Raw genomic sequence first — 57,671 nt, 5'->3', positions numbered from 1 at the left:
CGACCACCACGTGTTACCATTTGCAGTTCAGATTTAACTGATGCAGGTCGCTTAATTTTTTCTGTTACTTTAATTGCTAAGTTATCGCGTGATCTACCCATTTTGCCTCGGTAGGTCGGCAAATCTTCAACAAACACGGTTAAATGTTCAGGCATTTCAACTGGGATCACATCACCCGCTTTTAAGTTCATCACTTGTTCTAACGACAACTCAAAATCAAGCAACTTAGCCATAATATCCACTTCAACATCCATAATTTCATCACGCAGAGCTTTACTCCAACGCAAATCAGTGTCTTCCTTATCACTTTGCACACCCGCATCTAATAACTCACGAATCGGCTCTAACATAGAGTAAGGTAAACAAATGTGGAAATCGCCACCACCACCATCAAGTTCGATATGAAATGAGCTAATCACAACCACTTCGGTTGGGCTCACTATGTTAGCCATAGCCGGGTTTACTTCAGAATCCAAATATTCAAAAGAAACATCCATTACAGGTGCCCAAGCTTCTTTATAGTCTTCAAATACTAGCTTAAGCAACATTTGAATAATGCGTCGCTCGGTTGGGGTAAATTCACGCCCTTCGATTTTAGCGTGATAACGACCGTCGCCACCAAAAAAGTTATCCACCAATATAAAAACTAATCTAGCTTCCATAGTGATTAAACCAGTACCTTTTAACGGCCTGAACCTAACCATATTCAAACTAGTTGGTACAAATAGCGTATGTATGTATTCGCCAAATTTAATCATTTGCACGCCATTGATAGACACCTCAGCGGTGCGGCGCATCATATTAAATAATGAGATACGCATGTGGCGGGCAAATCTTTCGTTGACGATTTCCAATGTTGGCATTCGACCACGAACAATTCTGTCTTGTGATGAAAAGTCGTACTCGGATGCCATAGCAATTGCGCTACCCGGAGTGGCAGCACCTGCTTCTACATCTTCTTCCTCGACGTCATCTACCCCGTGGAGTAGCGCGTCAATTTCGTCTTGCGAGAGTAAATCAGTCATTGTGTCGCCAAACGTTATTGCATTACAAAACCGGTAAACAGAACACTTTCAACAACTGTTCTGCCGGCAATGCTTAATAGTTCATCTTGTACAGCTTTAAGCGCATTTTTCTTTAACGCTTCTTTACCTGCACTTGTACCTAACTCGTCAGCACTTGTGCCACTAAATACTCTTAATAAAGTGCCTTCTATCAGTGGAATGTGTTTTTTTGCTGTTTCTTCGTTTTGGGCACCACGCACCAATAATTGCACTTTAATTTGTACTAAGCGATCTCGATTAGCGCCAGGTACGTTAAAAACAAAAGGTCGTGGCATAGCAACATACATAGCATCACCAAGCTCAACCGAAGCAGCTGAACCACCAGCACTAGCTGCAGGCGTTTCATCTAAACTTACTTCTTCAGCAGCTGAGTCGTCACCACCAGACATTAAAAAGAAACCTCCAGCGCCAAGCACAACTACAAGCACAACAGCAATGATGATAATCAGCTTCTTTTTACCGCCACCACCGTCTTCTACTTCTAATTCTGGTTGTTCTTCTGCAGCCATTCTTTTCTCCACTCAATCAATAATAATTTACGCTAGCTTAAGTTTAACGGATTTTATCCAGAGCGTAAGTATTTTATGCATAATAGTCGACAGCACCTAAATGACCATTATGTATTTTTTGTTCAATAACTTGCGTTGTATCGTCCTGTTCAACATTGTCACCATCTCCTTGGCCTTGACCGCCTTGCGCGTTTTTATCTGACCCTTGTCCAGAATTAGCTTGTTGATGTTCAACTTGCGAGTCGGATAATTCAATCCCTTGTTGCTCTAACATCTCCCTTAATCTAGGCACAGACTGGTCTAACATTTCTTTTGCTTGTGGATTTTGCACCAACATGCTGACGCTGGCCGCATCGCCATTCAAACTAATTTTAATTTGCATACTGCCAAGCTCTGGAGGGTCTAATCTGAGCTCAGCCGCTTGAACTCGGCCATTCATCATAAATCGAACAGCATCATTTAACGCTGTTGCTGCTTCTGGTTTATGCAATTGCACTTGTTCTTTTAACTGCACAATTTGCTGCTGATTTTTCGCTGTACGTTCAGCTTGTTGAACTTCTTGTTTGTTGGTTACTTGCTGAACATTTTGTTGTTTATGACTTTCTTGTAGCCGCTCTGTAGATTGTTGAGATTGCACTTGAGCTGCGATTGTTTGCGCTTCAAAAACTTGCGCAGACGACTCTTTATTTAGCGTGTCATCTGGCTTAATTTGCCCATCTTCAGCCACTTTGTTTTCTTTAGTCGCAACTTGTTCTAGCAACTTCTCTTTGTTACTGCTATTTGTTGCAGCAGCTTTTGCAACTTGTGCTTGTTTTTTATCAGGCTGTTCAGCTGTTTGCTCGCTAGAGCCTTGTGTCTGTTCATTTGCAGCAAGTACAGCTTCAGTTGGCTGATTTAATTCCAACTCAGCAGATTTGCTAACAGACTCTGCAGATTTATCTGCACCAAGTGTTTTTTGCTCACTTTTTTCAGATGCTTTTGTTGGTTTAGTTTCTGCATTCTTAACATGATTTATTGATTGATTTTGCTGCGGTTGCTGGCTTTTATCTTCATTAGCTAACTCAGCGGCTTTTGCCGCTTTGCTGGCACTTAGGTTATTCTCAGTCTTATCTAACTGCTGTTTATTCGCTTGTGTTTTAACTAGGTTTTCCGCTTGTGGCTCATGTTTGCCTGTAGACGCATGTGCTTTAGTTGCCTGCTCTGCTGCAGCTTTAGTTACTTCTGTAGCTACTTCTGTCTGAGCTAATTTTGCTTGCGCTTTGTTCTGCTGTTTATTTGTGTCAACCGAGTTTATAACCGCTGAATCTTTCGCTGTGTTGGCATTGTTGTTTGCTGCTTTCCCCTCAGACGCATTTTCTACCAATTCAGAGGTTGTTTTGTGCTCAGCTGATTTTGTTTTAGCTTCAACTTGAGTATCTTGATTAGATTGACTCTCTTTCGGTGTACCAGTTTGTGCCAGAGTTTTTTTATCTTCTTTTGTTGAGCTAGTATGTTTCTCTGCATTATTGTTCTCAACCGACTCACGCCCTTCAACACTCGCAATACTCTTCTTGGCTTCAGTGCTGTCTTTTGCGCTCGCTTGTTCGTTTTCTCCTTCGGTAAGCTGTTTTTTGCTTGCGACTTTCACTACATCACTAGCAGCAGCTTTATCGCTGACGACTTTGTTTGTTGGCTTTGCTGATGTATCGGCGGCTTTGGCCTCGTCAACTAACTCTTTATCCTCAGTAGCTGATTTAGCAACTTCATCTAGCAGTAATTGTTTTTCGTCTTTAGTCGACTCAGTTGCTTTTTTACCTAGCTTTAAATTCTGTAATAGACTGTTTTCTTTATCAAGCTGATTGGATTTTTTCTCACTTGCTGCTTTGTCTATATCTGTTTTAGCTTTATTCGACTGATTTAAAAAGCTAAGTAAATCGAAGGCTGAGCTTTCTTCTGTATCTGAATTTGTGCTTTCAACCTCAGGCTGGTTTTCATTTATCGCGTCATTTACAGCTTTAGCCGTTTTATTTAACCCTGGATTTGTCTCTGTTGTTTTATCAGCACTTTTGGATGGTTGCGCTCTTTCAGTACTGCTCTCTTTTGCTTGGGTACTTGACTGCTCTTGCGCGCCATTTTTTTGTTGCTGAGTAGTTGATTTATCAGCCGTTTGAACAGACTCGGGCTGATTTTCAGTCACATTGGCACTTTTAGCAGTCGGTTTGTGATCATTGTCTTGTTTTGCACCTTCAGCTAGGTAATGCGAGAATTTTGCTTCGTCGCTATAATTGCTTTTAGAATCTAATAACGCATCCACCGCGTTATTTTTGCTAACGGGCGTAGAAGCGGCAATATTTGGTTGAATATTGGCAATATACTGCATTTTTTCACCTTACTGATAACGGAAAATGGCTGCTAAGCTAAGTTACTTAGATGTTCTGCAAAAGCCGTGCCGCCATATTATTGGCAAATTCATCGGCTAGTGTTTGCTCTTGTCGCTGTAGGTGTAGCGCATGTTTCTTTTGTTGTTTTTCTATTACAGCTTCAATCGATTTACGTTTCCTCTGTTGTTGTAACCATAAAGCCCGGCGTTGTTCGACCACTTTTTCAGCTTTTGTGATGTTGCCTCTTTGTTGGCTACAAGCCAAATCAAGCTGGCTGATAAAACTTTGCAACCGCTGAAAACCACTACTAGATAAGCCTTTTTTGCCAGATTCTATAACTGTGTTCATGTAGTCGCGTTGAAATTGCTCTAAACCGGCTAATTTTTCATGCTGCTTTTGTAAATCTTGTTTAGCTTGTGCGAATTTAAGCGCTAAATCGTCTTCTTTGCGTTTTTCTATATCCGCTACCAGCTGCAATTGTTTATTCATATTAAGCCCTCATGCTACTGGTGATGGAGGCAAGTGCAGCTAAACAGTCATCATAATTAATCACGTCTTTCATGCCTTGCTGTAAGAACTTATCCATTTTCGGTTTTAATTTGATTGCCGCATCCACCACAGGATCACTGCCTTTAGTGTAAGCACCGATAGAAATGAGATCTTGGTTGTTTTGGTAAGCTGAATACAACTGTTTGACGATGCGCGCTTGTATTTGGTGATCTTCACTGGTAACTGCTGGCATCACACGGCTAATGGATTTAGCGATATCTATTGCCGGATAATGCCCTTGATCGGCTAGATCACGCGACAAAACAATATGACCATCTAAAATTGCCCGTGACGCATCGGCAATTGGATCTTGTAAATCATCACCTTCCGACAAAACGGTAAAAAACGCGGTAATCGAACCTTGACCACTGCCACCATTACCCGCACGTTCAACCAAAGCAGGTAATTTAGCAAAAACAGACGGTGGATAACCTTTGGTCGCCGGCGGTTCGCCAACCGCTAATGCGATTTCCCGCTGCGCTTGTGCATATCGAGTGATTGAGTCGACCAGTAAAAGTACATTTAATCCTTGATCACGGAAATATTCAGCAACAGATAGTGCGGTTTCACAACCTTTTAAGCGCATCAAAGGAGCATTATCAGCCGGTGCGGCAATTACAACCGAACGGGCTCGTCCTTCTTCACCTAAAATGTCGTCAATAAATTCTTTTACTTCACGGCCACGCTCACCAATTAAACCAACCACAATTACATCGGCGGCAGTGCCTCGGGTCATCATGCCCAACAAAACACTTTTACCAACACCTGAACCGGCAAACAAACCTAATCTTTGCCCCATACCCACAGTCAAAATAGAATTGATTGCTTTTATGCCTACATCTAACGGCTGATTTATTGCTTTGCGATCTAGCGGGTTAATTCGTTTAGCGCGAAAATTTTCGCTTTCATCTGCTGAAATTCGCCCTTTGCCATCCATAGGCACACCACGAGCGTCAATTACGCGGCCAAGCAGAGCCATGGAATAAACTAAAGTTCGTTGCGCTGGAATAGGAATAACTTTAGCACCCGGCAAAATACCTTCAATTTGTTCGCTCGGCATTAAGTAGATTTTTTCACCTTCAAAACCAACAACTTCAGCTTCGATATAACCTTGATATGCTTCCACCAAACAGCTACTACCTACGGCTGCTTGGCAACCTATAGCTTCTAGGGTTAAACCGACAACTCGGGTTAAACGCCCGGCAACTTTTGGCCTGCTAGTGCCGATGCGAGATTGATACTGATGAATACGCTCACTCAAGCTTGGTTTCATAAATGCTCTACTATATAGCGGGATCGCACGAGCCAATTTTTTGACTCGCTTTAGTTATAAGTATAGCCTTTGCAAAAGTAACGCCAATACGAATGGTGGAAATATAAATTTCCGAGGTCTTTATTGGAATTGAGCAAATATTTCTTTTATGCGCTCTTGCATATTATTGGCAATAGAAGAGCTGTCGGTTTTAATTTCAACACTACCACGAGAAATATTCGGATCAGTTTGCACATGCCAGTTACGCCGTTGCAGTTCTTGCTCACCGTATTGACTGACCACCTGCTCATAATCTTCAGGGTTTAGCAAAATAAAACACTGTTTCGTGTTAAACGGTAATTGTTCAGCAGCTTGTTTTAAACTTTGCAGAATAATGTCTGGGTTAGTGGTTAATTCACTTTGAATTACCCGCCTAGCCAAAGCAACTGCAAGTTCAACTAATTCCTGTTCAACTTCTTGATCAAGTTGTTGTAATGGGTTATCCAGTTGCTCTATCAATTGATTCCAAATTTGCGCTTTTTCTTCCATTAAGCCGGTGCCACTTGCTAAACCTTCGGCGTGGCCTGTTTCTTGTCCTTCAGCTAGACCTTGTTGGAACCCCTGCTCTTTACCTTCAGCTTCGCCTTTAGCAAAACCTTCAGCTTTACCTTCGTTAAAACCTTCTTCATAAGCGGCTTGGCGAATGGCTTCTATTTCTTCAATGGTTGGTGGTTTTGGCGGTTCGGGCTCAGGCTCTGGTTCTTCGTAAACCCAGCCTTTCTTTTTACCTAATGCATTAGTGTAATTTTCAGGAACTTTGGTGCCTTCATCTTCAACAACGGGTATATGCCAAGCTTTAGCTTCTGAGCTTGCTTGGTTTCTGAGTACAGCTTGTTTAAACTTCAGTTCATCTTCTGTCATATACTACTCGTTAGAGGAATTCTTCCCCGCCGCCACCGCCAAGCATAATTTCGCCTGCGTCAGCTAAACGACGAGCAATAGACAATACTTCTTTTTGTGCCGCTTCAACTTCACTAATGCGAATTGGCCCCATAGCTTCCAAGTCGTCTGATAACATTTCCGCCGCACGTTTAGACATATTGCCGAGAATTTTATCTTTAAGGCTTTCATCCGCACCTTTAATTGCGCGCATAAGTACATCTTGTTGTACTTCACGTAATATAGCTTGAATACCTTTGTCGTCGACATCTGCCAAGTTATCAAATACAAACATAAGGTCTTGAATCTGTTGGCTCATCTCTTCGTCATGTTCACGGATTGAATCCATCAACTGGCCTTCAATATTGGTATCCAAGTAGTTCATAATATCGGCAGCAGCTTTTAAGCCACCCATTTTCGCAGCTTGTGCACCAGCTTGACCAGCAAACTGTTTCTCCATAATTTCGTTTAATTCTTGTAATGCCGCTGGTTGAACTTCTTCTAAGTTCGCAATACGCATCATCAAGTCTAAACGCACTTTTTCGGAGAACTGACTCATAATTTCAGCTGATTGTTCAGGCTCTAAATAAGCCATAACTATGGTTTGAATTTGTGGATGCTCATTACGGATAATATTGGCAACCTGTTTTGAGTCCATCCATTTGAGTGAATCAAGACCTTTAGCACCACTGCCCATGATAATTTGTTCAATTAAATTACCGGCTTTATCTTCACCCAGAGCTGCAGTTAATGCTTTACGTACGAATTCAGTGCTTTGGAAACCGATTGTGCTGAAGCGTTGAATTTCGTCGATGAACAACTTATGGATAGCGGTAATTTTCGCTTGAGAAAAATCATCAAGCGATGCCATCGCCATACCTACTTTTTGCACTTCTTTTGGTTCAAGATGTTTTAGGATCTGGGCTGCATCTTCTTCAGATAAACTCAAGAGTAATACAGCCGCTTTTTCTATCCCATCTAACCGCGAAATATCGTAGGATTCGCTTTTTTGTTCTTCGTCTTTAGGCATCTTCGTTTAACCACGCTTTAACCACTTGTGCTGAAAGAATTGGTTCGTTTGCAACCAAGGCTCTTACCGCTTTCAATACGTCTTCGTCTTTGTGTAAATCAGGTAGCATCAAGGTACCATCTTGATTAAAACCAACAGCACTCGCATCAAAATCTGTGGTTAACATATCAAGGGTTTCGTCACCCAAATCTATACCTGATGATAATGAACCGTCATCAAAATCATCAACAACTTCTTCTGGATAAATCAGCTTACGCAACATAGGTCTGACGACCATGACTATCAGCACTATAATAATCAGTGTACCTAATGCTAATCGAACTAATTTACTAAACCAAGCTTGTTCGTAGAATGGTGTTTGTTCCAAATCCCCTAAGTCAGTACGCACAAATGGTACTGTCACTACTTCTAAGGTGTCACCACGCTGAATATCAAAACCAATGCCGCCTTGTAATAATCTACGTATATTCGCCAGTTCTGCCGTTGCTCTAGGTTCATAAGTCGTTTCGCCAGATTCAGCATTTGTTTCAGGCAGATAGTCAACTGCAACTGATACACTTAGTCGGCGAATAACCCCCGTTTGTTGACGAGTATGACTTATGGTTGTGTCTAACTCATAGTTACGGGTCGCTTCTCTGTGGCTCTTACTTGGATTAGCCGAACCGTCGCCACCTTTTGCTTCTTCCGGTATGTTTGAATCAAGTGGCGGCTGGTTAGTTAAAGCGCCTGGAATGCCTGCGACTATTCCACCCAAGGAATTGGTTTCAACCGTCATCTCACTGCGTACTGCAGGTAAGTCTGGGTTATAGCGTTTTTGAGTTTGTTCAACTGCAGTGAAATCCATAGTAACGTCAACTTGCGCTGTATAGTTACCTAATCCCACCACAGGAATTAATATTGAGTCTATTTTTTCTAAATACTCAGCTTCACGTTTCTGTTCAATTTCGTATTCTTTGCGGCTGCGCGCGGATAAGTCGTTTTGTGAGCCTGAATTTAATAAACGACCATTTTGATCTGTAACCGTTACGCGAGTGGGTTCTAAACCTTGCACTGCAGAAGAAATCATATCAACCACTGAATCGATTTCTTCGGATTTAAGTACCTTGCCACGTTTCATGGTTAAAACCACAGTCGCACTAGGTTTTTTCTCATGGCGTGCAAAAACATTTTCTTTAGGGATAGCCAATAATACTTTGGCGCGTTGAATAGAATGTAGCTCTTCGATTGCACGTGCTAATGATTGTTCACGGCTATACTTTAAACGCTCCATCTCAACACGTTGACTGACACCAAAACCCATATCCGTCAATAAAATGTCGTCGCCAGTAGCCGGGCCTGAAGTCATACCCGAGCGGGTCATTTGTAACTTAATGTCTTGGTATTGGTCTTCAATAACATAAACAACATCACCTTCTAGGCGATATTCAATTTTTTGTTGGTCGAGAAAATCAAGCGTTTGAATCAGCTCGTCGGTTTCCATTTTACCCAATGGCCGAAAATCTGGCTCACGTGCCCAGACAATAATAAATACAGCAATAGCCAAACAAATTGCCAAAGCCAAAATCAGCGTAACTTGACGTAATATATCTACACTGCCCAAGCCGCCTAAAAAGCCAGACTTTTGTTCTTCTGATGAGATATCTGAAGACGTTGCATCATTTGCATTACCGTCGTTGACCATTATGTCTGTCGATGCGCTCTGTTCTGCCACTGTTATTTACTCCAACAAATTCCGCTGTATTAAACAGGCATTTGCATAATTTTGTCGTACGCTTCAATTACTTTGTTGCGCACATGTACTGTCGCTTCAAAAGCAATGCCGGCTTTACCTTTTGCAATCATCACATCAGCAAGTGAAACACTTTGATCACCCATTTCAAACTTAATCGCTTGCGCTTTAGAATGGTGTTGTAAGTCGTTCACATTGTCGATTGCTTTGTTCAACATATTGCCAAAAGTCGAAGGCGTCGGATTTTCAACTTTAGGTGAGATTGGTAATTGATCAGCAGAAATATCTTTGCGCACTTGCGTAGCTAAAGCTTGCATTTCCGCATATAGATTATTGTTTGCGCCAATTTTCATTGTGAGCCCCACTTACGTCAAAAATTTGATTATTTGTTAACTTAAGTGGGGTAATGCACAGGTTATGCCAAAATATGTTTTAGCAATTATTCTGGTTCAATAAACTCAGTGCCCCAGCCGTCGTATTCAACCTGATATTCTGCTGCAAGTTTTTCCATTTGATTCACTTGGGCTTGAATAACTTCAATGTCCAATTTACATTCAGCAATCACATCAAATGCAAGAATTTCTTGACCATCATCTGTGTCAAACTCTTCGGCATCTGTTACTTCGTAGTTTAATTTAAACGCGGCTACTGCGGCCTTTTCCAACTTATCGAAATTGGTCGAAGAAAAATGGTGTTCAATTGTATAGATAGCATCTAAGTCGCTGCCATCTTCTATCAACATATTAACTATATTAGTGGTAAAACCTTTAGGATCGTCGATATAGTCCATCATTTTGATGCCCCTTCAGAATGATTTGTTTGTGGCAGTATATGTGCATTGAGTTGGTCAGCTTCAGCATCTAGCTGTTTGAGCTTATCTAACATCAAGCTATGATAATCTTCGCAAGTTTGTTTGAGGTTTTTCTTCTGCTCATCACTCATATAAGTGGGCGCCATCACCTCAATAATAACAGTACCATTTGACCAACGATTCAACTTAATTTTGTTGCAAGTTGTACTCATTAATACTGGAACGATAGGCACATCAGCTGCTAGCGCTAACTGAAATGCGCCTCGCTTGAATGGCAATAAACCTCGGCCATAAGAGCGTGTACCTTCAGGGAACATCCACACAGAAACTTTTCGTTTTTGGATAATCTCTTTAGACGTTTTTAACGCCGCCATAGCTTTTTTGCGATTTTCGCGATCTATTAAAATATTGCCCGATAACCAATACAATTGGCCAAAAAACGGCACCCATTTTAGACTCTTTTTACCTATAGTAACTGTGTTTGGCAGTACACTACCGCACAAAGTAAAAATATCGTAACTGTTCTGGTGGTTGGCAATAAATACCGCTGGCTGCGCTTTATAGGCATCCGGATGGGTTCGAAATACCAACTTGATGCCTAATATCTTGGCGGCTTTGCTGTAAGTTTTACCTAACCAATAAACATTGTTGGAGTGAAAGGGTCGAACTAAACAAAATAAAATTCCGAATACACTGGCAAAAATTACAAATATGCCGAGTAAAATAACTCGAATAACAGCTAACACTAATACACTTCCTAATTAATCTTGATTATCTTGTAACGGCTCATCGGTAGATGATGCTTCAATAAGTAACTCGTCAACACGCTGTAAACCACGTGGTAATTTGTTACCGCGGCGTCCGCGTTCACCTCGATAGTGTGACCAGTCGTCCGGTTTTAACGACATTTTACGTTTACCTGCCACTAATACTAAACAGTCGTTGTTATGTATTAACGCAACATGTTTAACAAATTCTTCGCGATTACGTGCACGCTCAGACGGCACGCTAATAATTTTGTTACCTTTACCTTTAGCTAAACAAGGCAAATCAGCCACAGGGAATAACAACATGCGACCTTCATTCGTGATTGCAACAATCAGTTGCTCAGCAGCTGATGAAACTTTTTTCGGTTGCAATACTTTGGCATTAGCTGGCAAAGTTAACACAGCTTTACCATTTTTGTTTTTACTAATCAGATCAGCAAACTTAGCAACAAAACCGTAACCTGCGTCAGAGGCCATTAAAAACATATCTTCCGGTTGAGCAATGACCACTTGCTCAACACGTTCTCCTGCGGCTACAGTAAAGCGTCCTGACAAAGGTTCACCTTGGCCACGTGCTGACGGTAAAGTATGTGTGTCAGTAGCAAAAGCACGACCACTTGTATCAACAAATACACTAATTTGATTAGAACGGCCGGCAGCACTAGCAAGGTATCCATCACCTGCTTTGTAGTTCAGTCCAGCAACATCCACTTCATGGCCTTTAGCACAGCGCACCCAACCTTTATCGGATACCACCACTGTGACGGCTTCGCTTGGTACTAAATCTTTTTCACTTAATGCTTTGGCTTCACCGCGTTCAACAATTGGCGAACGGCGCTCATCACCATATTTTTCAGCATCTTGTGCCAATTCTTTTTTAACTAACTTTTTAAGCTCTGATTCTGAATTTAAAATGCTTTCAAGCCATTCACGCTCTTTTTCAAGTTCCGCTTGTTCAGCTTTAATTTTAATTTCTTCAAGCTTAGCTAAGTGGCGTAGTTTAAGTTCTAAAATAGCTTCAGCTTGTTTGTCGGATAATTCAAAACGGCTCATTAATTCAGCTTTTGGATTATCTTCAGTGCGAATAATGTGGATCACTTCATCTATATTTAAGAAGGCAACTAACAAGCCTTCTAAAATATGTAAACGTGCTAATACTTTATCTAAACGATATTGCAGACGTTTAGTTACTGTATCTAATCGGAATTGCAGCCATTCATTGATAATTTGCGGCAATGATTTAACTTGAGGACGGCCATTTAGGCCTATCATATTCAAGTTAACTCGATAACTTTTTTCTAAATCTGTGGTTGCGAACAAGTGCTGCATTAACATTTGCGCATCTACTCGATTGGAACGAGGCACAACCACTAAGCGCACTGGGTTTTCATGATCAGATTCATCGCGAATATCCGCCACCATAGGCAATTTTTTCGCTTGCATCTGTTGCGCAATTTGCTCTATCACTTTGCCGCTAGACGCTTGATGCGGCAAAGCATTTATAATAATTTCGCCTTGGTCGACTTCATAAACCGCACGCATTTTAATTGAGCCACGGCCAGTTTGATAAATTTTTTCGATATCGGCACGCGGCGTAATAATTTCAGCTTCAGTTGGAAAATCAGGCGCTGGAATAAAGCTCATGATTTTCTCTAAACTTGCACCAGGATGGTCTAACAAATAACGAGCTGCATTAACAACTTCTTTGACATTATGCGGTGGAATATCGGTTGCCATACCAACCGCGATACCTGTGACACCATTTAATAAGATGTGAGGCAAACGCGCGGGTAAGTTAATTGGCTCTTTTAACGTACCGTCAAAGTTAGGGCCCCATTCAACCGTGCCCATGCCAAGTTCACTTAATAAAACTTCAGCAAATTTAGACAAGCGCGCTTCGGTATAACGCATAGCAGCAAAAGATTTAGGATCGTCAGGTGCACCCCAGTTGCCTTGACCATCAATCAAGGGATAACGATATGAAAATGGCTGCGCCATTAACACCATAGCTTCATAACAAGCAGAATCACCATGTGGATGAAATTTACCTAATACGTCACCTACGGTACGCGCTGATTTTTTGTATTTTGCTGCGGCAGATAAACCAAGCTCAGACATTGCATAAACGATACGACGTTGTACTGGTTTTAAACCGTCAGAAATGTGTGGCAATGCCCTATCCATGATGACATACATGGAATAGTTTAAATAAGCATCTTCGGTAAACTTACGCAGTGCTATTTTTTCAATACCATCTTCACTAATTTCAATTAAATCAGACATATTTGATTCTTCTTCTTGTATGTTTTAGCCAATAGTCAAGTTACGCATGCGCCGCGCCTTTGAACAAATCATAAAAGTTTGCTGTAGTTGTGCGCGCCAATTCTTCAAGAGATACACCTTTTAAATCTGCTACAAACTGAGCTACTTCTCTAACATAAGCAGGTTGATTTTGTTTACCTCGATAAGGCTTAGGCGCTAACCAAGGTGAATCTGTTTCTACCAATAAATTTTCAATAGGTAAAGCTCTTACAACATCTCTTAATTCACTGGCGTTACCAAAAGTGACTATGCCAGAAATTGAGATCATAAAATTCATATCAATTGCCGCTTTAGCCATTTCTAGCGACTCAGTAAAACAGTGCAGCACACCACGAGGTTTTTCTGCATTATGCTCGCGTAATATTGCGATAGTATCTTCGCGAGCATCGCGCGTATGAATAATCAGAGGTTTATCAAGTTCATGGGCTATTTGGCAATGATTGGCAAAAGAAGCTTGCTGCCAAGCTTTAGTTTCGTTGGAATAATAATAGTCTAAGCCAGTTTCGCCGACAGCCACCACACGTTTGTCGGCAGCAAGTTTGCGTAAATCATCAATCTGATACTGACACTCATTATGCAGTGGATGAACGCCACAAGACACAGCGACATCCGAATACGGCTCAACCGTTTGCAGCATATTTGGAAAATCATCTAAAGTAACACTGACACATAAAAATCGCTCAACACCACGGGCGCGCGCTTGGTCAATGATTTGTGCTAAATTTTGTGAATCTTCAAGTTTCAGTCTGTCTAAATGACAGTGTGAATCGACTAACAAATTAAACTCCAGCTAGTTGGTTCATTATAAGGTGTAGGTTGGCTCGGCTGAGTTGAGCATTGGGCCTAAGATGGTTTCTATTCTGTCTTTTAATTGGTGTTTATCATCAATAAAAGCAACACCAACCCCTTGCGGTGCGCTGCTGTGCGAAGCCGGGGGCGTCACCCAACATACTCGACCTGTCACAACTATTGGCTCTATAGCATTCGGCAATAAAACATTTAACGCCAACGAGTGTCCCATCTCGTATTTACGATTAGTCACAACGAACAAGCCACCTTCTTTGATAAATGACATATAACATTTATATAAGGCATGTACATTATTAAACTCTAAGACCAACTCTTCCATTCAATATTCGCTTTTAACTCTTTGACCAAAACTAACCCGTCACTAGTATTTGACGCATTCTAGAACATAAGCCACTAAAGAGTAACTTTTTATTCATACCTGATTGTAACATGAGCTGTTTACACTGGGTAACTTGCTGGTACAAGTCGGATATTTTAAGCCGGATAACAGCGCTGTCCGCTGTATCAGCTTGGCTGGTTTTTAGCTTATTTTCAAGCCAAGCGGACGCAGCATACTCAAGCCATTCTAGTTGCTGAAATACCTTGTCTTCATTAAATTCTTGGGCAAATTCTGCCGCTGTTAACTTGCCAGCCAATAAAGCTTTAAAACCTTGCAGAAATGCTTGCTGCGCTTGTTGCATACCATTATTAATATAGTCGACAGTCAGTAATGGCGAAGCTATCAGCTTAGGATACACCTTGTGAAATTCATCTGATGTAAGCTGCTGTTCATTCAGCCAAGTAGTTAACTCATCGGTTTGTGGTGGGGTAATTTTATACTGCTGTAAACGGCTAATAATAGTTGGCAATAAACGACTAGGATGTGCTGAAGTTAAAATAATAAATTTTTGCTGACCAGGCTCTTCTAAAGTTTTAAGCAAAGCATTGGCCGACGCTTCTGTCATGCGTTCACAATCCGGCACTATGTATACTTGTGCGCCAGCAAGTTGTGATTTTTGCTGAGATTTAACAACCAGCTTTCGAATTAAATCAACCCCTATACTTTTAGCATTTTCATCTTCGAGCATTAGATAATCTGGATGAACCTGCCCAGCAAATAAATGGCATGCTTTACACTGGCCGCATGCTAGTTGCGCTTTAGCTTGATTGACTTGCTCACAGAGCAGATTCTGCGCCAGTTGCACCGCCAATTGACGTTTACCAAAACCTGTCGGAGCAGTAATTAACAAACCGTGATGCAAGCGAGCTTGTTGGTATTGCGCTGTTAATTTAGCTGCGAGTTCAGTTAACCAAGGATATAACATAATTAAAGCTCGATTTATTCCTAAGCAAAATAACGGGTTAATATCGCACGAATATCAGCATGAACTTGCGCCATATCTTGCTCGGCGTTTACAGTTTCGATATTCGCTTCGCTGTTAGCGATATCTAGGTAAGCTTGACGGGTGCGTTGGAAAAATTCAATTTGTTCTAGCTCAATGCGATCTAACTCACCACGTGCTTGCGCTCGGCTTAAGCCAACTTCAGGACTCACATCTAAATAAATAGTTAAGTCTGGCTTAAAGTTTTTCAACACACATTGGCGTATAGGTTCAATTAAATCTCGAGAAATTTGTCGCCCACCACCTTGATAAGCACGTGATGACATGTCGTGTCTGTCACCCACTACCCATTTTCCCGAAGTTAATGCAGGGCTGATCACATTATGAATGAGCTGCGAGCGGCTGGCATACATAATTAATAATTCGGTTTCTGCAGTCACTTGCTCTTGTTGCTGTACTGATTTAACTAAACTACGTAAATTTTCGGCTAATGGTGTACCACCAGGCTCGCGAGTTTGCACAAAGTCTATACCTTGTTGCCGTAAAAAATCCGTTACCACAGAAATTGCGCTGCTCTTACCCGCGCCTTCAAGTCCTTCAATAACGATAAATTTACCTAAGTTCATAGTTAATTATTTGCCTCAGCTTTTAATTTTTTTAAATATTGTGCAACTGCCAAATTATGTTGACGTAAGGTTTTCGAGAATACATGACCACCATCACCACTGGCAACAAAATAAAAATAATCAGTATCTGCTGGTGCAAGAGCCGCTTTAATTGCAGCTAACCCAGGCATAGCAATAGGTGTGGGTGGTAAGCCTTTAATCACATAAGTATTGTATGGCGTTGCTTGTTTTAAATGCGCTCGGGTGATGTCACCTTGATACTCAGCACCTAAACCATAAATAACTGTTGGGTCTGTCTGCAAACGCATTTTTTTTGCCAGTCGATTATAAAATACAGAAGCGACTGTTGGCATTTCCGCTTCAATTGGCGTTTCTTTTTCGATAATTGAGGCCAAAATTAATGTTTGATACCAACTGAGTTTTGGCTCTGCTAATGGGGCAAATTCGCTGTCGCGTAACTGTGCCATTTTATTTAATGCTTGCCCCAAGATTGTTTTATCTTTGGTGTTTGCCGCAAATAGATAAGTATCCGGAAATAACAAACCTTCAGCATGCAAATGCGGTTTAATTTGTTCGGCTAACCAAGTTTGATAATCTGTTTGTTGTACCTGAGGGTGATTTTGCAGCACAGCTTGAATTTGCGCAAAAGTACTGCCTTCAGCAAAAGTAATACTGAAAAGGTGTTGTTCACCGTTGCGAATTTTGGCTAATACTTGTTGCGCGCTATATTGACCATCAAATAGATAAGTGCCTTGTTTTAGCTGGGAAAAATCTGGTTGTAAACGCGCCTGTATACGCAAGTACCAGTGCAGCAATTGACTGTTTGGTAACAACTGCTGCTGCATTAACTGCTGAATAATTTTTTGAAACGACGCACCTTGGTTTATGGTAATAAGTTGCTGCTGCAACTCAATTGGCGCAGAAAAGTCTTGTTTAACTTGGTTATATGCAATGCTGCAAGCAATGGAGATTATCAGCACTAGTGCCAATAATACTCGACCAAACCATTTAACCATGGCTTAACCCTTGTAATCCTTTTATAAGTTGTATAGCTAACTGCTGATTTAATGCTCTTCCATCGATAGATTGCACACAAACAAAATCAATCAATGCATTACAAATCACCGCAGCTTCAATATCCTTGATCTCTGCTTTGGTTATATGTTTTTGTCTGATAGTAAATTCGCTAGATTGGCTGGCTTGTTCTAATAACAAGGCTCGTTTTGTTCCAGCAACCCCTGCGTATGTCAAATCGGGTGTGCACCATTGGCCTTGGATGCGGACAAAAATATTAGCTAATGAAGTTTCAATTAAATGGTTTTCAGTATCAAAAACTAGACCATCAACAGCACCTTTGTTAGTCAATTCTTGTTTAATAAAAACTTGTTCTAACCTATTAGTGTGTTTTAAACCAGCCAGCAGAGGTTGACGTGCCAACTGTGTATCAAGCGAGATCAGCGATATACCATCAGGATATGAAAATAATTCAGCATGCCAGTCGCTTACGTATATTAAGACAACAGGTTCGATATCTGCTGCAAAAGCATATCCACGCTGGCTTTCTCCACGGCTGACTAAAATTTTAACCACAGCATTGGCTTGCACTGCCGCTATTTTACTCAGTTGGTGGTAGATTAACTCTAGATCTAATGTTGGAAAAGCAAGGCGTTGGTTAGCAGTTAATAATCTACATCTGTGATAAGACCAATCACAAATTTTATGCTCGAGGATTTTTAAAGTCGAAAAATGGCCATCACCAAATTGTACAGCTCGATTATAAGCTGAAATTTGCTGTTGGCCATTGTGCGCTTGAATAATCTGCATCAGTGCAAATGCCCTATTGCAGTATTCGAATTAAACTTTGCGAAACAATAATGAACCGTTGGTGCCACCAAAGCCGAATGAATTACACAATGCATATTCAAACGACGCTTGACGCGCTTCATGCGGAACATAATCTAAATCACAACCTTCACTTGGGTTATCCAAGTTAATAGTTGGTGGAATAGCTTGGTCTTGCAAGGCTTTAACTGTGATAATGGCTTCGATAGCGCCAGCTGCACCTAATAAATGACCTGTCATAGACTTAGTTGAACTAACCATGACTTTTTTCGCATGGTCTTTAAATAAGTTTTTAACAGCATTAGTTTCAGCTTTATCACCAGCTGGTGTTGAAGTGCCATGCGCGTTCAAATAACCGACTTGTTCAAGTGATATGCCTGCATCACGAATCGCGTTCGCCATAGCAGCTTGACCACCTGCACCGTCTTCTGGTGGTGACGTGATATGGTGAGCATCGCCACTCATACCAAAACCAGTTAACTCAGCGTAAATTTTAGCACCACGCGCTTTTGCATGTTCGTATTCTTCCAACATCATCACGCCAGCACCATCGCCCATAACAAAACCATCACGGTCTTGATCCCATGGACGACTTGCTTTAGTTGGCTCGTCATTGCGAGATGACAAAGCTCTCGCTGCCGCGAAACCACCTAAACCTAAAGGCGTAGTTGCAGCTTCTGCACCACCGGCCAAAATAGCATCGGCATCGCCGTATGCAATCATGCGCGCAGCGTGACCTATGTTGTGAACACCTGTAGTACATGCAGTTGTGATCGCAATATTTGGTCCTTGTAATCCAAACAGGATAGACAAATGACCTGAAATCATATTGATAATAGTTGACGGCACAAAAAATGGTGACATACGCTTTGGACCGCTGGCTAATAATTTAGCGTGGTTTTCTTCGATTAAGCTTAAACCACCAATACCAGAACCGACCGCAGCACCTACACGATGTGCATTTTCTGCAGTAATTTCCAAGCCTGAATCTTTAAAAGCTTGAATACCGGCTGCAACACCGTATTGGATAAAAGTATCCATTTTTTTAGCTTCTTTCTTTGGAAGATAATCTTCAAAGTTGAAGCCTTTTACCAAACCACTGATACGAGTTGAAAAGCTGCTGGTATCAAAAGTATCAATAAGTTGAATACCACTTTGACCCGCTAATAATGCTTTCCAAGAATCGTCTACTGTATTACCGACAGGAGATAACATTCCTAGTCCGGTGACAACGACACGACGTTTTGACACTAGATTGCCCCCAGGAGGAGTGAATTTGAAAGGGTGATGAAAAAAAGGCGGTTTACACCGCCTCTATAAAATTATTCTTTGTTAGCAACAATGTAATCGATAGCTGCTTGAACAGTAGTAATTTTTTCAGCTTCTTCGTCTGGAATTTCAGTATCGAATTCTTCTTCAAGAGCCATAACTAATTCAACAGTATCTAAAGAATCAGCGCCTAAATCGTCAACAAAAGAAGCTTCGTTTGTGATTTCTTCTTCTTTAACGCCTAGTTGTTCAACGATGATTTTGTATACTCTTTCTTGGATGTTACTCATAATATAAGTTTCCCTCAGACATTGTGCACCATGCACAATTTTGCTGTAGTTTATTAAAGTCAATAAATCGGTTGCAAGCTTAATGCTTTGCTTTCGCCAACTGGTCTAACCACCAAGGATTTAACCAGTCACCGAATGTAAAATCCGAATGCGTGCGAATGATAACCCTATTCGAGTTAAGAATCTACCCGCAATTAGGCCATATACATGCCACCATTCACATGAATGGTTTCACCTGTAATATAAGCCGCTTCAGGCGATGCTAAAAATAGCACAGCTGCAGCAATTTCTTCCGGCTGACCTAAACGACCCGCTGGAATTTGCGCAAAGATAGTGCTTTTCTGATCGTCATTCAACTCTTTTGTCATATCTGTATCGATAAAACCTGGTGCTACAGAGTTAACAGTAATGCCACGAGATGCAACTTCTTTAGCCATAGCTTTGGTAAAACCAACTAAACCTGCTTTTGCAGCGCAATAGTTAGCTTGACCCGGGTTACCAGTTGAGCCAACAACTGAACCTATGTTTACGATGCGGCCATTACGCTTTTTCATCATGGCGCGTAACACAGCTTTAGATAACTTGAATACTGAAGTTAAGTTAGTGTCGATTATATCCGTCCACTCTGCATCTTTCATACGCATTAATAAGTTATCGCGGGTAATACCAGCGTTGTTTACTAATACATCTATTTCACCAAAATCTGCTTTGATTTGCTCAAACACAGCAGCAATAGAAGCATCGTCAGTTACGTTTAAAACTAAACCCTTACCATTGTCGCCTAAATATTCAGAAATAGCTGCCGCGCCTTTTTCAGAGGTTGCTGTACCCACAACTTTAGCACCTGCTGCTACCAATTTAAGTGCGATAGCTTTACCAATACCTCGGCTCGCACCTGTCACTAGTGCAACTTGTCCGTCTAATCCAGAGAACATAAATAAATTACCCGTTTAAAAATGATTCTAATGAAGCCGCATCATTTATCGATACAGCTGATAAAGATTTTTCAATGCGTTTAGTTAAACCGTTTAGTACTTTACCTGGTCCAACTTCAACTAAATTCGTAACACCTTGACTTGCCAAGAATTGGACTGTTTCAGTCCAGCGCACTGGGCAGTATAATTGGCGTTTTAATGCATCTTTAATGGCTGCAGCTTCTACTTCAGCTTTAACATCTACATTATTCACAACCGCAATTTTTGGCGCTGATAACTGAATATTGTTCAAAGCTTCGGCTAACTTGTCTGCAGCTGGCTGCATCAAGCTACAGTGAGAAGGGACACTGACAGGTAAAGGCAATGCACGTTTTGCACCTGCGGCTTTACATAATTCAGAAGCTTTTGCCACTGCATCTTTATGTCCAGCAATAACCACTTGGCCAGGAGAGTTGAAATTAACCGCAGCGACCACTTGATCACCACTAGCTTCAGCACAAGCTGCTTTAACTGCGTCGTCATCTAAGCCGATAATTGCAGCCATAGCGCCGACACCTTCTGGTACAGCTTGTTGCATCGCTTGGCCACGCAATTCAACTAATTTGACCGCATCTTCAAACGCAATCACACCAGCAGCAGTTAACGCTGAATACTCACCTAAACTATGACCTGCTAAAAACGCAGGTGCTGCTACGCCTTTTTCTTCCAATAAACGGAAAATAGCTGTACTGGCAGTCAATAATGCAGGTTGTGTGATTTGTGTTTGGTTTAATTTCTCAGCTGGGCCGTTTAATGCCAATTCAGCTAAGTTGTAACCTAAAGCGTCAGACGCTTGTTCAAATGTTTGTTTGACTACGGCATGTGTATCAAATAAATCAGCTAACATACCTACTGTTTGAGATCCCTGTCCTGGGAATACAAAAGCTAATTTTTTATCAGACATAAATTATCTCTGTGTTAATTTCTAATTGAATTCTGAGTTCTGAACACTTAAGTGTTCATTTTAGTATTTGATTAAAGCTGAAGCCCAAGCAAATCCACCACCAAAAGCTTCTAACAACAAGGTTTGGCCACGTTGAATTCTGCCGTCTCGAATCGCTTCATCTAATGCGGTTGCAACAGAAGCCGCTGAAGTATTGCCATGTTTATCCAAAGTCACAACAACTCTGTCCATGGTCATATCGAGTTTTTTCGCGGTTGCTTTAATAATTCTGTAGTTTGCTTGATGCGGTACTAGCCAATCTACATCAGATTTTTGTAGATTATTCGCAGCTAAAGTTTCTTCAACAATTTCGCTTAGCTTGGTTACCGCAACTTTAAATACTTCATTGCCTTTCATATAACCATAAGCTTCGTGCACTGAAGCTTCAACACCACGCTTAGGCAAATCAGCCCCAAGTAAATCTGCATGGCGGCCGTCAGCATGAATATGAGTAGATAAGATCCCCGGCTCTTCACTGGCTTCTAAAATACAAGCGCCAGCTGCATCACCAAACAAAATAATCATGGTGCGATCTGTTGGATCTAACAAACGTGTTAGTGCGTCTGTACCCACAACTAATACACGTTTTGCAGTGCCCGCTTTGATAAACTGATCAGCAACACTTAATGCATAACAGTAACCTGCACAAGCGGCTGCAATATCCATAGCCGGTACACCAGGTAAACCGAGTAAATTTTGAATTTCACATGCAGCACTTGGCAGTGCTTTTTCCCAACTTGTGGTTGCACATAAAATTAGATCAATATCTGCTGCTTGAATGCCCGCTGCTTCAATTGCTTTTTTAGAAGCTTCAAAACCCATAGTTGCAACATTTTCATGCTCAGCAGCTATACGTCTTTCATGAATGCCAGTGCGTTCAACAATCCAATCGTGGCTGGTTTCGACCATTTTTTCTAGATCTGCGTTGGAACGCACTTGTTCTGGAAAATAACTACCTGTGCCGATAATTCTAGAATACATACTTATTGAGACCTGTCAGTTAACGCCTGTTCTATTCGATTACCAATTTTTTCTGGTACTTGATGGCGAATTTCGTTAATCGCTTCCTCTAACGCGTACTTAAAAGCATCTTTTGAGGCATTACCATGACTCTTTATGACAATTCCGCGCAATCCTAACAAACTTGCCCCGTTATACTGGTCGGGGTTCATTTGTCGATAGAGCTTTTTTAACATAGGAAGGGCAATTGCAGCAAACACTCTGCTCCACCAATTTTCATTGGCGAGTGATTTAATTGTTTGAATAACCGCTTTTGCTAAACCTTCACATGCTTTCATTGATATGTTGCCAACAAACCCATCACATACAATGACATCGGCTTTGTCGTTAAAAATATCGTTTCCTTCTACATAACCTATGTAGTTTAACGATTTATCTTCTTTCAACAAGCGCGCTGTCTTTTTAATTGTGTCACTGCCCTTTATTTCTTCTTCGCCAACGTTCAATAATCCGATGCGTGGATTTTTTAAATCGTTTTTCTCAGATAACACACTGCCCATTAATGCAAATTGATGAAGTATATGTTCATCACAAGCAACGTTTGCGCCTAAATCTAACACATAAGTTTTATGCCCAAGCGAACCTGGAATAGCGGTAACTAGCGCTGGTCGTTTAATACCCGGCAGCATTTTCAGTACATAATAAGCCATAGCTAACAATGCACCTGTGTTACCCGCACTGACACATGCTTGTGCTTTATTTTCTTTGAGTAAATCAAGTACCACACGCATTGAACTTTGGGTTTTATGCCGCAATGCTTGAGAAGGCTTTTCACCCATAGAAACAACTTGTGGGCAATGAATAATTTGCAAACGTGCAGCAACACTCGCAGCAGCGTTTTGTAATAAAGGGGTAATTTGATATTTATCGCCGCAGGCAATAATGGTTAATTGGGGATTGTCAGCTAACACTTCGAGCGCAGCTGGAATAGTAATGGGAGGCCCGTTATCGCCCCCCATTGCATCTAACGCTATGGTTAGATTCGTCAAAGCTGACCTGCTAGCTTAAACTACTTTTTTGCCTTTATAGTAACCATCAGCAGTTACATGGTGACGACGGTGAGTTTCACCAGTCTCAGTGTCAATTGAAAGAGCAGCAGCAGTTAAAGCATCGTGTGAACGACGCATGTCGCGCTTTGAGCGAGATTTTTTGTTCTGTTGAACAGCCATTACAGATCTCCTGTTATTTTGGATTCTTTAAACTTTTCAAAACGTCAAACGGATTCGATGGTTTTTCGTAAGCTGCTTTATCTAGCTCCCCCCAAACCATGTCTTGTTCTTTGATTGCGCAGTTTTCAACTTCATGTTTAGGTATTAATGGAATTTCCAACATTAATTCATCTTCAATTAATGCACGTAAATCCACTAAACCATAATCATTTGCCTCGACAATAGCGTAAGTGCTCGGAACTAAGTCTTCGTCTAACCGCATTGTTTTTGGCGTGAAGGTCGCTGACAACTCTATGTGTATAGGCATAGGTTGACCACAGCGCTCACATGTCACATCGACATCCGTCACAGCATTGATGAGCATAACAGGCAGTTTTTGCTCATCATAGGTACATCTAAGCGAGACATCAACTTGCCCTGTTTCAGACAATACAGCCTCGCGTAAACGCGTTAAATCTTCCAGTCGATAAATACCGTTATAGTCAGAGCGCTTTTGGGCACTTTTGACTGGATCCAGCTCAACTGGCATTTTTACCTTTTGCATAGGGCGCGGATATTATCGATCTGCCCTTGCTTAGTCAAATGAAAATAGGAAAAATAGTATAACATTTTAAAATAAGCGCGAACTTTTATGTCAAATCATCAAATTGTATTAGCTTCAACCTCTCCTTTTCGTAAAGCTATCTTGGAAAAATTGCAGTTACCTTTTAGTTGTTGCAAACCTGAAACGGACGAAACGCCATTAGAAAATGAATCTGCAATCGAGTTAGTTGAGCGTTTAGCTCAATTAAAAGCACAAGCTGGTTTTAGCCTTCATCCAAACAATTTTGTAATCGGATCTGATCAAGTGGCTTTTTGTGATGGCGAGATTTTAGGTAAACCAGGTAACTTTGATAATGCCTTTGCGCAATTGAGTAAATTATCTGGTAAAGCAGTTAAATTTTATACCGGACTAGCATTAATTAATCCTGAAGGTCAGTTAAAATCATCGGTTGAAGTGTTTGAAGTGCATTTTCGTAAATTAACCTCTGATGAGATAACTGCCTATTTGCATTTGGAACAACCATACAATTGTGCGGGTAGTTTTAAAAGTGAGGCTTTAGGTATTACTTTATTTGATAAGTTGCTAGGGGATGATCCAAATACTTTAATTGGTTTACCACTGATAAAGTTGTGTGCGTTTTTCCGAGCCTTTGGGTTTGATCCTTTGATTCAGAGCCGTTAACTGCTAGAAAGCCTGAACTGAAAATCGCTGTTAGCTCTCGCCAAATAGCCGTATAGGCAAATGGGATACTCCTCTCAAAAACGCTGCAAGTCCGTCCTTGGAGCGCTCTCACAAAACATCCATGTTTTGTGAAGTTTTGTTCGGAGCATACCCATTCACCTACACTAACAACAAAGTTGCGGCACTTTTTGGCTTTTAGAAAACACCAATGTTAAAAAAGCCGAATTGAATGCTGACTTTCTAAAACTTCACAAGATAGGGCGAGCGAAGACCGAAGCACCGCTTCGCAGCTAAGCGAGGTGGAGCTATGGATAGCGACAGGAACCAAGCTTCATGGACGAATAGCCCAGCGACTGCTACATAATGCAATTTAGCGATTTTAGAAAATTACACTTCAATTCGGCTTGGTGCACCGAACTTGCATAGCCATTACACACGAGCGCAATAACACCAAACGAGTGTCAGCGTAACAACACAGAGCTTAGTGCTCGGATATCATCCGCAACTGCAATGGGCGATAACTTAGTTAGTGTAGCTGCGTCATCTACTCCGCAAGTCACACCAATTGAATCGATACCAGCATTTAAAGCCATTTTTAAATCATGCACTGTGTCACCCACCATAACAGCTTGGTGTTTAGCCATAGCTAAATCTTTCAATAGAGTTTCCAACATGGCAGGATGCGGTTTAGATAGAGATTCATCCGCACATATACTGGCATCGAATAAATGTTCTAAACCAGTTGAGTTGAATACCCTATTTAAACCTGCACGTGACTTACCTGTAGCAACGGCTAATAAACATCCAGCGTTTTTTAAATTAACCAACAGCTCTTCAGCGTAATCAAACATGGGCGTAGGCGTCGTATCCAATTCAACATACTGGTGGCTATAACGCTTAACTAATTCAGGATGCAAACTTTCATCTACATCATGGAATAAAGTTGCGATTGCCGTCGGTAAACTTAACCCTATAATTGATTTAGCCGCTTGTGCATCAGGAACAGGAATATCCAAACTTTTGGCTGCGTTTTGCACGCTTGAAACGATGCGACCAATCGAATCCATCAGCGTACCGTCCCAATCAAAAATAACTAATGGGTATTTAGCTTGCAAACTATTCACTCGGTAGGCGCTCCAAAGCTTGGGCTAAATTAGCTTCTAGTGGCGCTTCAACGCGGATCGTCGTTTGCTCTTTAGGATGGATAAAACTGATAGAGGCTGCATGCAAAAATAAACGGTTTATACCAACAGCTTTCATTTTTTTATCAAATTCCGCTTCACCATATTTATCATCTAACGCAATTGGGTAACCAGAAGCGGCTGCATGTACACGAATTTGATGGGTACGTCCGGTAACAGGAAAAGCTTCAACTAAAGTGGCACCCTTATACTTATTCAGCACTCTAAAACGAGTTTCACTTGGTTTACCTTGTTTAGCATCAACCCTTACAACCCGTTCGCCTGAAGCTAAGGTATTCTTAAATAGAGGTTTTTCAACAACTCTTAATTTGGCTGGCCAAGCGCCACTGACCAACGCCCAGTATCTTTTGTCGACTTGCTTCGTACGTAATTGTTCATGTAACGCACGTAAAACCGAGCGTTTTTTCGCAAAAACTAAACAACCTGAGGTATCTCGGTCTAATCTATGCACCAACTCAAGTTGTTTTAATTCTGGACGGATCTGGCGCATGGCTTCTATTGCACCATAATTAAGTCCCGAACCACCATGCACGGCTAAACCGGACGGTTTGTTTAAAACAATTAAATATTTGTCTTCAAATAAAATTGAGCGTTCAACCAAGTTTTTCAGCTTGTCACCAACCATAACCTCGTTGTCTTTTTTCTCTTCAACTCGGATTGGCGGCAAACGTAGAACATCACCCGCTTGCAATTTATATTCTGGTTTAACGCGCTTTTTATTCACCCTAACTTCGCCTTTGCGCAAAATGCGATAGATCAGTGAAGTGGGTACACCTTTTAATTCTCTTTTTAGCCAATTGTCTATTCTTTGACCAGAATTATCTGTATCAATGTCAAAATAACTTACCGACCCTCGGTCATTTGAACTCATATGTAAATATCTTTCTATAAATGATGAATTTAGATTGCCGCTATGGGCAGAGCTTTGCTATATTTTCACTGATGGCATCCATGATTGCCAGATTTTTTCGAAAACGTGTCAAAAATACACGATTATTGGTGGTGACATTCGGACTGTGTAAGAGGCTTTAGTGCTGCAACAAACTGGTCATTTTTGAGCATAAACAGTTTGTCTACGCATTTTTGTACCAAACGAAGTGTGTAATTTTTCGAGAGGTGGACAAAACACTAACCCCAACAGCGAATGCCGAGTTATATAAAAGAAACGCCAAATAAGCTAACAGATAAAACTGAAATAAGCTGTTTAGACCAGAAAGCACATTCGGCTAAACAACAGAAAGACAAAACCTTGTTTGCACCATTAAGCTTAAGTTGCAAACGGAAGGAGCTATAACAATACGATTATCAAAGAGGATTTGTTAAGCCTAGTTGCTATCATTCAGCCAAGGTTTAAGCTCCCTAGTGTATTAGCACAAGGTTAATTAGGATTTCTGCACAAATAGCAAAGACACTCGTGAGAGTGACTCTTCAGCTGAGACTATTGGTAGACAATTTGGCGTTTCATATTGGTGAAAAAAACAACTATGAAACGTATGTTAATTAACGCAACTCAGGAAGAAGAGTTGCGCGTTGCGCTGGTTGACGGCCAACGCTTATACGATTTAGACATTGAAAGTCACGGTCATGAGCAAAAGAAAGCAAACATCTACAAAGGCACAATTACCCGCGTAGAACCAAGTTTAGAAGCCGCTTTTGTTGACTATGGTGCTGAGCGCCATGGCTTTTTACCGTTAAAAGAAATCGCAAAAACTTATTTCCCTGAAGGTTATACTTTCCAAGGCCGACCAAACATCAAAGATGTGGTTAAAGAAGGCCAAGAAGTTATAGTGCAAATTGATAAAGAAGAGCGTGGGCAAAAAGGTGCTGCGTTAACTACTTTTATCAGCCTTGCAGGTAGCTACTTAGTTCTAATGCCAAATAACCCAAGAGCAGGTGGTATTTCTCGCCGCATCGAAGGTGATGAGCGCACCGAGCTTAAAGAAGCCTTAGCTAAATTATCTCTACCTGATGGCATGGGCTTAATTGTTCGTACAGCTGGTGTTGGTAAAGCTTACGAAGAGCTAGAATGGGATTTAAATGTTTTATTAAAACATTGGCAATCAATTCAAACAGCAGCGGATAGCCGCCCTGCACCATTTTTAATTCACCAAGAAAGTAACGTCATTGTTCGTGCAATCCGCGACTATTTACGCCGTGATATTGGTGAAATTTTAATTGACCACCCTGCAGTTTACGAAGATGCAAAACAGCATATTGCTCTAGTGCGTCCTGATTTTGTTAATCGCGTTAAAATGTATCAAGGTGAAGTGCCGTTATTCACACACTTCCAAATTGAAAGCCAAATCGAATCTGCGTTTAAACGTGAAGTGCGTTTACCTTCTGGTGGTTCAATTGTTATTGATCAAACTGAAGCATTAACCTCTATTGATATCAACTCATCTAAAGCAACTAAAGGTGGTGATATCGAAGAAACAGCTTTAAACACCAACTTAGAAGCTGCAGACGAAATTGCACGTCAATTACGTTTACGCGACTTAGGCGGCCTGGTTGTTATCGACTTTATTGACATGACACCTGCGCGCAATCAACGCGAAGTTGAAAACCGTTTACGTGATGCTGTCCGCTCTGATCGTGCGCGTATCCAATTAGCCCGAATTTCACGTTTTGGTTTATTGGAAATGTCGCGTCAACGTTTACGTCCGTCGTTAGGTGAAAGTTCGAGTCAAAGTTGCCCGCGCTGTCAGGGTACAGGTGTAGTACGTTCAACTGAATCTCTTGCTTTATCAGTATTGCGTTTATTAGAAGAAGAAGCGATTAAAGAAAACACAGTGCAAGTTCAAGCTCAAGTACCAATTGAAGTTGCAACTTTCTTATTAAATGAAAAACGTGGTGCGGTGCGCTTTATTGAAAAAGGCCATGACGTTCGTATCGTGGTTGTGCCAAATCAACATATCGAAAGCCCTAACTTTGAAGTAGCGCGTATTAAATTAGAAGATACAGGCGACGAGCTAAGCTACAAATTGGTTAATGCGCCAGAACAAGATATGACAGTGGCGATTTCTCCGTCAATTAAACCTTTGGCGAAAAAAGAAGAGCCTGCATTAAAAGGATTTGCTGCGCCTGATGCACCTGCACCAGTAGCAGTTGAACCAGCCGCTCGCCCAGCACCAAAACAACAAGACAAACCAGCAAAAGGTTTATTTTCGAGTTTGTTTGGTTGGATAAAATCACTATTCGCAGCAGAGCCTGAAGAAGAAGTGAAAAAGCCGGCGAAAAAATCTCAATCGCGTAGCAATAATAACAATGCTAAGCGTAAGAACAATAATCGTCGTAACAATAAACCTCGTAATAAAAAGCCAGCAGAGCGCACGAATGAGCGTGGTAATAAACCAACTCAAAAAGCGCAAAGCGACAATGCTGATAATACGAACAAACCAGTACGCGAAGAAAAAGTACAGGAGCGCAGAGCTAGACGTCAGCAGCGTAAAAAAGTGCGTGTTGAGCAAAACAAACAGCCACAAGAAGTAACTGAGCAAAAATCAGCTGCGCCACAAAAACCGGCTGAACAGCAGAAGCCAACACAGCCACAACAAAAAATTCAGCCAAAAGCTGAACAAGCTGATGTAGCAGCTAAACCACAGGAAAAACCTGCAACCCCAGCACAAGCTGAAAAGGCGTCTCCTTACGCAGCAGCAGTTGAAACTATTGCCCAAGAGCAACAGGTTGAAACGGTTCAACAAACGGAACAATCGCCTGCAGTTGAGCAAGTTCAAGCTAACACGCCAGTTGATAATACTCAATCGGCCGAAAGTTCTGAACAAGCACCTGTGGCTGAAAAATCAGAAAACACTGCTGAGGCAAATACTGAAGAGCGCCCACGTCAACGCCGTGGTACGCGTCACTTACGCGCAAATAGCCAACGTCGCCGTCGTAATCAAGAAGAAAACGACAATCAAGACGTAAATAATGGCCGTTACGACAAATACTACCGCAAAGACACTAAACAAAGTGAACTTGCGTTTGAAGTAATGCAGCACGCTGAAGTTACAGAAGATCCGGTAGAAAGCCGCTACCCTGCGGCTGAAACTGCAAAAGCAGCTGAAGAATCAGTACAAGTTGACAGTGTTGAATTACAGAGCACAGAAGTTGAAGCTGACGCGGTTGAAATAACAGCTACAGTTGAAACAACAGAAGAAATTGTTAAATCTGAGCCAACAGAGACTGTTGAAAACGACAACGCAGAAGTTCAAGCTGAAGAAGCTACAGACGTAGCTGTAACAGCCACTGTTGCTGAAGCGGAACTAACAACTGAAGCGGCTGTACAAGTAGAGGAAGCTGAAGCAGTGCCAGTGGAGACTAACATTGTCGAAGAGTCTGACGCTCCTGTTGTAAAAACTGCAGCAACCGATAGTCCTGAACAACAGAGTGACTCTGCTCAAGTACAACAGACTTTGCCTTTAGATGAAGAAAATGAAGCTGTTGTAGAAGAGCAAGTAGCAAAAACAACTCAAGTTGTCAGCCAATTAAAAGGTTTTGCTTCAGCGCCTATTTCACAAACAGTGCCTGAGTCTATCGATGTACAAAAAGCATTGTCTATCAATGTTGTACCACAAACTAGCAGAATCCCACTGAGTGTTTCAGGTAAACAAGGTGGTGCAAGCGCTCCTAGTAGCCAGTCGTCATCTCCTGCTACCCAAGCAAGACAATAAAGTTAACGGCTAGTTAAAACATTTAAAAGCGGCTCATTTGAGCCGCTTTTTTTGTTTTATGGGTTTTAACACTACTCCGTTTATCTTTATAGCCCAATGCTAATTTACGTACATAACCAATAACTGGATGACTAGCGAGTTCACTGTTATAAGGAAATATAATAAGCCCCTAACGTGCGCAAGGGATAGATGAAACGAGTGCGCTGGCTTAAACACCAACGCTGCTGTAGGACGGCTTTAACCTATAGATGATGTGCTGTTAATTGCTAACACTTCGGCAATTGGCATTGGTTTAGCATAATAATAACCCTGCATTAAGCGACAACCTTGGCTGTGTAAAAATGCGCTTTGTTCTTGAGTTTCTACCCCTTCAGCGACAATTTCTAAGCCGAGTTTAAGCGCCATAGCGATAATCGCACTCGATAGTTCCATATCTAAAGAATCATGTGGAATATCTTTGATAAAGCTTCTATCAATCTTAACGCAATCGATTGGGAAATGTTTAAGGTATGCTAACGATGAATAACCAGTACCAAAATCATCCATAGCCAATTTAATGCCTTCAGCTTTGAGCTGGTTCATCACTTCAACCGCTTGTTTGGCATTCTCCATTAATAAAGATTCAGTTACTTCAAACTCAATTTGGTTAGGCAATACTTCAAATTCATGAATGATAGCCATCACATCATCAAAAAAGCTCTTCGCGAATAACTGACGTGCCGAAATATTCACAGCTATGCCGTCAATGCCATTTTCTGACAACTCTTGTTGGTAAGTTTTAATGTATTGGCAGACTTTACGTAAAACTAATAGGCCAAGCTCATGAATAAGGCCAGTTTCTTCGGCAACGGCAATAAATTTATCAGGCGGAATAAAACCTTCTTCGGCGTCTATCCATCGAACTAAAGCTTCAGCCCAAACAAAGCGCTTTTTCGAAGCATCGTATTGTGGTTGTAAATAAACCATAAGCTCATCTTCGATGATTGCACGTCTAAGTTTGTGCTCTAATTTCACCTTATTCTTGATTTCTGAATCAAGTGTATGACTGAAATATACAGCTTGATTACGGCCATAATCTTTAGCTTTATATAAAGCAATGTCGGAGTTTCGCACAAGATCGCCAACCGTGTCGCCATCTTTTGGATACACAGCCACCCCGATAGAAGCAGTGACGTCTAATAATGATTGATGCTCTAAAGGTGTGAGCACAGCTTTTAACAGGCGTTTAACCACAGCATCCAAATCCGCAATAGTATCTACGTCGCGAATAAGAACCATAAATTCGTCGCCGCCCATACGTGAGACAAGATCATCATCTTCAATTACTTCAGAAAGCTTATCCGCAACAGATTTTAGCAATTCATCTCCAAATTCATGGCCTTTGGTGTCATTGACACGTTTGAAGTGATCCAAATCTATCATTAATACGGCTAGCTGCTGCTGCAATTTATTCGCATTGGCAATTTCTAATTTTAAGTGTTCATTGAAAAATCGTCGATTGGCCAAGCCGGTCAGAGGGTCTTGAAACGCCATACGCTCTAATTCAAATCTTGCATCTTTAAGTTCGGTAATATCCAGCACCGAGCCTATATAACCTGACAACTGGCCATTATCTAACGTAATCGGCGATATCTTTTCTAAAAAGTTTTTGCGGTTGCCCTGAGGCGTCGCAAATCTATATTCGACCGAACTAGATTGATTCGAGGTTTTCGCATGTTCAAACACTTGAATGGCACGCAGTTTATCTGAATGAGTAATTTTTTGTTGGTACTCATCCATATTGATAGGCAACTTACAGCCTGTCATCTTCTGCCATGAGTTATTCACGTACAAAAAATTATCATTTTCGTCGCGCAAGAAGATGCCTATGGGCGCTTGGTCCGCTAAAGTACGGAAACGCTGTTCAGATTCGTGCAGCATTTTATGCTCGTCAACTAGGCTATCCAACATGGTATTAAATACATCAACCAGCTGACCTACTTCATCGTCTTTGGCTTTATAAGCTCTAATATCGGAAAAAACATTTTGTGTGATATGTTGAGCTGTTGTATGCAAATGCTGCAATGGTGCAAGCACTCTTTTGAGCAAATGGTTGGCAATTATGTATACGGCAAAAATAGCCAGTAGAATCGCAGAAACGATAACAAGTATGACGTGTTGTTGGGTGTTGTCGACATAATCTAAATTAGAATATATCCGTAGCGCCCCCATGATCTCGGTTCCATCCCACACAGGTTTGACGATTTGCATACTATTGTCTAAATACAGGGTTGTGGAATGGGCTAAATCATTAATTTGTGGCTGACAGGTTACTTTGCCCGCTTGGCGATAATAATGAGCAAAAAAAGCTCTATTTTGCGCATATAAACAAATAGCCTCAATACTTTCATGGAACTGAGCCGCAGATAAGTTGGTTGTTGCCGCGGAAACATCATTAAATACCAAGGCTGCAATTGTTCTATTTGCTAGAATTTCACCTATTACATTTAAGTCGCTGGTTAATTTCTCTTTGGCTAAATCTCGCTCCACAACCGAAATGGTAAAACCTATTATGGTTAGTGTCGCAACAAAAAGAATCAGCAGGCGCGAAATAATGGCAAATTTTAATGAACGCTTAACTAAGTTCATTTCTCTGACCTGATGACTTTACTTGCAAGTTCAAGCAAAGAGGAACTAAAAGTAACTTTTCGTTTCTCGGCGAGAATTAAATTGACGTTAAATCCGATTCTTTTGTCATTTTTAATTAATTCAACTACATAATCTGCATTTGGCTGTGTACAACCATCACAAATGCTTAAACCTTGGTATTGGTTAAGTATCGCGTTGTCAAAGGAAAAATCTTCCCCAGTAATTAAAACATCACATTTAGCCAATCTTTGACTTGATACGTTTGCATTTGCAATAACGGCGAAGTCGAGCGTATTGCCTTGCACCCTTAAACTGGTTGAGACTTGTTTAAGTTTGGATTCTGAATAGGGTTCACCGACTGAACACATGCGTATTTGCCCTGCGTCACTATCGATAGCTATTTTGGTGTAGCGTAGAATACCAACAATAACCGCAGCCCTTAAACTTGCTTCGTCAGGCTGGTTCATCAAAGCCTTGGCTGGCTTGACGTATAATCCGGCTACCAAGCAAAAAATGCAGGATAACAAAGCCGGAGCAAAAGTTAATTTGTTCGTTAAAGTCATTTAATGTCCATAGCCCTTATCACCTTCTCCATGAGCGGTGAATACTGCAATTTGTGAATTAGGCCACAATTGTATTTCTAGCATAAGCATGATGTATAAAATACCAAAACGCCAATCAATTGACTTGATAGATTGACTGAATCACGTCGCTAATCGCTAAAATCTAGTCTCACTTATAAAAACCCATAAAGTTTAACAACTTAATTTGAGTTTCGATAGTAAAAATTACTTTACATTGCACTAGCAATATTTTCTGCCAAGCTTAACAAACCTTGGGTCATTGCATCAAGCATTGCGGGATAGCCCTCCTCTGCTTGTTTAATTTCGATTAAGAATGGCTGCTTTATTTGCTGGTCTATGACAAAAATACCTTGCAGTGTGACTAAGCCTGCCGTGCTACCGTGCAATTTATCAAACTGTATCGTCACATTTGCCGATTTGTTTAATAATTTAAGCTGCTGAACAAAAGTTTGTTTAAGCATATATTCAAGCGGCTGCGCCCACCTATGATAATGGGCGAAATAAACTCGAGCGTCGTCTTGCATCACCACCAAATTCTCTTTTTGTAAAAATGGCGCTAAGACTATTGTTACCTTGCTTTCAGTAGCTAACGCTGCCGAATTGGCTTGGTTTTCCGCCTTGGTTGGTATAGGTAACACATAATAGTTTATGCTTGGTTCCGGCGACGAACTGCAGGAGATGCACAAGACAGCTGTTAATATTAGCCATATATATCGCTTATATCGCTTCATACTATTTTTTTGCTCCAGGAATAGGATCAGAACTTCTCGGCTGACTGAAAATTAACGAATCAGGTTTACTCTCTAGCGTATCAGCAACTTTTTTAACACTATCTAAAGTTTGGTTTAATTTAAGCATAGTATCTTCAACCTCGGCTATGGTTCCGTCAGATTTACCTAGGTTCTCAACCAAATTATTCAACTTGCCAATTAAATTAGCTAATTGCTGCGGCAAATTGTGTAAGGCTTCATTTTGCATAAACCCATCAACTGAGCTAGCGACTGATTGAAATTCAGCAGCCATCAACTCTGCCTGAGCAATTAACGCTTGAGCTTGCTGTAAGGTAGTCGAAACTTGGTTTACTGTTTCATTTAATGGCAAGTTCGCCAGTTTGTTAGCAAAAACACCAAAATCCGACAACATTGAATCTAGGTCATCATGCTCAGTCGGAATACTAGGGTAATCCCCCACATAACCTAGCTGACTGTTGTTTTCTTCACCTGCAGGATAAAAATCAAGCTGGATGTAACTTTGACCTGTTACTAAGCTACCCGTTTTTAATGCTGCTCTTAATCCATTGCGGATATGCGTATCTAGAGTAGTTAACATTTGTTTACCAGCTGCAGGTGTATCTTGTCCCAACAAACGTGCTGGGTCTAAGCGTACTAACACAGGTACTTGGGGTTGCGTAGCTATATTAAAGTTATTTTCTGGCAAATACTTAAAGCCAATATCAACTACAGTACCGATACGAACGCCCCTATACTCAACAAATTCGCCGATATTTAATCCTCGTATAGAGCGATTAAATAACAATATAAAATCTAGGCTGTGTTTGAACGGATGCTTTTCCATTTCAAGTTTATTCCGATAGAGCTGAAACTCAGTGCCATCGCTAATTGAGTCACCTTCAGGCATGCCAAACGGTAAATCAAACGCTATACCGCCGGTTAAAGTGCTTTCTATCGCGTCAGCAAAAACTTCTATGCCCTGTGCATTAACGGCAAAACTTACACCGCTGCTATTGTAAAAACGGCTGTTGCTTGTCACCATTTGATCATAAGGTGATTCGATAAAGATATTGGTTTTAATGCTGTTTGGACTCAGCACTTCAATTTGAGTGATTTGCCCCACTTCAAAACCTTTATGGATTATCGGGTCGCCGGCACTGAGTGAATCAATTCTTTGGCTCAGCAGGTATAAATTGACCCCTTGTTTATTAGTTCGAGTGAGTGGTGGGTTATCTAATCCAACAAACTCTGTTTTTCCTGGGTAATCTTTACCCGGTTCTAGCTCTATGTATGCACCAGACAATATAGTCGTTAACCCTGAAACCCCTTTTGCACCAACTCTAGGTTTGACTACCCAAAATTTGGAATCTTGTCTAAGTAAGTTTTCTGCTTGAGGTTTAATTCTGGCAGTTACATTAACTGTGGTTAAATCGCGGTTAATTTCTACTCGCGTTACCACGCCTACATCAACGTTTAGCGTTTTAATTTGAGTTTTGCCCGCTTCTATCCCTTCAGCACTGGCGAAACGAATTTGAATTTCAGTCCCTCTATTTAAATAATGCTGTGTGACAAACCATAAACTCACTACCAGAGCCAAAAACGGTATGAGCCATACTGAGGATAATTTTGTTCTTTTGGTAACTTGTGGGGTCTGCATAAACTTCCTAACGCTCTAAACTATCCCATATTAATCTTGGATCAAACGACTCTGCAGCCAACATAGTGGCAATTACAACACAGGCAAAAGCTAAACTACCAATTGTTGGCTGGATGGATAGTAAACCGCCTAGTTGCAGCAAAGCAACCAATATCGCGACAACAAATACGTCTATCATAGACCAGCGACCTATCCATAAAGTTAATCGATACAATGACGTACGTAGTTTCAGCGTTTCAGTCAAATTTAACTTTAGCGACAAACACAACCACAATAACAACAGAATTTTTAGTATAGGAATAATTATGCTGGCGATAAAAATGATAGACGCAATCACGTACGATTTTTGTTCCCACAGCTCAAATATTCCTCCAACAATTGTACTCGCAGTTTCTCGACCAAAGGCAAAAGTGGTCATAACGGGAAAAACATTGGCTGGTATATAAAATACAATCGCCGTGATTAACCAAGCAACTGTGACTTGTATGGACTTAGGTTTACGCAAATAGATTTTGCCACCACATCGACTACAAACACTCCAAGATATTGGATTGAGTTTGTGGCAGTGCAGACATAAAGTGAGCTCTACATCTTTTGCTGTTTTAATATCTGATGACATTTAATTTTATCCAAATAGCGCCAGAATCTTTGTCTATCCAAATTGGCCAATGCGGCAGATAAACACAAACTAAAGCCGATATACGCCCAAATACCAACACCCAGTTCAATAGTAACCATAGAGGTAAGTTTAGTGAGGCTTGCCAACATAGCAACTAGATAAACATCGACCATTGACCATTTTTGCAAAGAAAAAACCAAACGCGCAACAAAATTGGTTTTTGGTAGCAATATTCGATAAAAGATCATCGGCAGCAACAAATAAACTAGCAGTAACATCAAGATAAACGGCAATAGCAGTACAACACAAAGTACAATAAAACCGAGCAACCATTCGCCATGGACGAAAAATGCATATGCAGCTTCGAGTAATCGCATTTGGTTTTTAAAGCCGGCTTGCTCTGCTGAGATCATTGGAAAAAAGTTAGCCGCCATAAACAATATAATACTGGCGGTAATAAACGACAAAGTTAACTGTAAACTATGTTTAGGCCGTGACATCAAATGATTGCCACAGCGTTTGCAATGAGCCTGCTGAGCGTGATTAAGTATTGGATACTCCATCAATAAATCACAATGTTCGCATGCAATAAAATTTCGCATTAACTCGGCTCGAAGTTAGAGAAATCTTCTAATAAATGAGCGATATTACGCACAGCTTGCTCACCTATTTTGATTGCTTCTTCTGCTCGGTTGAATTCGAGAATACCTATATGAGCAACTTTAGGCTGTAACAAAATATCAGGTGGATCGGCCATCAGGCGACTGCGCGTGATATGGTTTTGCATTATATCTATTGCGCTGGTCGCAACAGCTATCATACCGGGAGATTGGTTGGTGCCAACAGGTATCTTTTTAACCCATTGTTCGAGAAACCCCTTACTTTCACCGAGTAAATCCTGAAACTTGTTTGGTTGCTGATCATAAGCTTGTTTATTGCTATTGCCGCTGGTATTTTTTACATCTAGCGAAGGGTTGTGCCCCTCTGCAAGCCTACCGCCGTTTAAATCAACTGCAATCACTCGATTAGCCCCCAAAGCGCGACAAACAGAAACCGGCACAGGATTAACAACAGCTCCATCTACCATCCAGTGACCTTCAATATATTGTGGCGCCAAAAATCCAGGTATTGCACAGGAGGCTCTAATGGCCTGCAACATAGACCCTTGGGTAAATACGTGCTCTCGTCCTGTGTAAAGCTCAGTAGCAACAGCGGCATACTGAATTGGACATTCTTCAATTTTTATTTTACCTATGGTTTGTTCTAATCGATTGTAAAGTCGACCGCCAGAGACAATCCCCCCACGTCCCATACCCCAATCTAGTAAGCGCACCACATTCCATGTATCTAACGACAAAGCCCACTCTTCTAACTCAACCAATTTATTGGTGGCATACGCAGCTCCAACCAGTGAGCCAATAGAACAACCTGCTATTACATCAGGTTTAATACCTAATTTGTTAAGTTCTCGTAAAATTCCAATCAAAGACCAGCCACGCGCAGCGCCGCTGCCCAAAGCTAAACCTAGTTTATGTGATGATTTTTTCTGCATTACTGATTTAATTTCATCCTAATTTTTGTTAATTCTACTCTGTGTCCTAAAAGAAATACATATTTGCCGTGCAGGACAAAAAACTTGATTTATACTCAAATAAACGAGAATATCTATTCATGTTGTTAAGCAAGTGTTGCACGACACTCTCTCATGGATGTTATTGCGATAATTAGGGCTGTACGCATAAATTAGTTTAAATAATTTTAGCTTTGGATAAATAGATGTTTTTTTACGCTGCAAGACAACCCATATTTGATCAAAATAAGCAGTTGTTCGCATATGAGCTACTATTTCGAGATAGCTTAGAGAATGTATTCCCAAATATTGATGGTGATCAGGCAACTTCTAAACTAATAGAAGCGAGCCAATTTAACCTAGGGTTAGATGATTTCACCGACCAACATCCAGCTTTCATAAACTTTTCGGACGAATTATTAATAAAAAAATTCCCAAGTTTGATCCCAAAAGAACAGCTGGTTGTAGAAATACTGGAAACTGCGAAACCAACGAAAAAACTGTTACAAGCGGTCACTGAACTTAAGCAAGAAGGTTACACAATTGCTTTAGATGATTATGTACACGATCCTGTATGGCTGCACTTCTTCCCATATATCGACATTATTAAAGTTGATTTTCGTGAATCGTCGCATGAAGAAATTCAGCAGATAGGCAAAATAGCCGGAAAATACGACATTAAGTTATTGGCTGAAAAAGTAGAAACCTACGAAGAATTTAACAGCGCGTTAGAATGGGGTTTCACCTACTTCCAAGGCTACTTTTTCAGTGAGCCTGAGGTAATGCAAAGCCGAGCGTTGGCACCTTCTCAAATGAGCTTAGCTGAGTTGTTGTATGAATCGTCTAAAGCTGAGATGGATTTATCTGCCATCATCAATATCTTTCAGCGTGATGTAACACTTTCGTTTAAGTTATTGCGTTATGCAAACTCAGCGATATTTAAACGCCGCGGCGACATAGAAACAATAAAACAAGCTTTGGTTGTATTAGGTCAAGCTGAGCTGAAAAAGTTCTTAGCTGTATTATTTGCGGCACAAATAAACTCAGACAAACCGGTCGAATTGATTAGATTGTCAATGAGTCGAGCGCATTTTTGTGAATCTATTGCTAAAGACCATGGTCAACTCAGAGACTCATCTATGGCATTTTTAACCGGCATGTTGTCTGTTATCGATGCAATTTTAGATGAACCAATTGAAAGCATAATGACTAAACTGCCGTTGGCTCAAGAGATTAAATCAGCACTAATTCAACGTGAAGGTTTATTAGCAAACTATCTAGATTTAGTTGAGCACTACGAAAAAGCTGAATGGGTTAAAGCAGGACTACTGATAGAACGCTTAACCTTAAATACTGAACAAGTACCTGACTACTACCACACGGCCATTCAATGGTCGAATGACAGAGCAAGTGAGTTAGCGGCTAATTAGTCGCTAACATCCTGCTAGCTTTCGATGCTTTAACCTTTTCACCTACTTCTCACCAATTGATACCCTTCTTACACTGCTAAATCAAACCAGCTAGCTTGAGCAGTGCATATTTCGCAAGCACAAAATCAAAAAACAAATCGGTAAAAACAAAAAACCCGACCAAAGTCGGGTTTTTGAAATTACTAGTTACCTAGATATTAGGTATTGCTACCACCAGTGTTACCACCGCCAGTACCACCAGTACCACCAGTACCACCAGTACCACCAGGGTTAGTACCCGAATCTATAAGATCATCACGAGCGTCTTGTGCATCTTTCACTACAGAGTCTTTGTTTACTACCGATGGATTTTTAGTAACAGGTTTAGTAATGCTAGTTTTGGTTGCACTACTTGTTACTTGCTTATCAACTACAGTCGCTACCTTTTGGAAAATAACCACATCAGCATCACTAACAGCTGCTGGCTGTTGGATAGATTTTTTAACTGTGCTAATAACTTCTTTAAGCTTTTGCCCCAAGTTTTCACCTGAAGCAGCAACACCACCTAATGCAGCGTTAACAGAAGCTAATTTCTTACCCGCGTCTGATAAAGCATTAAATTTTGCGTTACCTTGTTTAGCAGAACCTAACTTCAGTTTAGTGAAGTCTACATCTGCACCGATATCAGACTCTTCTAAGCCTAAAATAGTTGCAACAGCTTTAGAAGCACCTTTAGCTTTAGTTGACAATTGTTCAGCGGTTAAAGAGTCAGTTAAAGTTTCATCGGCTTCGATTAAATCAACTGTTAAAGTCGATAGTGCACTCGCATCTACATCAGGTAATGCAACACTTGTTTCTTCGCCAGCAGGCACTGGTGCTACAGCAATAGTTTTAAGCTCAGTACCATCTAAATCGAACGAACAATCTTCATTGCCAGCGTCATCATAAACGTCACAATCCATAGAAGAAGTAGAGTTTGCGATAATACGTACAACAATCACTTTACCAAATGCACTAGTGTTAGTGATATTTAAGGTATACTCACCGTTGGCGTCAGTAACTGTTTCACCAACAAAACCTGTTGCTCCGCGGATGTCGTTTACGTCTGCAGTTGAACATGCCGTCTTAGCGATACAGGCAAATACATCAGCGCCAATCAAAGCACCTTTAGTTGCCTCACCTGTTACAGAGATTGATTGAGTAACTGGGTCTATCGGATCGACAAAAACAGGATCGCCATCACCTATAAAGTTACAACCAGTTAACGCGAAAGAACCAGCCAAAGCTAGTGAAATTGCAGTGTGCTTAAATGTTAGTTTCATTTTTCAGCTTCCTTGTATTGAGATCTGAAAGAAAATTGGAATTCAGGTTGATTAAAAAACAGTTGGGGTAAATTTGCAAGTGTCTTTTTTGTGACGGCTTTGCCACTTCACAACTTTATGCCCATTCTACTGCTAATCCCCTAAGTTGCAATAGCTTACATTACTCAATCACAAAATTTTGTTTCAATTTGTTAAGTGTACCTTTACCAATACCTTTAACCGACTTTAATTGTTCAAAACTATCTAATTTTCCGTTTTCTTTTATATAGGCAATTACAGCTTTAGCACGTGCTTTACCTATACCTGGCACCTTAACTAATTGCTCGTAACTAATAGTATTGAGGTTAAGTTTGGTGGTGGCTTCATCTGTCTTAGCAGCTTGCACAACAGATGTAGCAGAGTGCTCAACGTTAGCAGATAAATGGGGGGCAAAAGATACGCAAGTTGCAAGCGCAACGACTAATGAAGATTTTCTCATTGGACTATTTCCTTAATTTCCTTGTTCCATATAGACGCGTAAAAAACGCATTTCATAGTCTAGTTCAGCTGTTATTACTTAACCATCGTCAATTAACAATTCCTTATAAAATTTTGGAATACTTAGCTCATAATTGTACATAAAGGAGAGATTTAGCAAAGGTTTATAAGCAGTTACCCCATAAAAATTATTGCAAGTATCCGCCGGGTAAATGCCAATATGCTCAAAATGTTCGGTAACCGGCTTAATTTCCCAGCCCTTTTCACCTAGAGTAAGAAAAGATTTCATATCCGAGATATGTTCAATCCATTTCATATGCGGTGCTAGTGCCTGGTAAGCGTCTGCTACTGAGTTAAACCGAGTGCCATCTTTTATCGCGACAATATTGTGCCCCATAGCCCAAATATTTTGTCTGCTATTTACTCTAGTGCATCTGATGTTAGCGGTTTCTGCACGCAGTGCATATTCATCTTCAAAGCCAAGCCAATGAGCAATTTCATGCTGCAGCAACTTTAAGCTAGCTGTTGGCGGCACATGAATTTGCTGTTTAAATCTATAAGCTTTATTAACTTGACGCATAACCAACCAATATGGCTGCGAGCTGTTTGTCAGATTGTGCTCTATCTGCTGTATATCGGCGCTCCAAACGAGGCGGCGAATGCAAAAACCTTCGGATAACTCCGCTTGCAAAAATTGCTTAGTTACCTGCGATAGCTGGATTAAATCCCAAGGGGTGTTGGCCAACAGTGTCAGTGGTTTATCGCACTTATTGGCTGGATTATTCACTGATGGCGAATCAAGTTCACGCAAGTTTTCCACATAATATTGCTGATATAAATTCCGCCAGTGGCTAATCCTTGGGGTTGAGTACTTCATAAGCAAAGTTTGCCATTGCTCAACTTTGTGCGTTATCGCATGTTTAACTAACTCATCGATTAACGCTTCTAATTGTTGTGATTTAGCTTGCGACTCTAGCTCTAATTCGTTTTCGAGAAAAGTCAAAGCTGTTAAATACATTTTTTGGGTTAACTGTTTGTCTGCGCCTTGCGTATCTGCCAATATACTGGCGTATTGCCAAGTATGTAGATAATCAATTGACAGTAACTCTGTATGCCACTGATTCGCATCAGCCAGATTTGAGCGAGCCAGAAAACGCATCGCATTAACATGGCCATGTTGGGCTAAATCAACAAGTAACCTTGTAGGATAAAGTTTGAAGCTAGAGCTAATATCTCGTTGGCTGGAAAATTGAATCAGTTGATTACGCAGCCGCTCGCGATTGTCGCTAGATAATAGCTGATACAATTCATCAAATTTTCGCCTCTGGTCCAGCGTTTTATCCGCTTGATTGGCTGACACTAACTTGGTTAGCGCTATATATGCTTTGATGCTGTTGGTTTGTTGATTGTTATGGCTGGTCAGCCCAATAGCTAGACTACAGCCAATAACTAGCAAGGCAACAAAACTAAATCCCAGCGGTCGAGCAAAACGCATATAAAAGCAAGCTAGCTTTAATGTACAGGTGCAACTTTTGGCAGCTCAGGGCCAAGTAGTTTGGTCAACTCTGTTTGTGCATATCTAAATTCAACAAATTGATAGACATGAGTGGAAATTGCAGCTTTGTAATAAAACTCGGCTTGCGCTAGTTGATCATGTAGTTGGTAATATTTAGCTATGTAAAAATACGCTTCACACAATTTTTCATTAAGCATTTGTTCAGACTGATTATTAACCGCTGCTAATTGCAAAAGTTGTTGTGGTGTTAGCTCGCCCGTATATAACTTGGTTAGCAATACTCCCCAGTCATCTTTATCTAAGCCTTGTAAACGCTGGCGTAGATTGGCTAATGCATCCATTTTATTTGGTAAATTTTGAGGCTGGGTTTGAGCTTGTTCAACAGCTAGTTCGGCAAAATACCACCACATCAAACGGTATGGATCTTGTGGATCTAGTTGGTAAAATGATTCAAAATCTTTTAATGCCAGTTGTGGCCTTTCACCATAATATAAAGCGATTGCGCGATTAAAATAGGCGTAATTATGATCGGCTTTGAGCTCTAAAACCGAATCAAATGCTTCGTACGCACGGCCAAATTCATTTTGCCTAACGTAATAAATACCCAAAATATTATAAGCTTCAACTTGAGTTGGATTATTTTCAATGGCTTGCAACATATCAAAATAAGAAAGGTGCATTAAACCAATTTCGTCATACAGAAGCCCACGACGAAAATACAATTCAGATTTTTGTTTTTCAGACAAATCTTGTTGCTGCAAAAAATCAGACAAACGGCGTATCGCAACTTGGTGTTGTACTGAATCTGCATACGAGTTAGCAATTTGAGTTAACTGAGGTTGTTTATTGGTTGAACTACAACCAACAAACAACAAACAGAGTGAACAAGCAGCTACGACTTTTGCGATAATATGCATTCAAGATTCTTCTTAATTTCAAATTGTTAGTGCTAAGTATAAACCGAGTCTGCCAGATTTGAATTGAGAAGCAAATAAATTTACACCGGGATCTCTATACCCATTTCACGCATTTTGGCTAATTTGTATCTTAGTGTCCTCGGGCTGATACCTAACTTGTCTGCAACTTTATTGCGTTTACCATGACAAGCTATCAAGGTATCTAAAATAATTTGGTGTTCCTGCTCGCGTAACTCTTTACCTAAACCTGCAGGCTTTTGAATATTTGTCATTGCAGGTAAAACAGCTGTATCTGTTTCAATTAATACATCTGCTTCATCTATTATTTGGTGCTGACACAATATCAATGCACGCTGCACAACATTGTCTAATTCACGTACATTGCCCGGCCAATCATGTTGTTGGAGTTTGTTGCGAGCGGCAACACTGAGTTTAGGTACTGGCTGAGCATTTTTTTGGCAGTGGCGCTCAATTAAATGTTCCGCCAGTGGCAATATATCCATTTTTCGTTCACTCAGTGGCAACCAAGTTAACGGGAATACATTCAACCTATAATACAAATCTTCTCTAAATAAACCTTCAGCGACGGCCAACTTTAAATCTCGATTGCTGGTAGCGATAACACGCACATCTAGCTTAATAGTTTTGCGCGCGCCTAAACGCTCTACTTCACGCTCTTGAATTACCCGCAACAATTTAGCTTGCAAAGCCAAATCCATTTCAGAAATTTCATCCAATAAAATAGTGCCCGCTTGTGCTTGTTCAAATTTACCAGGACAAGCTTGCAGTGCACCGGTAAATGCGCCTTTTTCATACCCAAATAAAGTGGCTTCTAACATGTTTTCCGGAATGGCTGCACAGTTAATGGCAACAAATGGCATATCTTGGCGTTTGGATTCTTGATGTATGTAACGAGCAAGCACCTCTTTACCCGAGCCACTAGGACCCAAAACCATAACGGATGCTTCCGATTGCGCGACTCTTTGTGCCAAGTTCAACAGCTGAATACTTTGACTGTCTCGCACTATCGGCTGACAGACTTCGACTTTTTCCGGCAATATATAGCGACCGACTAAGTTAATTAACACCTCAGGCGAGAAGGGTTTAGTTAAATAATCCACAGCACCAACTTTCATTGCGTCAACCGCACCTTTTATATTGGCAAAGGCTGTCATTAACAATACTGGCAGCTCTGGATATTTTGCTTTTATTGATTTAAGTAAAGATAAACCATCGTTCCCCGGCATCTGTACATCAGAAACCACCATACTGTAACTTTGTTTGTTTAACTTAACTAAAGCTTGCTCAGCACTATCGGCTTGATCGCAGTCAAAACCAGAGATAACAAGCGTATCCAAAATGGCTTCACGCAAATCAGCATCGTCTTCTACTATTAGAATTTTACGATTCATAACTCCTCTCCTCTCAATTTTGACCAGCGGCCACAGCAAGTTGCTGCGCGCATGGGAAACTCAACACAAAACGACAACCTGATACTTGGTTGGTAACGGCGATTTTCCCTTGATGTTGTTCAACTACAGCTTTAACAACAGCTAAACCTAAACCTGTACCTTTTGTTCGTGTGGTAAAAAACGGCTCAAAAATATGTGGGAAGTTTTTTTCGTCTATGCCCGGGCCATTATCCGTAACCACTATTTCAACTTGCTCTGGATATTTAGTAGACATTTTGGCACTGATAGAAATTTCAGCACCCCGGCCAATAATTTGCACACTGTTGTGAATTAAGTTTTGAATTGCACTAGCCAAGGCATTTTTATTACCGAAGATATTGATATCAGGCTCGGGTAATTCAACTTTCAGCACTGCGTGGTTTTGGCTAAGCATAGCTTCAGCACCAGATTGTACTTCAGTTAATAATTGCTCAAGTGACAACAACTCGGCAACTTGCTGCTGACCACTTTTAGCAAACAACAACATGTCGTTTATTTGTGATTCTAAATCCTTCAAACGCCCCATCAACTTATGTTGAAACGTTTGTTTCGCTGTATGAATAAGAGACGGATTTGCCAAGTTTGCTGCGTATAACATAGCCGCCGACAACGGCGTGCGAATTTGATGAGCAAGTGTCGCGACCATGCGCCCCAAAGTACTAAGATGATGTAATTGACTTACTCTAGCCTGTAGCAAGCGTGTTTGGGTCATATCAGTAAGCAGAATCAACTGACCAGATTCAGAGGTTAGCGCATTGGTTTCTAATCGTACGCGCCTACCATCAACCAGAGACACTTCATGGCCATCATCAGCTTGAGGATTAAATGAGCGAGCTATTATCGTTAACCATTTTTGCCCAGTTAATGGCTCACCCAGTAAATCAATCGCGATTTGATTAGTTCGCTCAACTATCCCTTGGCTATTAAGAATCACCACACCCGCTGGAATAACATCAATTAAGTGCACTAGCTGATCGGCTTGGCTGCGCAAACTAGCTAATTCACCAGCGTAAGCTTCTTTGGCTAGCGGTTGATTTTTAATAGAACTAGACGGCATGCTTGGCTCCGTGTCAAAAACTTGGTCATTAAAATACTAAGTTCTGTACAGCAAAGATGATGCCAATTAATTTTATGTTATTTTTCAGAAGGATAAGGAAAAACTTTGGGCGTCAGTGATATGACACCCGGTAGAATAAACACTTGGATTATTGGTTTAAACCGTATTTGCGCATTTTTTCGACTAGAGTTGTGCGGCGCATCCCTAACATCTCAGCAGCACGAGCGACTACACCATCGTGGAACTCAAGTGCTTGATTAATTAGGCTAACTTCTAAATCAGCTAAATATTCTTTGAGGTTGATACCTTCTTCGGGCAAAACATCCATAACAGAAACAGCAGGCTCTTCTTCAAAGTCGTCTTCATCTTCGAATGAGAATAGATCATTCAAAGCTTCGCGCTCTAGAATGGCTTCAGGATATTCAGGTTCGAATTGTGCAACTTCAATGTGCTGATACTTAACCGGTAAATCACCAACATCAACCACTTGGTTGGGATATAAAATGGTTAGGCGCTCGAGTAAGTTTGCTAACTCACGTACGTTACCTGCCCATTTGTGCTCCATTAAACTTTGCATGGCGTTATCGGTTAATTTGACGCTGTCTTCTTCACGCTCTGCTAACCTGTCAATTAGCGCTTGGGCAAGTTGTGGAACATCTTCACGGCGCTCGCGCAGTGATGGGGTATCAATTGGGAAAACATTGAGGCGGTAGAATAAATCTTCACGAAATTTACCTTGTTCTACCAAATCTTCCAAATTCCTGTGCGTTGCGGCGATAACTCTAACATCTGCTTTAACTTGTGTGGCTGAACCAACACGTTCGAACAATCTTTCTTGCAACACACGCAATAATTTAACTTGCATTGGCAATGGCATATCACCAATTTCATCTAAAAATAATGTGCCACCTTGTGCAAGTTCAAAGCGGCCTTTACGGCTGCTAATTGCACCGGTAAATGCGCCTTTTTCATGACCAAATAATTCACTTTCTAATAACTCGGCCGGAATAGCGCCACAGTTAACAGGGACAAAAGGCCCTTTTGCCCGTTTAGACAATTTATGAATAGATTGAGCAACCACCTCTTTACCTGTGCCTGATTCACCTAATACCAATACGTTGGCATCGGTTGGCGCAACTTGCTCTATCAATTTACGCACGGTTTGCATCTCGGCACTTTTACCGACTAAGGTGTGCAACAAATCTTTGCTAGTTTGCACTGCTTTACCTGGCTTATTACGTAAATAAGCTTCGCAATGATGCAGTGCTTGGGTGAGCTGTGAATAGTTAATACCGCCGTTTATCGCGGCAACCACGTTAGCAAATGCAGTTAACTCGGAATATCTATCTTGAACAATAAATGGTAGCTCTGGTGCGCCATTAATGAGTTTTTCACTGATATTGATATCACCAACAGCGCCACCTAACAATACAGCTTTCCACTGTTGGTGATCGCGTAGGTTTTGTTGTGCTTGTTCTGGGCTAACACAGTCGAAATCTTCGTCAATAAATTGCAAGATTGTTTTTAACTGTTCTAGTTCTGCTGATGCGCTATCAATTAATAAAATTCTTTTGGTGGATGCCATGCACGTCAATTTATTGTTATATATTTGCTTTGATAATTGGATTATTGACGAATTTTGCTAATTAATCCAGTTTTAACTTCTAAACGTCAAAATTTTGATGCGTTTGGGAGAGGGGGGATCTTGGGCGAGCTGATACGAATTTAATTAGATTTTGATGGGCATGGTAGAAAAAGAGCGAGTTTATATTCCTGAAGGCAAATGGGGTATTGCTCACAAAAACGCTGCAAGGCCATCCATGGCCCGCTCCCAAACGGTATCCCTACCGATTGAAGTTTTGTTCACAACACACCCATTCACCTTCTTAAACCTAGCGCCGCTACCAATCGCAGTATTTTCATGCGTAGGCATTAAAATAGGTCAATTACATTTTAAGCAGCACCACATATGCTTAGATATGGTTCTTTCGAATGCTAATTTTCTAAAACTTCAAACGTCTGGGACGACGTTTGCGAGCGACCAAGGATGGTGAAAAGCGTTTTTAGAAAATTATGCTTCGAAGGAGCCATTAATGCACTGGACTAACAGCGCCAATTAATAATGCACGCCATTCTCGTAGTAATCTTTACCCTCTAACGTGGTAAAAACACATGTAATATCTTGGCCAGAAAAATATGGTAAAAAGAATTCTTGCACACAAGCGGCAAATTTATCTTGCACAGCTTGCTCTCGCGCAAACCAATGTACATCAATATATGGCTCACCACAGACCTTTTTGCCAGCCGAATAAAAAGTGCTATTAACCAACTGCAAAGTAAAATAATCAAGTGGGCAATCAACTATCTCGGCCAACTTTGGCAACAAGGTTTCGCTCGCAGCAACGGCGGCTTCTTCAGGCACTGCATACAATCTTAAATGTGGCATAACAATTCCAAATAACATCGCTAAAAACAAAAAACCACTCACCTATCAATAAGGGAGTGGTTCTATATTTGACAGCTCAGCTAACCCTTATTAGGGTTAAAATATTAAGCTAACAATTCTTTTAACTGAGCGCTAACTGCTTCAACAGCCTGAGTACCATCTAATTTGTGGTACTTAGTTTTGCCTTGGCCAGCTAAGTTTTGATAATAAGCAACCAATGGCTCAGTTTGCTCATGGTAAATATCTAAACGTTTTTTAACCGTTGCAGCTTCATCGTCTGCACGGATAACTAAATCTTCACCAGTTTCATCATCTTTACCTTCCACTTTAGGTGGATTATAAACGATGTGATAAACACGGCCAGATGCAGTGTGAACACGACGACCACTCATACGCTCAACAATTACTTGATCAGGTACATCAAACTCAAGTACAAAATCAATATCTATGTTGCTTTCAACCATAGCATCCGCTTGTGGGATAGTACGAGGGAAACCGTCTAACAAAAAGCCTTTAGCACAATCTTCTTGTGCAATGCGCTCTTTAACCAAACCAATGATAATTTCGTCAGAAACCAATTGGCCTGCATCAATTACTTTTTTCGCTTCTAAACCTAAAGGCGTGCCAGCTTTAATAGCTGCGCGTAACATGTCGCCAGTGGAGATTTGCGGAATACCAAACTCTTGCATTAAGAACTGAGCTTGAGTCCCTTTACCGGCGCCTGGTGCGCCTAATAAGATAATTCGCATAATATCCTCAATCTTAAAAATAAACTGGCGCGAACAATACAACGATGGGCCAAATTATACAAGTTTAAAAGCAAAAAACGGACGCTGAACGTCCGTTTTTACGAGCTTTTCTACCTATTTTAGCTAACTACAGACAATGATTTTTCAACTGCTATACATTAGCTTCAGGCAATTATCTGCCTAGTTGTAACAACAACTTGTTTAACTTGCTTACATACTCAGCTGGGTTTTTCAATGAGCCGCGCTCAGCTAAAGTTGCTTGGTCTAATAAAACTTCAACCCATTCTTTAAATAGATTTTCGTCAGTTTCATCAGCAACTCGTTTAACTAATGCGTGCTCAGGGTTTACCTCAAAGATGTACTTAGTTTCAGGAACAGCTTGTCCAGCCGCTTCTAAAAGCTTAGCCATTTGCGTATTCATATCGTGTTCATCAGTTGTGATAACAGCTGGTGATTCAGTTAAACGATGTGAAACTTTAACGTCTTTAACTTTGTCACCTAATGCTGTTTTTGCACGCTCAACAAAACTTTCAAAGGCTTTTTCAGTTTCTTCATGCGCTTTTTTGGTTTCTTCATCATCCAAGTCAGATAAATCAATATTGGCTTTAGCAACATGCTGGAACTGTTTTTCGTTGTATTCAGTTAGATGAGACATCATCCACTCATCTACACGCTCTGCCATCAATAATACTTCGATGCCTTTTTTGCGGAAAGCTTCTAAGTGAGGGCTAGATTTTGCAGCTTCAAAAGTATCCGCCGTGATGTAATAAATCTTATCTTGGCCTTCTTGCATACGGCCAAGGTAGTCATCCAATGATACATTTTGTTCTTTGGTATCTGCATGAGTTGAAGCAAAACGGAACAACTTAGCGATTTTGTCTTTGTTGGCAAAATCTTCAGCTGGACCTTCTTTTAATACGTTACCAAACTCTTTCCAGAAAGTAGCATATTCTTCAGGGCTGTTTTCACCCATACGCGTCAACATTTGTAATACGCGTTTTACATTACCTGAACGTATAGATTGGGTAATTTTGTTATCTTGCAAAATTTCGCGTGATACGTTTAGCGGTAAATCATTTGAGTCAACTAAACCTTTAACAAAACGTAAGTAGGTCGGCATAAACTTCTCAGCGTCATCCATAATAAATACACGCTGAACATATAGTTTGATGCCACTTTTAACCTCGCGGTTCCACATATCAAAAGGCGCGCGTTTTGGAATGTATAACAAACTTGTATATTCTGTTTTACCTTCAACCTTGTTATGTGCCCATTTAACCGGCTCTTCAAAATCATGCGCGACTGACTTATAAAACTCTTTATATTCTTCGTCAGTGATTTCTGATTTATCACGCGTCCACAAAGCTGTACCTTTGTTTATTGGTGACCAATGCGCTTCTGTAGCTGGAATTTTCTCGCCGTCTGGAGCTTCAGACTCAGGTGTACCTTCTTGCCACATTTCAACCGGGATACCAATGTGATCAGAATAACGAGTGATGGTAGAACGTACTTTCCAATCGTCTAAAAATTCACTCTCTTCTTCTTTTAAATGCAAGATAACATCTGTACCACGAGTGGCTTTTTCGATATCACCTATGGTGAATTCGCCGTCACCTTTTGAATACCATTCAACACCACGTTCTGTGCTCTCACCTGCTGCACGGGTCTTAACTGTTACAGCATCAGCAACAATAAATGCTGAGTAGAAACCAACACCAAACTGACCGATTAACTTAGAATCTTTTGCTTGATCGCCGGTTAAATTGCTGAAGAATTCTTTTGTACCTGATTTAGCAATTGTACCTAAATGCTCAATGACTTGGTCGCGCGTCATACCAATACCATTGTCTGAAATGGTGATGGTTTTAGCGTCTTTATCAACACTTACACGAACTTTTAAATCGCCATCATTTTCGTATAAGTCATTATTTGAAAGGGCGTTAAAACGTAATTTATCTGCGGCATCTGAAGCGTTGGAAACTAGCTCGCGTAAGAAAATTTCTTTGTTTGAATACAAAGAGTGGATCATTAATTGTAATAGTTGTTTGACCTCGGTTTGGAAGCCATGTGTTTCTTTATGGGCTACTTCGCTCATCTGAATACATCTCCTGCTATATGGCAATAAATAACAATTTATTTGATTGCTTTAATAGATGGGGATGCGGATTTTCTTTTCAAGCAAAATTTTGCAGATTTTTATAACTGTTTACGGCCACTAAAAGCGTGACCTAAAGTGCGGCTATCTAATGAAGACAATTCGCCTCCGGCCGGTAAACCTTGTGCTAGGCGCGTAACTGATATACCAAGTTTTTTCGCCATTTCAGATATATAAAAAGCGGTTGCTTCACCTTCAACACTAGGTGATGTGGCTAATATAACTTCAGATATACCTTGTTGCAGTTGTTGCTGTAAACTGTCTAATCCAAGTTCTTCAGGACCAATACCATCGATTGGTGACAACAAGCCTTTTAAAACAAAATAGCGACCATGGAAATGGCCTGTTTGCTCTATAGATAAAACATCTTGTGGTTGGGCTACTACACAAATAGCAGCTTGCTCCGAGCGAGTGGGTTCAGCACAGATTTCACAGGTATCTGTTTGGGTGTAATTGCGACAAATATTGCAGCTTTTAATTTGAGTTAAAGCCTGTTGAACTGCTTGGGCTAATTGAGTTGCTCCTTGTTGATCTTCTAACAAGATAAAGGCCATACGCTGTGCCGATTTAGGCCCGACACCAGGTAATATACGCAATGCATCAATTAGTTTTTGTAACGCAGGTGCAAACTTCATACAGGCTTTTACTCCAAAAGCTATATTAGAAAGGCATTTTCATACCCGGCGGTAATTGCATACCACCAGTTACTTCAGCCATTTTTTCTTGATTTTGTTTTTCAACACGACGAACTGCGTCGTTGATAGCTGCCGCAATTAAGTCTTCCAACATTTCTTTGTCGTCTTCCATTAAGCTTGGATCAATATCAACACGCTTAACATTGTGGTTGCCCAACATAGTTACTTTAACCATGCCAGCGCCTGCTTCACCCGTTACTTCCATATTGGCAATTTCTTGCTGTGCACGTTGCATTTTTTCTTGCATTTGTTGGGCTTGTTTCATGATGTTGCCCAAGCCACCGCCACCTTTAAACATATTACTACCTTCTATTTCTGTCAGTTTAAATCATTATAACGCGACTACACTTGCTTCGACTACCTGTGCGCCAAAGGTTTGTTGTAACAACTGTACATTAGCATCAGCCTGCAAACTATGTTTGGCATATTGCAAGCGGCAATAGTCGATAGCGCGTTGAATTTCAAATGGGGTGATTAAATTATCATCGCCAATTTGAATATTTAGTTCAATTTGTTGTTGTAAAACCAGCTGTAATCTTTCTTTGATTACAGCGAAATTGTTTGGCTCGTTTAAGTGAGCTTGTGCAGGCACTAAAGTCAAAGTTACTTGTTGACCTGACTGAGCAAAACTAGAGTGCAATACCAACTGACGTTGTAAACCGACCAAACCAGTTTGTTCAACTAAGTTTGCCCAATTATCAATGTCTTTGGCATAACGCAAATCATCTGCCACAGCATTTTCAAGCGCCAAAGCTTGGATAATATCCTGTCTTGGCACGTAAGGCGCGTCTATTGCAGCTTCTTCATATCCTTGTTGGTAACTAGCATCGTCTGCCGAATATTCTACTGAGTCTGTGTAGCTTGCGTAATCGGACTGTTCATCTGCACTTATAACTGCAACATACTGTTCTGCCATAGGCGGGGGAATTTGTTGCTCTGCACCTTGCGGATTAGTTGCACTCTCTATTGGCTCACTAGTTTCAGCTGGCAATTGTTCGCCATCTGTAGGCGCTACAGGTTGGCTACTTGCTTGTTCTGCCGATTCTGGTTCATCATTTTGTTGTAACTGACTTGTCGCCTCGTCCGGCGCTGCAAACATATCGCCAGACCAATGATCTACCCATGGCGCTTCTTCCCCCTCTTCGCTACCTTCAGCATTTGTTTGCTCACCTGGTAAACTTTGACTTGGCAAAGATTGGGTCGGCAATTGTTCGACTGGTGCTGGCACCACTGGAATGGCTGGGGCTGCACTGACAGCAGGACTTGCATTTTCAGCTTGGGCAGATTGCAATTTCTGCTGTTTTGCTTGACGCAGCGACAACATAGCTTGTTGAATTGCAACTGTGTCATGTTCAGTTGTTTTGGCTACAGGTTCAACAGCTGACTGTTGCGGATAATTTTCATAACCTTGGCTTGATGCTAGCGATTCAATTTGCGCTTGCTGTGCTTCGAGCTCAGCCAAATTTTGCTGCACATCATATTGAGCATACTCAGCGGGGTATTCTGACTCCATAGCCGAATGCGGCTCTACAAAATTTTGCGGTTCCGAAGCTGGCTCTGGCTCTGGCTCTGGCTCTGGCTCTGGCTCTGGCTCTGGCTCTGGCTCTGGCTCTGGCTCTGGCTCTGGCTCTGGCTCTGGCTCTGGCTCTGGCTCTGGCTCTGGCTCTGGCTCTGGCTCTGGCTCTGCAGTAGTATTTTCAATTATTTCAGTTGGAGCAATAGCTACTGTGTCGCTAACTAATTCAGTTTTTTTTTCCGCGTCTGCTGCTTGCTCTTGAGTTTTTTCCATTGCTGGCGCGCTTGCGACTTCTGCATTTTCAACTTTTTGCGCTACAGCGACTTGCTTCACCGCAGTAAAAATTTCTTTGCGCTGAGTATCTATAGGTGAAAACGCAAATAACCGCATCAGCGTCATTTCTAATCCTGCACGAGGTGACGCCGCAAAAGGTAAATCTTTCCGCCCACGCAAACAAATTTGATAATACAAATGTACTTGCTCTGCCGGCCATAATTCAGCGGCTTGGCTAAGTAGCTCAAAATTGCGGCTGTCGATTATTTTATATTCAGGTAAACTTTGTAACAACGCAATTTGATGTAAACAGTCCATCAACTCAACCAAAATCTGCGTTGGATCGGCGGACGCTAAAAATAAACTTTCAACCGTTTGCATTGCCGCAGCAAAATCTTGCTCTATTAGCGCACGAATTAACGCGTCAACATGCTGCTCATCCAATAAACCAAGCATGTTTTTTACAACTTGTTCGATAACAGCACCATTGCCCTGAGCAATGGCTTGGTCAGTTAAAGACAGTGCATCACGCATACTGCCGTTTGCAGCAACAGCAAGTCGATTAATTGCAGCTTGTTCAGAAGATAAACTTTCCGCAGTTAAAATTTTATTTAACTGAGCTTCTATTTGTGCGACATTCATCGCTTTTAAACTGAATTGCAAACAACGTGACAAAATGGTCACAGGCAGTTTTTGTGGATCTGTGGTCGCTAACAAAAATTTGATGTGCGGGGGTGGCTCTTCCAAGGTTTTTAATAATGCATTAAATGAATGGCGTGACAACATGTGTACTTCGTCAATCAAATATACTTTATAGCGACCTTGAGTTGGGCGATATTGCACGTTATCGAGGATCTCACGAGTATCTTCCACTTTAGTCCGCGACGCTGCATCCACCTCAACCAAGTCAACAAAACGTCCTTCTTCAATTGCTCGACAATTTTGACATTGGCCACAAGGTTCAGCTGTTATACCGTCAGCACAATTTAAGCTTTTTGCGAAAATACGTGCAATAGTGGTTTTACCAACACCGCGAGTGCCGGTAAACAAATAGGCATGGTGTAACCTGTCATTGGTTAATGCGTTACTTAATGCCGCAACCACGTGCTCTTGGCCCATTAATTGGCCGAAATTTTGTGGACGCCATTTACGCGCGAGTGCTTGATAACTCATAAACTCAGTTATTCCCCTTCAAACTCTACTAGGCAATAAGGTGTAATGTTTAAATCACGCAGCTTATCTGCGCCACCTAAATCGGGCAAATTGATCACAAACGCTGCGTTTTCAACCTTAGCACCTAATTGACGAACCATCTTAGTAACAGCTTCAATTGTGCCACCAGTTGCAATTAAATCATCCACTAATAAAACTTTATCTGTATCGTTCAACGAATCTTTATGAATGTGCAGTTCGTCCGAACCATACTCTAGTTCATAATCTTGCGATATGGTTTCGCGTGGTAATTTATTCGGTTTACGCGCAAGAACGAATCCTGCACCTAGTGCATTTGCGACCGCAGCACCAAAAATAAAACCGCGGGCTTCCGCGCCAACCACTTTAGTAATACCTTGGTTTTTAAAAGGTTCAGTCAAAGCTTGTACAGACAAAGCGAAAGCGCGCCCATTTTCGACTAAGCTGGTTACATCTCGAAACATAATCCCGGCTTTGGGATAATTTGGAATGGTTTTAATACTAGACTTAATTTCTGCCAGAACTGCGCTTGATGTCATTTTTACGATCCGTACTTTTGCTCTGGCAGCATTATACCCAACAAAAACTGAGTTTTGCTAATTAACCTCAACTCAGGATAAATTAAGCAATTTGCGAAGTTTGAATATCTGGCAAATTTTGCAGTATCTGTGGGATCTCAACCGGTTTTGCTAGCCAGCTAATTTGCAACTTATCAAAAATAAATTTGGCTTTGTTGCTCACATCTGTTGTTAATAACAGAATTTTTGATTTGGGATAAGCTAAATCAAGGGTAAGATTTTCAATTAATTTAACACCGTCAATTATCGGCATCTTGTAATCTGTAATGATAAAGTCGTAGTTATGTTGTTTTGCGGCATTAAATCCAGCTAGGCCATTATCACCTAATTCAACTTCATAACCTTCATTTTCCAAAGCTTGTGCAAGTGTATCACGCACATTGGCATTATCATCTACTAACAAAATCTTCATATTTCCCCCTTTTCTGCCCTGAAAGCTTGCAGATAAGCTTTAGATAGCCAATCTGCAAATTAGTTCATGCGAAAGCGCATGATTCCATACTCTAACCACATGAGCATCCATAGATTTGTGGTTTAAATTGCCGATTAAAAGGCAATAAAATTATTTAGCGAAAATAACATACCAGCCAAGTATTGCTGGTAATAAAGGTAATGCCACAGTTACTGCAACAGCAACCAATAAATGACCGACATTCGCAGTTTCACCTTGTTCGTTTTGATGACCCATAAATTATCTCCGAGAATTTTTGCCGCGTATGTTAGTCAAAACGAGTCGAAAAAGCCATCATTTATTCGCATTTAACCAGTAAATCTAGTTGTGAAAACTCAAGCAAATTGGCATGTAGTGACTGTCGTAGCACACTTTGTTCAACGTCTGGCAAGGCTGATAACAATTGCACCACTAAACCCTCAAAACTATTTTCAACCTCTTTTATCAGTAGATCTAATACAAATGCGATAGCCGCATTAATTTGAATAAATTTAACTTCGAACGCAGAATTACGGTATAACAGCAAATAAACTGGCTCGCTTGCGGATGTTGGCTGAAAATTTTGGCTAATCTGGTGCACTGGAAATGGATAACTAACAACTCTAGCCAATGGCGATAGTGAAAACTTTTCACTCGTGACTACATCTGCTGGCAATATAGGCAGTTTATCTTGCGGTTGCGTTTGAACTGTCACCGCTAATTCTATCCATTCGTAATGTGCCAGTTCTTTGATAAATATTGGATCAGATTGTTTAACTTGATATTGCTCAGTCAAAAATTGTAAAAACTCAGCCGGAATATCGACAAAGTGGGCTGATGTACAAGTGTGTTCAATAAAAAACTGCCGGACTAATCGAGACCAAGCGTGCTGACTATATAAACTTTTTAATACCGGAAACGCATTACTGACGAAGTCTAAAGTGTTGTTAAAAAACAGCTCTTGGTAAATAGTTAAACGCCGCTGCTCAATTCCATTTATTGCGGC

Annotated in this window: 55 protein-coding genes (2 of these 55 only partly in view); 3 read left to right on the top strand and 52 right to left on the bottom strand. The window is 40.9% G+C overall.

The genetic code is table 11. The features are described 5' to 3' along the window. From fliM to yceD, 26 genes are all read right to left on the bottom strand, one after another. A protein-coding gene (gene fliM / locus ACMZOO_RS14495; protein ID WP_440904033.1) for a flagellar motor switch protein FliM crosses the window boundary here: on the bottom strand, nt 1-1,025 show its 5' portion. The gene continues 49 nt to the left of window position 1, outside the view; the window shows 1,025 of its 1,074 coding nt (coding positions 1-1,025); it begins with the start codon at nt 1,023-1,025; its stop codon lies off the left edge, out of view. A 14-nt stretch (nt 1,026-1,039) separates the two neighbouring features. After that, nucleotides 1,040-1,573, bottom strand: a complete 534-nt coding sequence (gene fliL / locus ACMZOO_RS14490) for a flagellar basal body-associated protein FliL (RefSeq protein WP_440904031.1) — start codon at nt 1,571-1,573, stop codon at nt 1,040-1,042. A 73-nt stretch (nt 1,574-1,646) separates the two neighbouring features. Then, on the bottom strand, nt 1,647-3,932 hold the full coding sequence (locus ACMZOO_RS14485) for a flagellar hook-length control protein FliK (RefSeq protein WP_440904029.1): 2,286 nt from the start codon (nt 3,930-3,932) through the stop codon (nt 1,647-1,649). A gap of 46 nt (nt 3,933-3,978) precedes the next feature. Further along, nucleotides 3,979-4,422: a flagellar export protein FliJ gene (gene fliJ, locus ACMZOO_RS14480; RefSeq protein ID WP_440904027.1), complete on the bottom strand. Its 444-nt coding sequence runs from the start codon at nt 4,420-4,422 to the stop codon at nt 3,979-3,981. A 1-nt stretch (nt 4,423) separates the two neighbouring features. After that, complete coding sequence (gene fliI, locus ACMZOO_RS14475; RefSeq protein WP_440904025.1) at nt 4,424-5,755, bottom strand: flagellar protein export ATPase FliI; 1,332 nt, start codon at nt 5,753-5,755, stop codon at nt 4,424-4,426. Between the two features lie 120 nt (nt 5,756-5,875). Next, nucleotides 5,876-6,655 (bottom strand): flagellar assembly protein FliH, encoded by a 780-nt coding sequence (fliH, locus tag ACMZOO_RS14470; protein ID WP_440904023.1) that lies wholly within the window; start codon nt 6,653-6,655, stop codon nt 5,876-5,878. 10 nt (nt 6,656-6,665) lie between these two features. Next, nucleotides 6,666-7,703, bottom strand: a complete 1,038-nt coding sequence (fliG, locus tag ACMZOO_RS14465; RefSeq protein ID WP_440904021.1) for a flagellar motor switch protein FliG — start codon at nt 7,701-7,703, stop codon at nt 6,666-6,668. Continuing rightward, nucleotides 7,696-9,384, bottom strand: a complete 1,689-nt coding sequence (gene fliF / locus ACMZOO_RS14460) for a flagellar basal-body MS-ring/collar protein FliF (RefSeq protein WP_440906308.1) — start codon at nt 9,382-9,384, stop codon at nt 7,696-7,698. The genes fliG and fliF overlap by 8 nt, the downstream gene beginning before the upstream one ends. A 59-nt stretch (nt 9,385-9,443) precedes the next feature. Then, nucleotides 9,444-9,785: a flagellar hook-basal body complex protein FliE gene (gene fliE, locus ACMZOO_RS14455; protein WP_440904019.1), complete on the bottom strand. Its 342-nt coding sequence runs from the start codon at nt 9,783-9,785 to the stop codon at nt 9,444-9,446. Between the two features lie 86 nt (nt 9,786-9,871). Further along, nucleotides 9,872-10,225, bottom strand: a complete 354-nt coding sequence (gene rraB, locus ACMZOO_RS14450) for a ribonuclease E inhibitor RraB (RefSeq protein ID WP_440904017.1) — start codon at nt 10,223-10,225, stop codon at nt 9,872-9,874. Continuing rightward, nucleotides 10,222-10,989, bottom strand: a complete 768-nt coding sequence (locus ACMZOO_RS14445) for a 1-acylglycerol-3-phosphate O-acyltransferase (protein ID WP_440904015.1) — start codon at nt 10,987-10,989, stop codon at nt 10,222-10,224. Before ACMZOO_RS14445 ends, rraB begins: the two co-directional genes overlap by 4 nt. Before the next feature lie 15 nt (nt 10,990-11,004). Continuing rightward, nucleotides 11,005-13,293 carry a DNA topoisomerase IV subunit A gene (gene parC, locus ACMZOO_RS14440; protein WP_440904013.1) on the bottom strand — a complete coding sequence of 763 codons (2,289 nt, stop codon included), beginning with the start codon at nt 13,291-13,293 and terminating at the stop codon, nt 11,005-11,007. Nucleotides 13,294-13,333: 40 nt separating this feature from the next. Further along, complete coding sequence (locus ACMZOO_RS14435) at nt 13,334-14,110, bottom strand: TatD family hydrolase (RefSeq protein WP_440904011.1); 777 nt, start codon at nt 14,108-14,110, stop codon at nt 13,334-13,336. 24 nt (nt 14,111-14,134) lie between these two features. Further along, nucleotides 14,135-14,461, bottom strand: coding sequence for a PilZ domain-containing protein (locus ACMZOO_RS14430; protein ID WP_440904009.1), 327 nt, complete (start codon nt 14,459-14,461; stop codon nt 14,135-14,137). Nucleotides 14,462-14,492: 31 nt separating this feature from the next. After that, nucleotides 14,493-15,446 carry a DNA polymerase III subunit delta' gene (gene holB, locus ACMZOO_RS14425; protein ID WP_440904008.1) on the bottom strand — a complete coding sequence of 318 codons (954 nt, stop codon included), beginning with the start codon at nt 15,444-15,446 and terminating at the stop codon, nt 14,493-14,495. A 20-nt stretch (nt 15,447-15,466) separates the two neighbouring features. Then, nucleotides 15,467-16,090 (bottom strand): dTMP kinase, encoded by a 624-nt coding sequence (gene tmk / locus ACMZOO_RS14420; RefSeq protein WP_440904007.1) that lies wholly within the window; start codon nt 16,088-16,090, stop codon nt 15,467-15,469. A gap of 2 nt (nt 16,091-16,092) precedes the next feature. Then, nucleotides 16,093-17,106 (bottom strand): endolytic transglycosylase MltG, encoded by a 1,014-nt coding sequence (mltG, locus tag ACMZOO_RS14415; RefSeq protein ID WP_440904006.1) that lies wholly within the window; start codon nt 17,104-17,106, stop codon nt 16,093-16,095. Then, nucleotides 17,099-17,914: an aminodeoxychorismate lyase gene (pabC, locus tag ACMZOO_RS14410; RefSeq protein ID WP_440904005.1), complete on the bottom strand. Its 816-nt coding sequence runs from the start codon at nt 17,912-17,914 to the stop codon at nt 17,099-17,101. The genes mltG and pabC overlap by 8 nt, the downstream gene beginning before the upstream one ends. 30 nt (nt 17,915-17,944) lie before the next feature. Then, a complete protein-coding gene (gene fabF, locus ACMZOO_RS14405) occupies nt 17,945-19,183 on the bottom strand; it encodes a beta-ketoacyl-ACP synthase II (protein WP_440904003.1) in 1,239 nt (412 codons plus the stop codon). Nucleotides 19,184-19,254: 71 nt separating this feature from the next. Beyond that, the gene (gene acpP, locus ACMZOO_RS14400; RefSeq protein WP_016956845.1) at nt 19,255-19,491 is read right to left on the bottom strand and encodes an acyl carrier protein; all 237 of its coding nucleotides are present in this window, start codon (nt 19,489-19,491) and stop codon (nt 19,255-19,257) included. A gap of 194 nt (nt 19,492-19,685) precedes the next feature. Continuing rightward, nucleotides 19,686-20,426 carry a 3-oxoacyl-ACP reductase FabG gene (fabG, locus tag ACMZOO_RS14395; protein ID WP_016956844.1) on the bottom strand — a complete coding sequence of 247 codons (741 nt, stop codon included), beginning with the start codon at nt 20,424-20,426 and terminating at the stop codon, nt 19,686-19,688. 7 nt (nt 20,427-20,433) lie between these two features. Further along, the gene (gene fabD, locus ACMZOO_RS14390; RefSeq protein ID WP_440904000.1) at nt 20,434-21,369 is read right to left on the bottom strand and encodes an ACP S-malonyltransferase; all 936 of its coding nucleotides are present in this window, start codon (nt 21,367-21,369) and stop codon (nt 20,434-20,436) included. 60 nt (nt 21,370-21,429) lie between these two features. After that, on the bottom strand, nt 21,430-22,389 hold the full coding sequence (locus tag ACMZOO_RS14385) for a beta-ketoacyl-ACP synthase III (RefSeq protein ID WP_440903999.1): 960 nt from the start codon (nt 22,387-22,389) through the stop codon (nt 21,430-21,432). A gap of 2 nt (nt 22,390-22,391) precedes the next feature. Then, a complete protein-coding gene (plsX, locus tag ACMZOO_RS14380) occupies nt 22,392-23,417 on the bottom strand; it encodes a phosphate acyltransferase PlsX (RefSeq protein ID WP_440903998.1) in 1,026 nt (341 codons plus the stop codon). A 15-nt stretch (nt 23,418-23,432) separates the two neighbouring features. Continuing rightward, on the bottom strand, nt 23,433-23,597 hold the full coding sequence (gene rpmF / locus ACMZOO_RS14375) for a 50S ribosomal protein L32 (protein WP_016956840.1): 165 nt from the start codon (nt 23,595-23,597) through the stop codon (nt 23,433-23,435). Nucleotides 23,598-23,610: 13 nt separating this feature from the next. Further along, the gene (yceD, locus tag ACMZOO_RS14370; protein WP_026016882.1) at nt 23,611-24,141 is read right to left on the bottom strand and encodes a 23S rRNA accumulation protein YceD; all 531 of its coding nucleotides are present in this window, start codon (nt 24,139-24,141) and stop codon (nt 23,611-23,613) included. A gap of 87 nt (nt 24,142-24,228) precedes the next feature. Between yceD and ACMZOO_RS14365 the strand changes: the two genes are divergently transcribed. After that, nucleotides 24,229-24,822 (top strand): Maf family protein, encoded by a 594-nt coding sequence (locus ACMZOO_RS14365; RefSeq protein WP_440903997.1) that lies wholly within the window; start codon nt 24,229-24,231, stop codon nt 24,820-24,822. Nucleotides 24,823-25,283: 461 nt separating this feature from the next. Here the strand turns inward: ACMZOO_RS14365 and ACMZOO_RS14360 are convergent, their stop codons facing one another. Continuing rightward, nucleotides 25,284-25,946: an HAD-IA family hydrolase gene (locus ACMZOO_RS14360; RefSeq protein WP_440903996.1), complete on the bottom strand. Its 663-nt coding sequence runs from the start codon at nt 25,944-25,946 to the stop codon at nt 25,284-25,286. Further along, a complete protein-coding gene (rluC, locus tag ACMZOO_RS14355; protein ID WP_440903995.1) occupies nt 25,939-26,895 on the bottom strand; it encodes a 23S rRNA pseudouridine(955/2504/2580) synthase RluC in 957 nt (318 codons plus the stop codon). The genes ACMZOO_RS14360 and rluC overlap by 8 nt, the downstream gene beginning before the upstream one ends. A 613-nt stretch (nt 26,896-27,508) precedes the next feature. Between rluC and rne the strand changes: the two genes are divergently transcribed. After that, the gene (gene rne / locus ACMZOO_RS14350; RefSeq protein WP_440903994.1) at nt 27,509-30,694 is read left to right on the top strand and encodes a ribonuclease E; all 3,186 of its coding nucleotides are present in this window, start codon (nt 27,509-27,511) and stop codon (nt 30,692-30,694) included. Between the two features lie 237 nt (nt 30,695-30,931). Here rne and ACMZOO_RS14345 read toward each other — a convergent pair whose 3' ends face one another. The 7 genes from ACMZOO_RS14345 to rssA form a co-directional block, all read right to left on the bottom strand. Then, entirely contained in the window at nt 30,932-33,322 is a 2,391-nt protein-coding gene (locus ACMZOO_RS14345) for an EAL domain-containing protein (protein WP_440903992.1), read from the bottom strand. After that, nucleotides 33,319-33,789, bottom strand: a complete 471-nt coding sequence (locus tag ACMZOO_RS14340) for a YfiR family protein (RefSeq protein ID WP_440903990.1) — start codon at nt 33,787-33,789, stop codon at nt 33,319-33,321. The genes ACMZOO_RS14345 and ACMZOO_RS14340 overlap by 4 nt, the downstream gene beginning before the upstream one ends. A gap of 326 nt (nt 33,790-34,115) precedes the next feature. Continuing rightward, entirely contained in the window at nt 34,116-34,544 is a 429-nt protein-coding gene (locus ACMZOO_RS14335; protein ID WP_440903989.1) for a PqiC family protein, read from the bottom strand. A gap of 94 nt (nt 34,545-34,638) precedes the next feature. Then, nucleotides 34,639-36,294: an intermembrane transport protein PqiB gene (gene pqiB / locus ACMZOO_RS14330; RefSeq protein ID WP_440903988.1), complete on the bottom strand. Its 1,656-nt coding sequence runs from the start codon at nt 36,292-36,294 to the stop codon at nt 34,639-34,641. A gap of 7 nt (nt 36,295-36,301) precedes the next feature. Continuing rightward, entirely contained in the window at nt 36,302-36,913 is a 612-nt protein-coding gene (locus ACMZOO_RS14325; RefSeq protein ID WP_440903987.1) for a paraquat-inducible protein A, read from the bottom strand. Then, the gene (locus tag ACMZOO_RS14320; RefSeq protein ID WP_440903986.1) at nt 36,880-37,515 is read right to left on the bottom strand and encodes a paraquat-inducible protein A; all 636 of its coding nucleotides are present in this window, start codon (nt 37,513-37,515) and stop codon (nt 36,880-36,882) included. The genes ACMZOO_RS14325 and ACMZOO_RS14320 overlap by 34 nt, the downstream gene beginning before the upstream one ends. After that, nucleotides 37,515-38,465 carry a patatin-like phospholipase RssA gene (gene rssA / locus ACMZOO_RS14315; protein WP_440903985.1) on the bottom strand — a complete coding sequence of 317 codons (951 nt, stop codon included), beginning with the start codon at nt 38,463-38,465 and terminating at the stop codon, nt 37,515-37,517. Before rssA ends, ACMZOO_RS14320 begins: the two co-directional genes overlap by 1 nt. A gap of 224 nt (nt 38,466-38,689) precedes the next feature. Here rssA and ACMZOO_RS14310 point away from each other — a divergent pair, with 224 nt between their 5' ends. Continuing rightward, on the top strand, nt 38,690-39,913 hold the full coding sequence (locus ACMZOO_RS14310) for an EAL and HDOD domain-containing protein (protein ID WP_440903984.1): 1,224 nt from the start codon (nt 38,690-38,692) through the stop codon (nt 39,911-39,913). A gap of 197 nt (nt 39,914-40,110) precedes the next feature. Here the strand turns inward: ACMZOO_RS14310 and ACMZOO_RS14305 are convergent, their stop codons facing one another. The 17 genes from ACMZOO_RS14305 to ACMZOO_RS14225 form a co-directional block, all read right to left on the bottom strand. Beyond that, on the bottom strand, nt 40,111-41,214 hold the full coding sequence (locus tag ACMZOO_RS14305) for a hypothetical protein (protein ID WP_440903983.1): 1,104 nt from the start codon (nt 41,212-41,214) through the stop codon (nt 40,111-40,113). A 160-nt stretch (nt 41,215-41,374) separates the two neighbouring features. Further along, nucleotides 41,375-41,692 carry a ComEA family DNA-binding protein gene (locus tag ACMZOO_RS14300; RefSeq protein ID WP_440903982.1) on the bottom strand — a complete coding sequence of 106 codons (318 nt, stop codon included), beginning with the start codon at nt 41,690-41,692 and terminating at the stop codon, nt 41,375-41,377. A 78-nt stretch (nt 41,693-41,770) separates the two neighbouring features. After that, complete coding sequence (locus ACMZOO_RS14295; protein WP_440903981.1) at nt 41,771-43,186, bottom strand: hypothetical protein; 1,416 nt, start codon at nt 43,184-43,186, stop codon at nt 41,771-41,773. Between the two features lie 17 nt (nt 43,187-43,203). Then, nucleotides 43,204-44,124, bottom strand: a complete 921-nt coding sequence (gene nlpI, locus ACMZOO_RS14290) for a lipoprotein NlpI (RefSeq protein ID WP_440903980.1) — start codon at nt 44,122-44,124, stop codon at nt 43,204-43,206. An 80-nt stretch (nt 44,125-44,204) separates the two neighbouring features. Further along, the gene (locus ACMZOO_RS14285) at nt 44,205-45,536 is read right to left on the bottom strand and encodes a sigma-54-dependent transcriptional regulator (protein ID WP_440903979.1); all 1,332 of its coding nucleotides are present in this window, start codon (nt 45,534-45,536) and stop codon (nt 44,205-44,207) included. 13 nt (nt 45,537-45,549) lie between these two features. Next, a complete protein-coding gene (locus ACMZOO_RS14280) occupies nt 45,550-46,632 on the bottom strand; it encodes a sensor histidine kinase (protein ID WP_440903978.1) in 1,083 nt (360 codons plus the stop codon). Between the two features lie 148 nt (nt 46,633-46,780). Continuing rightward, nucleotides 46,781-48,217: a sigma-54 dependent transcriptional regulator gene (locus ACMZOO_RS14275; protein ID WP_440903977.1), complete on the bottom strand. Its 1,437-nt coding sequence runs from the start codon at nt 48,215-48,217 to the stop codon at nt 46,781-46,783. Between the two features lie 531 nt (nt 48,218-48,748). Beyond that, entirely contained in the window at nt 48,749-49,078 is a 330-nt protein-coding gene (locus ACMZOO_RS14270) for a DUF1904 family protein (RefSeq protein ID WP_026016879.1), read from the bottom strand. Between the two features lie 104 nt (nt 49,079-49,182). Then, nucleotides 49,183-49,827 carry an adenylate kinase gene (gene adk / locus ACMZOO_RS14265; protein WP_440903976.1) on the bottom strand — a complete coding sequence of 215 codons (645 nt, stop codon included), beginning with the start codon at nt 49,825-49,827 and terminating at the stop codon, nt 49,183-49,185. A gap of 172 nt (nt 49,828-49,999) precedes the next feature. After that, a complete protein-coding gene (htpG, locus tag ACMZOO_RS14260; protein WP_440903975.1) occupies nt 50,000-51,922 on the bottom strand; it encodes a molecular chaperone HtpG in 1,923 nt (640 codons plus the stop codon). 101 nt (nt 51,923-52,023) lie between these two features. Further along, the gene (gene recR, locus ACMZOO_RS14255) at nt 52,024-52,617 is read right to left on the bottom strand and encodes a recombination mediator RecR (RefSeq protein ID WP_440903974.1); all 594 of its coding nucleotides are present in this window, start codon (nt 52,615-52,617) and stop codon (nt 52,024-52,026) included. Nucleotides 52,618-52,642: 25 nt separating this feature from the next. Beyond that, entirely contained in the window at nt 52,643-52,975 is a 333-nt protein-coding gene (locus ACMZOO_RS14250) for a YbaB/EbfC family nucleoid-associated protein (protein WP_016956813.1), read from the bottom strand. Between the two features lie 33 nt (nt 52,976-53,008). Further along, the gene (gene dnaX / locus ACMZOO_RS14245) at nt 53,009-55,639 is read right to left on the bottom strand and encodes a DNA polymerase III subunit gamma/tau (protein WP_440903973.1); all 2,631 of its coding nucleotides are present in this window, start codon (nt 55,637-55,639) and stop codon (nt 53,009-53,011) included. An 8-nt stretch (nt 55,640-55,647) separates the two neighbouring features. Continuing rightward, nucleotides 55,648-56,196, bottom strand: a complete 549-nt coding sequence (gene apt / locus ACMZOO_RS14240; protein WP_440903972.1) for an adenine phosphoribosyltransferase — start codon at nt 56,194-56,196, stop codon at nt 55,648-55,650. 82 nt (nt 56,197-56,278) lie between these two features. Continuing rightward, the gene (locus ACMZOO_RS14235) at nt 56,279-56,647 is read right to left on the bottom strand and encodes a response regulator (protein WP_440903971.1); all 369 of its coding nucleotides are present in this window, start codon (nt 56,645-56,647) and stop codon (nt 56,279-56,281) included. 150 nt (nt 56,648-56,797) lie between these two features. Then, nucleotides 56,798-56,923 (bottom strand): hypothetical protein, encoded by a 126-nt coding sequence (locus tag ACMZOO_RS14230; RefSeq protein ID WP_440903970.1) that lies wholly within the window; start codon nt 56,921-56,923, stop codon nt 56,798-56,800. Between the two features lie 61 nt (nt 56,924-56,984). Beyond that, nucleotides 56,985-57,671 carry the 3' portion of an HvfC family RiPP maturation protein gene (locus ACMZOO_RS14225; RefSeq protein WP_440903969.1) on the bottom strand. 57 nt of this gene lie beyond the right edge of the window, so 687 of the gene's 744 nt are visible here — the last part of the coding sequence; the start codon falls outside the window, past its right edge; it ends in the stop codon at nt 56,985-56,987.

This window comes from Catenovulum sp. SX2 (assembly GCF_052056295.1).
Classification (GTDB): domain Bacteria; phylum Pseudomonadota; class Gammaproteobacteria; order Enterobacterales; family Alteromonadaceae; genus Catenovulum.
Note: the sequence above shows the minus strand (reverse complement) of the source record. Positions and strands in the feature narration are given on the sequence as shown.

Coding starts and splice junctions, on each gene's coding strand:
- fliL (WP_440904031.1), bottom strand. CDS start 1,573: ATGGCTGCAGAAGAACAACCAGAATTAGAAGTAGAAGACGGTGGTGGC.
- ACMZOO_RS14485 (WP_440904029.1), bottom strand. CDS start 3,932: ATGCAGTATATTGCCAATATTCAACCAAATATTGCCGCTTCTACGCCC.
- fliJ (WP_440904027.1), bottom strand. CDS start 4,422: ATGAATAAACAATTGCAGCTGGTAGCGGATATAGAAAAACGCAAAGAA.
- fliI (WP_440904025.1), bottom strand. CDS start 5,755: ATGAAACCAAGCTTGAGTGAGCGTATTCATCAGTATCAATCTCGCATC.
- fliH (WP_440904023.1), bottom strand. CDS start 6,655: ATGACAGAAGATGAACTGAAGTTTAAACAAGCTGTACTCAGAAACCAA.
- fliG (WP_440904021.1), bottom strand. CDS start 7,703: ATGCCTAAAGACGAAGAACAAAAAAGCGAATCCTACGATATTTCGCGG.
- fliF (WP_440906308.1), bottom strand. CDS start 9,384: ATGGTCAACGACGGTAATGCAAATGATGCAACGTCTTCAGATATCTCA.
- fliE (WP_440904019.1), bottom strand. CDS start 9,785: ATGAAAATTGGCGCAAACAATAATCTATATGCGGAAATGCAAGCTTTA.
- rraB (WP_440904017.1), bottom strand. CDS start 10,225: ATGATGGACTATATCGACGATCCTAAAGGTTTTACCACTAATATAGTT.
- parC (WP_440904013.1), bottom strand. CDS start 13,293: ATGTCTGATTTAATTGAAATTAGTGAAGATGGTATTGAAAAAATAGCA.
- ACMZOO_RS14430 (WP_440904009.1), bottom strand. CDS start 14,461: ATGGAAGAGTTGGTCTTAGAGTTTAATAATGTACATGCCTTATATAAA.
- holB (WP_440904008.1), bottom strand. CDS start 15,446: ATGTTATATCCTTGGTTAACTGAACTCGCAGCTAAATTAACAGCGCAA.
- tmk (WP_440904007.1), bottom strand. CDS start 16,090: ATGAACTTAGGTAAATTTATCGTTATTGAAGGACTTGAAGGCGCGGGT.
- mltG (WP_440904006.1), bottom strand. CDS start 17,106: ATGGTTAAATGGTTTGGTCGAGTATTATTGGCACTAGTGCTGATAATC.
- pabC (WP_440904005.1), bottom strand. CDS start 17,914: ATGCAGATTATTCAAGCGCACAATGGCCAACAGCAAATTTCAGCTTAT.
- acpP (WP_016956845.1), bottom strand. CDS start 19,491: ATGAGTAACATCCAAGAAAGAGTATACAAAATCATCGTTGAACAACTA.
- fabG (WP_016956844.1), bottom strand. CDS start 20,426: ATGTTCTCTGGATTAGACGGACAAGTTGCACTAGTGACAGGTGCGAGC.
- fabD (WP_440904000.1), bottom strand. CDS start 21,369: ATGTCTGATAAAAAATTAGCTTTTGTATTCCCAGGACAGGGATCTCAA.
- ACMZOO_RS14385 (WP_440903999.1), bottom strand. CDS start 22,389: ATGTATTCTAGAATTATCGGCACAGGTAGTTATTTTCCAGAACAAGTG.
- rpmF (WP_016956840.1), bottom strand. CDS start 23,597: ATGGCTGTTCAACAGAACAAAAAATCTCGCTCAAAGCGCGACATGCGT.
- yceD (WP_026016882.1), bottom strand. CDS start 24,141: ATGCAAAAGGTAAAAATGCCAGTTGAGCTGGATCCAGTCAAAAGTGCC.
- ACMZOO_RS14365 (WP_440903997.1), top strand. CDS start 24,229: ATGTCAAATCATCAAATTGTATTAGCTTCAACCTCTCCTTTTCGTAAA.
- rluC (WP_440903995.1), bottom strand. CDS start 26,895: ATGAGTTCAAATGACCGAGGGTCGGTAAGTTATTTTGACATTGATACA.
- rne (WP_440903994.1), top strand. CDS start 27,509: ATGAAACGTATGTTAATTAACGCAACTCAGGAAGAAGAGTTGCGCGTT.
- ACMZOO_RS14345 (WP_440903992.1), bottom strand. CDS start 33,322: ATGAACTTAGTTAAGCGTTCATTAAAATTTGCCATTATTTCGCGCCTG.
- ACMZOO_RS14340 (WP_440903990.1), bottom strand. CDS start 33,789: ATGAACCAGCCTGACGAAGCAAGTTTAAGGGCTGCGGTTATTGTTGGT.
- pqiB (WP_440903988.1), bottom strand. CDS start 36,294: ATGCAGACCCCACAAGTTACCAAAAGAACAAAATTATCCTCAGTATGG.
- ACMZOO_RS14325 (WP_440903987.1), bottom strand. CDS start 36,913: ATGTCATCAGATATTAAAACAGCAAAAGATGTAGAGCTCACTTTATGT.
- ACMZOO_RS14320 (WP_440903986.1), bottom strand. CDS start 37,515: ATGCGAAATTTTATTGCATGCGAACATTGTGATTTATTGATGGAGTAT.
- rssA (WP_440903985.1), bottom strand. CDS start 38,465: ATGCAGAAAAAATCATCACATAAACTAGGTTTAGCTTTGGGCAGCGGC.
- ACMZOO_RS14310 (WP_440903984.1), top strand. CDS start 38,690: ATGTTTTTTTACGCTGCAAGACAACCCATATTTGATCAAAATAAGCAG.
- ACMZOO_RS14305 (WP_440903983.1), bottom strand. CDS start 41,214: ATGAAACTAACATTTAAGCACACTGCAATTTCACTAGCTTTGGCTGGT.
- ACMZOO_RS14300 (WP_440903982.1), bottom strand. CDS start 41,692: ATGAGAAAATCTTCATTAGTCGTTGCGCTTGCAACTTGCGTATCTTTT.
- ACMZOO_RS14295 (WP_440903981.1), bottom strand. CDS start 43,186: ATGCGTTTTGCTCGACCGCTGGGATTTAGTTTTGTTGCCTTGCTAGTT.
- nlpI (WP_440903980.1), bottom strand. CDS start 44,124: ATGCATATTATCGCAAAAGTCGTAGCTGCTTGTTCACTCTGTTTGTTG.
- ACMZOO_RS14285 (WP_440903979.1), bottom strand. CDS start 45,536: ATGAATCGTAAAATTCTAATAGTAGAAGACGATGCTGATTTGCGTGAA.
- ACMZOO_RS14280 (WP_440903978.1), bottom strand. CDS start 46,632: ATGCCGTCTAGTTCTATTAAAAATCAACCGCTAGCCAAAGAAGCTTAC.
- ACMZOO_RS14275 (WP_440903977.1), bottom strand. CDS start 48,217: ATGGCATCCACCAAAAGAATTTTATTAATTGATAGCGCATCAGCAGAA.
- ACMZOO_RS14270 (WP_026016879.1), bottom strand. CDS start 49,078: ATGCCACATTTAAGATTGTATGCAGTGCCTGAAGAAGCCGCCGTTGCT.
- adk (WP_440903976.1), bottom strand. CDS start 49,827: ATGCGAATTATCTTATTAGGCGCACCAGGCGCCGGTAAAGGGACTCAA.
- htpG (WP_440903975.1), bottom strand. CDS start 51,922: ATGAGCGAAGTAGCCCATAAAGAAACACATGGCTTCCAAACCGAGGTC.
- recR (WP_440903974.1), bottom strand. CDS start 52,617: ATGAAGTTTGCACCTGCGTTACAAAAACTAATTGATGCATTGCGTATA.
- ACMZOO_RS14250 (WP_016956813.1), bottom strand. CDS start 52,975: ATGTTTAAAGGTGGCGGTGGCTTGGGCAACATCATGAAACAAGCCCAA.
- dnaX (WP_440903973.1), bottom strand. CDS start 55,639: ATGAGTTATCAAGCACTCGCGCGTAAATGGCGTCCACAAAATTTCGGC.
- apt (WP_440903972.1), bottom strand. CDS start 56,196: ATGACATCAAGCGCAGTTCTGGCAGAAATTAAGTCTAGTATTAAAACC.
- ACMZOO_RS14235 (WP_440903971.1), bottom strand. CDS start 56,647: ATGAAGATTTTGTTAGTAGATGATAATGCCAATGTGCGTGATACACTT.
- ACMZOO_RS14230 (WP_440903970.1), bottom strand. CDS start 56,923: ATGGGTCATCAAAACGAACAAGGTGAAACTGCGAATGTCGGTCATTTA.